Here is a 57,387-nt window from a genome sequence, read left to right on the forward strand (position 1 = left end):
CGCGGGGATCAACGGGTTCGTTTCTGCTCACCCCTCAATCACAGTCGGGAAGTGTCACCACCAAGACGCCCCACACTGTCACCGATGTCCTGATGCAGAACTGTCACCCATCTCTTGAGACATAACAAGGCGGTAGAGCAGGTTGTAGTTCTCCACTGCGAGCGGGATGCCCTGGCGGATGTCCTTGCCGAACCACGGGTAGACGGGACCGGTGTTGCCGCGGCCCATGGTGAGATCGACGCGTCCGCCGGCCAGGTGCTGCAGGTAGGAGTAGTCCTCCGCGATGCGCACGGGGTCCGTCGTCGTGATGAGGGTCGTGGCGGTCGAGAGCTGGATCCGCTCCGTCTGCGCCGCGATGTTCGCGAGCAGCACCGGCGGGTTCGCGGGTGCGACGAACGGCGGGTTGTGGTGCTGTCCGGTGGCGAAGACGTCCAGTCCCGCCTCCTCCGCATGCTTGGCGATCGTGACGACCGCCTTGATCCGCTCGCCCTCGGTGGGGGTGGTGCCGTTGGTCGGGTCGGTCGTGACGTCACCGATCGTGAAGATGCCGAATTCCATCGCTGCCTCCTGGCTCATGTTCCAGTCGAGTTGTTCAGACCTCAACTACTTACTGAAAACTTTAACCTATTAGAGGCGACGTTTGTTCCCCGGGATGCATGCGATGGGTCACCGGAAGCCCCGGAGGGGCAGAGTCCGCCCCTCATGGGAGGACGGAGTCCGACCGGAATGGGAGTGAAGGTGAGCCCGGAACGGGAGGGCAGGTGCGCCGGAGGCTGGAGCCTCGCACGCTGGAGTCTCAGCCGCTCGAGCCCTCGACCGTCACGTTGGTCGCCTTGATGACCGCGGTGGCGACGGAACCGACCTCGAGGCCCAGCTCCTCGACCGCTTCCGTCGAGATGAGGGAGACCACGCGGAAGGGGCCGCACTGCAGCTCTACCTGACTCATGACGCGATCGGAGACCACGTTCGTCACGAGGCCGGTGAGGTGGTTCCGCGCCGACCGCCGCCCGGCGCCCCCGTCAAGGGCATCGAGCCGCTGCTTCTCCGCGTTCTCCTTCGCCAGGGCAGCCAGCGACGCGCCGTCCACCATGACGCGACCGGCATCATCCGTCGTCGCCTCGATCTGCCCCCGATCGACCCACCGGCGGATCGTGTCATCGGAGACGCCCATCAGCGACGCGGCGGCGCTCACCCTCATCTGCGACATGCTGCGGCCTACACCTCCGCGGAGACCGGCTCGTTGCCCGCGATCGCGGTCCACCCGAGGTAGCTGCCGTCCAGTTCCGCGATGTCGTAGCCCTCCCTGCGCAGGGCGCTCGCCGCCACGCTGCTGCGGACTCCGCTCTGGCAGTATGTGACGATCGTGCCGTCCTGCGGCAGCGCGTCCGTGTGCCACAGGACGCGACCGCCCGACAGCTGCTGCGCGCCCGGCAGGTGACCGGACGCGTACTCCGTCTTGTTCCGCACGTCGAGCAGCATGACCCGGTCGAGGTCGTCCAGATCCTGCGGCGCCACGAGGCGCGGCGGCACCAGGTCCAATCCCTCGAGCGAGCCGATCCATCCCCGCACCGTGTCGATCCCTACGCGTACGAGGTGGTCGCGCATGCGCTCCGCGTCCTCCGCCGAATCGGCGAGCAGCACGAGCGACCGCACCTCGACCTGCGGGTTGTAGGCCCACGCGCCGAAGCTCGCGGTCTTCGCCGCACCGGGGATGTTCAGCGACCCGGGGACGGTGCCTTCGTGCACGAGGCTGTTGTGCCGGGTGTCGACCAGAATCATCCGGTCGGCCTCCAGCTCCGGGCGCAGGTCGTCCGCCGTGTACTCGACGAGGTCCGGCACCGAACCCAGCACTGCGGGCCCATCCCGGTTCTGCACCTTCATCCGACCGAAGTAGGCGTGTGCGTCGGGCTGTCCCGCCAGCAGCTCATCGAGGAACCCCTGCTCGTCGTCCTCCCGGAGGTACGGTGCCCACCAGGCGAACGCGCGCTCATATCCGACGGTCGTCGTCGGGATCGCACCCAGTGCCTTGCCGCACGCGCTTCCCGCACCGTGCGCGGGAAGCACCTGCACGTAGTCCGGCAGGGTGAGGAAGCGGTCGCGCAGGCTGGCGAAGAGCGCCTTCCCGCCTTCGAACCGGGTGTCCACTCCCCCGGCTGCCTCGTCCAGGAGGTCGGGCCGGCCCAGGTCGCCGACGAAGACGAAGTCCCCCGTGAGCATGAAGCCCGGCGCATCGGCCTGCCCACCGTCAGTCACCAGCAGGGACATGTGCTCCGGTGTGTGACCGGGAGTGTGCATGGCCTTCACCGTGACGTTTCCGAACCGGATCTCATGGCCGTCCTTCATCCGCACCGCGCCGTCGAAGTCGGCTCCGTACGTCCAGTCCTGGCCGCCTTCGTCGGACACGTAGACGGTCGCCCCGGTGGCTGCCGCGAGCTCGCGGGTGCCGGAGAGGTAGTCGGCGTGGATGTGGGTCTCCGCCACGCCCACGATCCGCATCCCGTTCGCCTCGGCGATGCGGAGGTAGTCGCCGACGTCCCGGCGAGGATCGATGACGAGCGCCTCTCCCTCCGCCTGGCAGCCGATGATGTAGCTCGCGTGTGCGAGGTCTTCGTCGTAGATGCGTTCCAAGAGCATGGGAGTCTCCCTGGTGTCAGCGTGAGTCAGGTCAGTCAGTCGCGGTGCATCAGCCGTGCGCGGCGATCAGCCGCGGCACTGGCAGCGGTCGGCCGGCGGCACTCCCTCGAGCGCCTCTTCGATGTGGTCGCCGCATCCCATCCATGTGGGCTTCTCACACGTCCGGCACGTGACTCGTCGGCACATAGTGGCTCCTTACGCAGCGTCGTTCCTCCGGTATACGTCCATGATGCTCTTCAGGAGCACGAACCGCATCTCGGGATCGCCTGATGCCTCACCGGACGTGGGAGTGATGCCTTCCCACCGGCACCACGAGCGGCTTGCCCGACACCGGGTCCTCGATGACACGGGAGGTGAGCCCGAAGACCGCTTCGACCGTCGTCTCCGTCAGGACGTCCTCCGGCGCACCCTGCGCGTAGACGCCGCCGTCGTGCACGGCGACCAGTCGATCCGCGTACCGGGCCGCCAGATTCAGATCGTGCAGCACCATCGCGATCGTCGTGCCGGACCTGCGGTTGAGGTCCGTGAGGAGGTCGAGCACCTCGACCTGGTTCGCGACGTCGAGGAACGTGGTGGGCTCGTCGAGCAGCAGCAGATGCGCCCGCTGGGCGAGCACCATCGCGATCCACACGCGCTGGCGCTGACCGCCGGAGAGCTCATCGACCGGGCGCTCCACCAGGTCGACGGTGTCCGTCACCATGAGTGCCTCTGCGACCGCGCGGTCGTCCTCCGCGGACCAGCGGGCGAACATCCCCTGGTGCGGATGCCGTCCACGGCCCACCAGGTCGGAGACGATGATGCCCTCCGGTGCGATCGGCGACTGCGGCAGCAGCCCCAGCACGCGCGCGACCTCCTTGGTCGGCATCGAGTGGATGTCCTTGCCGTCGAGCACGACGCGTCCGGCCTGCGGCGTGAGCAGACGCGCCATCGATTTCAGCAGCGTCGACTTGCCGCAGCCGTTCGATCCGACGATGACGGTGATCTCCCCGGGCACCAGATCGACGGCGAGGTCCCTGATGACGGTCCTGTCCCCGTACCCGAGCGTGACGTCCTGCGCGACGAGCGAATGGTCGTAGGTCACTGGATGCCTCCGGAGCGGGTCGAGCGGATGAGGAGGTAGATGAGGTACGGGGCCCCGAGCACACCCGTGATGACGCCCACCGGGTAGCGGGTCCCGAACGCGAACTGGCCGGCGAAGTCCGCGACGAGCACGAGCAGTGCGCCGACGAGCGCTGCGGGGATGAGCGGCGACCCGGCGGACCGCGCGGGTCCCAGCAGCCGCACCGAGATGGGGCCGGACAGGAACGCGACGAACGCGATCGGCCCCGCGGCCGCGGTTGCGAATGCGAGCAGCACCACCGCGAAGAGGATCAGCAGCAGCCGTGTGCGCTCGACGCTCACACCGAGCGCCGCCGATGCCTCCTCCCCCAGCCGCAGCGTGTCGAGCCCCTTCGACAGCATCGCGAGCGCAGCGGATCCGATGACCACCGCCACAACGAGCGGGACCGCTTGATCCATCGTCGAATTGTTGAGGTTGCCGTTGAGCCACCGCATCGCCGTCTGCAGGTCCCACTGCGCAGCCCGCGAGATCACGTATGAGACGACGGACTGGAGCATCGCGGCGATGCCGATTCCGATGAGGATCAGGCGAGTGCCCGACAGTCCGCCCTTGAAGGACAGGAGGTAGATGATCCCCGCGGTCACGAGCGCGGCGATCGTCGCGACGATCGACACGGCGGTCTCCGACAGGGACAGCATGACGATGCCGAACACCGCCGCCGCCGAGGCCCCGGAACTGATCCCGATGATGTCCGGGCTGGCCAGGGGGTTGCGCAGCATCGTCTGGAAGGTGATGCCGGCCATGCCGAACGCGACGCCGGCCAGCAGGCCCACCAGTGCTCGCGGCAGACGCAGCACGCCCACCGTGAACGAGGCGCCGGACACCTGCTCCCCAAGCAGCACCCGGACGACCTCGCCGGGACCGTAGAACTGGCGACCGAACATCAGCGAGACGGCGAGCATCGCGAGGACGAGGACCGTGAGCGCTGCGCACACGAGGAGGTAGCGGCGCCGCCGCGACCGGCGGCCCGCGGTGACGCGCTCGATGACCGACCCGACCCGGGCCTCGGCGCCGGAGTGGGCCTCGGCGGTCTGTTTCACAGTGCGCGCACCTTCATGCGGCGGACGATGAGGATGAAGAAGGGTGCGCCGACGAGCGCGGTGACGATGCCGACCTCGAGCTCCTCCGGACGGGCGATGATCCGGCCGATGACGTCCGAGGCGGTGAGCAGCACTGCACCGGTGCACGCCGACAGCGGGAGCAGCCACCGGTGGTCGGGGCCGAAGAGCATGCGGCACACGTGGGGCACGACGAGGCCGATGAACGCGATGGGACCGGCGACCGCCGTCGCGCCGCCGCACAGCAGGACGGCGCCCACGCCGGCGATGATGCGGGTGCGCTCGACGTGGACGCCCAGCCCGCGCGCCATCTCATCGCCGAGCGCCAGCGAGTTGAGCCCGCGCGCGCTCACGAGCGCCAGCACGAAGCCGACGAGGAGGAACGGGGCCACGCGGGCGATCGTGTCGAACGCGGCGCCGCCCACGCCGCCGATCTGCCAGAAGCGGAACGAATCCATGACCTCGACGCGCGGAAGGATGACGGCGGACACGAGCGAGCTCAGTGCGATCGACGTCGCGGCGCCGGCGAGGGCGAGCTTGAGCGGGGTCGTGCCCCCACGGCCCAGGGAGCCGACCAGGTAGACGAAGACCGCGGTCACGGCGGCTCCGGCCAGTGCGACCCAGATGAACGCGTACTGGTCCGTCATGTTGAAGAAGGTCATGCCGATGACGACGAAGAGCGCGGCGCCGTTGTTGATGCCGAAGATGCCGGGGTCGGCCAGCGGATTGCGGCTGACGCCCTGCATCAGTGCCCCGGAGACTCCGAGAGCCGCGCCGACGACCAGCGCGAGCAGGGTGCGGGGGACGCGCTGCGAGACGGCGGCCTCGGCGAGGGTCTCCTGCGAACCGGAGACACCTGCGACGATGTCCGCCCAGGTCACCCCGCGTGCGCCGAAGGCGACGGACGCGGCGGCGACGAGGACGAGAGCGACCGCGAGCGCGACGAGCGCGACCGCCCGCACCGACCACGACCGCTTCCGCCCGGTCAGGGCAGGCGGGGCAGGGGCGATGACTGGCGGCGCGATCGGCTGGGCGGTGAGGGAGCTCATGGTGCATCCGCGGCTGGGAGGCCGGATCAGTCCTGTGCGGCCTTCGCAGCGGCCGCGTCGAGGGTCTCGAGGTAGCTGTCCATGTACTCAGTATCGATGTTGAGCGGCGACGGGTTGGACGCGGCGGCTTCCGGGGCGTTCTCCGGCAGCCAGGCGATGGAGTCGCGTTCGACCGCGGGGATCTTCGACAGCAGCGGGTCGTCCTGGAGGGTGGCCTTCTGGTCGTTGTCCTCCGCGACGATGAGGATGTCCGCGTCCGCGAAGGTGTCCGCGGCGGTCTCCGAGCTCTCCGAGCCCATGAACGCCTCGTTGCCCTCGGATGCCGTCGTCACGGATTCGGGGATCTCCATGCCGATCTCCGGGAGGAACTGCACGCGGGGGTCACTGACCGTGAAGAAGCCGAACGTGCTGGCATCCTGCGGGTCCGCATACCCCCACATCGCCGAGGTCCCGGCCAGGTTGTCGTACTCGGCGACCTTCTCCTCGAGGATGGCTTCGTTCTCCTCGATGAGCGCCTGACCCTCCGCTTCGAGGCCGAGGCCCTTCGCGTCCTGCGTGATCGTGTCCTGCCAGGTGGAGCCCCACGGGGTCTTCGGATAGGCGACCACGGGCGCGATCTGGGACAGCGTGTCGTACTCCTCCTGGGTGAGGCCCGAATAGCCGGCGAGGATGACGTCGGGCTCCGAGTTCGCGATCGCCTCGAAGTCGATGCCGTCGGTGAAGTCGTAGGTGGCGGGCAGCTCCTCGCCCATCTCCTCGACCTTGTCCTCGACCCACGGCAGGACGCCGTTGCCGTCGTCATCGCCGTAGGTGGCCTGCTCCATGATGACGGGCACGACGCCCAGTGCGAGTGCGGCCTCGTGGTTGCCCCATGCGACGGCGGCGACGCGCTCCGGCTTCTGCTCGATGACGGTCTCACCGAACGCGTGCTCGACGGTGATGGGGAAGGTTCCGTCGCCGGATCCGCCTGATTCTGCTGCGGAGTCGGTATCGCCGCCTCCGCCGCAGGCGGAGAGGACAAGGGCGGCGGTGGCCGTGACGGCGGCGAGCGCAGAGCGCGTTGTGCGCATGGGCGGCGACTCCTCGTGAACGGAATGCGACAGTGGGGACGTCCCGGGATGCCCGGTCCGTCAGGGATCGGCGCGTGCTCGCGCACGCTCGACTCGGGAAGCATACCGCAATGAGATAGGAAGTCCTTACCTAATTCAGGTGAGGCTGACTTGAAGGGGTTGCGAGCCGATTCAGCAGGCCTGAGTCGAGAGTCAGCAGGCGCGAGTCGAGAGTCAGCGCATGACGGAGCTGAGCAGCAGGCTCGATTCGCTGTTGACGATGCCGTCGATCCCACGGATCCGCCGCAGCATGTCGTCGAAGGCGACCAGGTCGGGGCACGAGGATTCGACGACGAGGTCCCATCCCCCGTTGGTCGTATGAAGCGCCTGGATCTCCGGAAATCCGCGCAGCTCCCGGATGACGTGGTCCGTGGTCCTGCCTTCGACCTCGATGACGGAGACCGCGCGGACCTGGTCGATCTCCGCCTGATCGCGGACACGGACGGTGAAGCCGACGATGACGCCAGACGCTGTGAGCCGGTCGATCCGCTTGGCGACCGTCGCGCGCGACACACCCAGCATCTGGGCCAGCGTCGCGATCGGCTCCCTGCCGTTGTTGCGCAGTGCAGACAGCAGCCGCTTATCGAGGTCAGTGAGGCGCTCCATGAGCAGAATGCTATCTCCGTGCAAGCAGAGTGCATAGAGAGTAGTCAGAAGTCGCGCAGTTCTCCTCTATCGTGCGCACATCGTTCTCCGTAGCGTGATTGCCGCACCTCAGATGAGGCAGCACGACTGACACAGCACGACCGATGAGAGAAGGAGTGACCGATGACCCAGTTCCTCGATGTCGCACACACTGCCCAGTGGATCCACCGGGACGGCGCGGAGCGGATCCTCGCTCGCATGACGGACTACCTCGAAGAAGATTTCCTCCGGTGGGAGCAGTTCGACAAGATCCCGCGCGTGGCAAGCCATACCCCCTTCGGCGTCATCGAGCTCATGCCGACGTCCGACCAGGAGCTGTACTCGTTCAAGTACGTGAATGGGCACCCGTCGAACCCGGCCCGCGGGTTCCAGACGGTCACGGCGTTCGGCGTGCTGGCCGATGTCGACAACGGCTACCCCGTCTTCCTGTCCGAGATGACGCTCATCACCGCGCTGCGGACCGCGGCGACCTCGGCGCTGACTGCACGGGTGCTCGCACGTTCGGATTCGACGACGATGGCGCTCGTGGGTGCAGGATCGCAGGCGGAGTTCCAGGCCCTGGCCTTCCGGGCGGCGCTGGGCATCGAGGATCTGCGGGTGCGCGACACGGATCCGGCTGCGGTCGCGAAGCTGCGCAGAAACCTCGAGCCACTGGGCTTCCGGATCACGGAGGCAGCATCTTCCGCCGAGGCCGTCGACGGTGCCGACATCATCACGACGTGCATCGCGGACAAGGCGCACAACGCCGTCGTCACCCGCGACATGATCGCCCCCGGCGTCCACGTCAACGCGGTGGGCGGAGACTGCCCCGGCAAGACGGAGCTGGATCCCGGAGTGCTGGAGGTCGGGAAGGTGTTCGTCGAGTTCCCGCCGCAGACGCGCATCGAGGGTGAGATCCAGCAGATGGCTTCAGACTTCCCCGTCACGGAGTTCTGGAAGGTGCTCGCCGGGACGGAGGCCGGCCGGACGTCGGGAGACGACGTGACGATCTTCGACTCCGTCGGGTTCGCGATCGCGGACTTCGCCGCGCTCCGGTGCGCCCGGGACGCGACGGCGGGTTCCGATCTGCAGTCCACGATCGATCTCGTAGCGGATCCCGAGGATCCGAAGGATCTCTTCTCGCTCATCACGACTCTTTCTCCTGTGAGGTGAACATGACGCATCAGGCCCCATCCCGGGTGGTCCTCATCCGGCCTCACTTCTTCTCCCCCAATCCCGCGACGGCGACGGACAACGCGTTCCAGGCTCCGGCCTCGGGCGATCCTGCTGTGCTCGCGAGAGCAGCTCGTGACGAGGTCACGGCACTGGCGCGGGCGCTGGCGGAGGTGGGCGTCGAGGCGACTGTCTTCGATGACTTCACGACCACGACTCCGGACAGCGTGTTCCCCAACAACTGGTTCTCGACGCATTCCGACGGCAGCGTGGTCCTCTACCCGATGTACGCGCCCAATCGTCGTGCGGAGCGGCGCTCCGACGTCCTCGCACGGCTGACGGACGAGTTTCGGGTGCGGCGCGTCATCGACTACTCCGTGGCGGAGCGGGAGGAGAAGTTCCTCGAGGGAACAGGTGCGATGGTGCTCGACCACGATGCCCGGGTCGCGTATGCGTGCCGGTCGCGCAGGCTCTCGCCCGAGGTCTTCCGGGACTTCTGCCGCGAGCGCGGGTACCAGCCCGTCCTCTTCGACGCCGCCGATCACCGCGGTGTGCCGGTCTACCACACGAACGTCCTGATGAGCGTGGGGACGGAGCTCGCGATCGTCGGCAGCGGGATGATCCGTGATGATCGGCAGAGGGCCGAGGTCCTGGGACGACTGCGCGAGGCCGGCAAGACGCTCGTGGAAATCACCGAGCAGCAGGTGGGCAGGTTCGCCGGCAACTGCATCGAGCTGACGGGTGGTGGGCTGACCGGTGTTCAGGCGCAGCGCGCTGGCAGCGGAGCGCAGCACCTCGCGATGTCCTCGACGGCGCACGCGGCGTTTTCGGAGGAGCAGCTGGCGCGAATCGCGGAGCACGCGAGCGTGCTGGCAGTCCCGGTGCCGACGATCGAACGGGCTGGCGGGTCCGTGCGGTGCATGATCGCGGGGAACCACCTCGACCGGCGAGGCGCCGCAGGGGCTCACCTCTCCAGGCGAGCGCCCGCAGCGATGTCGGACAGCGAGTCGCTGGCCCCGCTCTCCGGCACGATCCTCATGAGGAGCTGAACGGCGTCGCTCAGCAGTGCGCTGAAAAGTCGGCTCTCCTGGCCCGGGATGCGGGCCAGGGGATACGACACGCACAGCGCCAGACGACGACCGTGGTCCACGTCGAAGGCGATCGCTGAAGAGCCGCCTCCCGCCTTCCGACCACCCCGTGTGATGAAGAGCTCTGACGGTGAGCCAGCAGCCAGGAGAGCATGCGCTCCGGAACCGCCGTCGCGCAGGGGGAGCGCCGTTCCCGGACTCTTCGAGACACGTAGGTCGTGCTTCGAGTCGATCGACACGACACAGGCGCGCCGATCTCCGTGAAGCATCCACAGCTGCGCAGACTCCTCCGTCTGGTCACGCAGACCCGTGAGGACCGCCGCCACCTCCGCGAGCGCATCGCGCCGTGGGAAGGGCCCGAGGATGTAGTGACCCGTGGCGGTGCGCACGATGAAGCCATGCGTGGAGAGGGCAGCGAGCAGCCGGTACCCCGTGGACCGCGACAGGTCGACTGCCGCGCAGACCTCGCCGGCGGTCATCGACGAGGACATGAGGAGGCGCAGGATCGCAGCTGCCTTGTCGAGCACGCCCACATCCGTCATCGCGGTCCCCCGCAGGTCGGCTGCGGTGCCGGGCTTCACGCCACGGAGTCCGACGGGGAATCCGCCACGGGTCGCGCAGCGGTGCGCGCCCTGCGCTTGAGGAGCATCCGAAGCAGGATCGGTCCGACGAGCCCCACCACGATGACGAGGAGGAATGTGAGAGACAGCGGGCGCGTGACGAACGGCATGAAGCTGCCACCGGAGATCTGGAGCACGCGCCGGAAGTTGTCCTCCAGGAGCGGCACCAGCACCATTGCGAGGATCGCGGGTGCCAGCGGGAAGTCGAACTCCTCCATGACGTAGCCGATGATGCCGAAGATCACGAGCATGATCATGCCGGACAGGCTGAACTCGATCGCGTAGGTACCGATGCACACGAGGACCAGGACGGATCCGAAGAGGATCTCCTTGGGCAGCTTGAGGAGCTTCACGAAGAGATTGACCAGCGGGAGGTTGAGCACGAGGAGCGCGACGTTGCCGATGTACATGCTCGCGATGATCGCCCAGATGAGAGTCGATTCGCCTTCGAAGAGGAGCGGCCCCGGCTGGAGTCCGTACATCGTGAAGACGAACAGCAGCAGGGCGGTGGTCGCGGAACCGGGGATGCCCAGGCTGAAGAGCGGGATCATCGCGCCGCCCACACCGGCGTTGTTCGCGGCTTCAGGCCCGGCGACGCCTTCGATGGCCCCCTTGCCGAACCGTGTGGGGTTCTTCGCGATCTTCTTCTCCATGACGTAGGACATGAATGAGGCGAGCGAGGGACCCACACCCGGCAGCACTCCGATGATGAATCCCAGAACAGAGCCGCGGGCCCAGGGGGCAGCGGAGCGCTTCCAGTCGTCCTTCGTCATCCATGGGCCGGCCTCGATCGTCTGGATACTCTGCTTGCGCCCGGTCTTCAGGCGGGACAGCTGGCGGATGGATTCGGGGATCGCGAAGAGAGCCATCGCGAACACGGTGAACTCGACGCCGTCCTGGAGCGTCGTGCTGCCGAAGGTCTGACGTGGCTGTCCGGTCTGGAAGTCCAGCCCGATCATGCCCACTGCGAGTCCGATGCAGATCGACACGAGCGCCTTCGCGCGTGACCCCGTCGACATCGATGATGCGAGGAGGAGTGCCATGAGCATGAGCACGAAGTACTCCGCGGCTCCGAACGCGCGGGACGCTTGGACCAGCAGCGGAGAGAGGAAGGTGAGACCGATGATCGCCAGGGTGCCTGCGACGAACGAACCGATGGCAGCAGTGGCGAGCGCTGCGCGTGCGCGCCCACGTTTGGCCATCTCATAGCCGTCGATCGCGGTGACAGCACTCGCGATCTCACCCGGAGTCTTGATGAGGGTGGCCGTGATGGACCCGCCGTACATCGAGCCGTAGTAGATGCCGCACAGCATGATGAGGCCGTGCATCGGCTCCATGCCGAAGGAGACCGGGATGAGGATCGCGATCGCACTGATCGGACCGATACCCGGCAGGACGCCGCAGATGGTGCCCAGCAGGACGCCCAGCAGCGCGAAGAACAGACTGGCGGGCTGGATCGCGGTTGCGAATCCTCCAGCGAGATCGACGAGTGTGTCCACAGCAGCCCCCTCAGCCGATCAGCCCGGCCGGGAGGAAGACGCCCAGGCCTTCCTTGAACGCGAAATAGATGATGACCGAGAACAGCACGGAGTAGAGGATGTTGCGCACCCACGCACTCCGGTTGTAGATCGACGTGAGAGCGAGGAGGAAAGCCGTCGTCGCGACGATGAACCCCAGCGGGATGAGGAGCACTGCATACGCGGCGAACAGACCCAGGTACACGAAGAGCCTGCTCACCCGGACCGGGGGTTCCACGACTTCGTCGGTCTCCGCATCCGCGGCCCCGGACGGTTGGGAGGACACCTCCGCTCTGTTTCCCGCGGCCGCGAGCATCGAGGCTCCGACGTCGTTTTCCGGCTTCGCGCGAAAAGCGGTCGCGGCGATGAAGACACCCAGCACCATCAGTGCGACGGCCACGATCGTCGGCAGGGTGTCGGGCCCCACCGGATCGTTCGTCGGCTGGATGCGGAACGTATCCGCCAGGTAGACGGCACCGATGATCGCGACTCCTGCGCCGGCGATGAGGTCCCGTCTGTCGTGCACCTTCATGGTGTTCTCCCTCGGAGCGCCGTCATCGGGAGTGACCGGCGCGCGGTTCCTCCCGATGACGGCGGTATCGGATCAGCTGCCGATGGCGGTCTTCTCGACGCCGTCGGCCACTGTCTGGTCCGCCTCGTCGATGTACGTCGCCATCTCCTCGCCCGTCTGGAAGAGCGGTGTCCACTGGTTGCTCTCGACGGTGTCCTGCCAGGACGCTGTCTCCACGAGCTCCCCCAGCACGCCTTCCCAGTACGACACAGCTTCTTCAGGCATGTCGGCGGGGCCATAGACACCGCGCCAGTTCGCCAGCGCGACGTCGTAGCCCTCATCGACTGCGATCGGAACGGAGTCGAAGGGAGCCTCGAGCGTCTCCGGAGCGAACGAGACGATCGGAACCAGGTCACCGGACTCCAGGACGCCGCGGAACTCGCTGAGGCCCGCGATCGCGACGGCCGCATCGCCGTTGAGGAGAGCGTTGGTCTGTTCGCCACCGCCCTCGTAGTCGACGAACCGGATGTCAGCAGGGTCGATGCCGGCGGCATCGGCAAGCAGCGCGAAAGGCAACCTGTCGTCGCCGGCGGCTGCCAGCGGAACGGACCCGGGGTCGTCCTCGAGCGCAGTCATGAGATCGTCGAAATCACCGATCTCGCCATCTGCAGAAGCCACGACGATGAAGTTCTCCGTGTAGAGGGTTGCGATCATCGTCGCGTCGCTGGGCCCGTGCTCACAGAGTCCTCGCTGGTTCATCGTCTGACTCGCGAGTGAGGTGATCGCGATGTCCGTGTCCTCTCCCGACATGCCCACCATCTGGGTGAGCCACGAGCAGCCGGTGCCGCCGGGCTGGTTCTGGACGGGCAGAGGCACGTCCGTGAGCCCCTCCTCTTCGAGAGACGAGACCATGGCGCGTGCCGTCGTGTCCCAGCCGGAACCGGGTTCGGCTGGGGCCGTGACGTTGATGGGCTGCGCCGGGTAGTCACCGCCCCCTGCGCTGCCACCATCGGAGCCGCAGGCGCTCAGCGCGAGCAGTGCGGTCGCGCCCATGGCGAGCGGGGCCACGACCTTGCGTGGGAATGAGGACTTCATCGTTCTCCTGCTTTCCTTCATGGGTTGTTCCGCTTCCTGAGGGGATCCAGGACCTCGGCATCGTGCTCCCCGGGGAAGGGGACCTCCGATCTCTTCTCCAGCCGCTGTCCGTCGATCAGCAGGGGCAACAGCGGGACGAGTGCGCTGTCGGACCCCGAGGTCTGCGTCTCGACCAGCCCACCGGTCTGCGTGAGGTGGGGGTCGTCGACCAGGTCGCTCGGAGTGTTGACGCGCGCGTACGACAGATCCGCTTCGTCGCAGATCCGCTCGATCTCCTCCAGCGGCAGCTCGTCCAGACGTCGCTGGAGACTCTCGTGGATCGTCTGCCGCGCAGCGACGCGGCCCGTGTTGGTGGCGAGCGTGATGTCGGAGGCCAGGTCGTCCAGCCCGAATGCCCGGCACATGGAGGCGAACTGCGTGTCCGACACCGCGGCGACGAAGATCTGTCCTCCGCCCGCGGTGCGGAAGATGTCGTAGACCGCCCAGGCGGGGATGCGGTTGGACATCGGCTGGACCTCTTCACCGGTCGTCTGTGCCTGGACCATGTGATTGCCGACGAGGAAGACGTTGTTCTCGAAGAGGGAGCTGGTGAGGTGGGCGCCTTCCCCCGTGATCTCGCGGGTTCGCAGTGCCCCCTGGATGCCGATCACGCCGAACATCCCACCCATGATGTCGTTCACCGACGCTCCGGCCCGCAGTGGGCGACCGGGCGGACCCGTCATGTAGGCGAGCCCGCCCAGCATCTGGACGACCTCGTCGAGGGCCGAGCGGTCGCCATAGGGCCCTGGTAGGAACCCCTTGAGTGAGCAGTAGACGAGTCCGGGATTGCGCGCTTTGAGCGTTTCGTAGCCCAACCCGTAGGACTGCATCTTGCCACCGCGGAAGTTCTCCACCAGCACGTCGGAGGTGTCCAGCAGTGCCAGCAGGATATCCAGGTCCTCCGCATCGTGGATGTCGAGCTGGATGCTCTTCTTGTTGCGGTTGAACGTCGCGAACAGCCCCGAGCCGGACCCGGGCAGACGGCGTGTCTTGTCGCCGTCACCGCGCGGCTCGACCTTGATGACCTCGGCGCCCAGGTCCGCGAGGATCATGCCGCAGCTGGGCCCCATGACCATGTGGGAGAGTTCGACGACGCGGATTCCCTCGAGTGGAAGTGTCATGCTCGTCCTCCCTGCGAGGCGATAGCGACGGCCTCCGGTGTGAAAGCCGCCGGCGGGGCGGGGATCTCCGACAGGCTGGAGGTCAGCGAGTGCGCGACCGCGGCAATGAGTGGTTCTCTCACACGGGAGAGCAGCTCGCCGTCCACTCCCGTCTCCACACCTTCGCGATGGAGCAGATGGACGAGGTCGTCGGTGCCGATGTTGCCGGCCGCTCCCGGGGCGAACGGGCAACCGCCCAGACCGCCCACTGTCGCATCGAATCGGTCGATCCCGAGGTCCAGCGCTGCGAGGACGTTGGCCATGCCGAAGTTAAAGGTGTCGTGGAGATGGAGGTTGATCGGATGGCCGGGATACGACCGCTGTACGGCGCGGGTGTTGCGCGCGACGAGGCTGGGGTTCGCGTTGCCGATCGTGTCCGCGAGTCCGATGCCCTCGGCTCCCGCGTCCACGAACGGGCGCAGAACCTCGACGAGGCGGTCGGCGTCGGTGATCCCGTCGAAAGGACAGATGAAGCTCACCGCTGTGGAAATGTCGAAGGAGACGCCGCCGCTCGTGAGGACGGCGACGGAGTCGAGGATCCGCTCCGTCGCCTGTGCCACGGTCGAATCGGCGTTGGACTGTGAGTGCCCTTCGGAGACGGACACGACGAGCTTCACGCGTCGGGCTCCAGCGGCGACGGCGCGCTCGGCGCCGCGGCGGTTGAACACGAGACCGTAGAGATCGACGCCGCGTGCCTCAGCGAGCGGACCCAGCTGGTCGAATAGCGCATCGGTGTCCGCCATCTGCGGGACCTTCTTCGGATGCACGAATGCACCGATCTCGAGCTGTTTGAGGCCCGCATCCATGAGGAGGGAGGCAATCTCCACCTTCGCCGCAGTGGACGGGATCTCCTTCTCGATCTGCAGACCGTCCCTCAGAGTGGTGTCAAGGATCGCCACCGAGGTGGGGCGTGCAGGATCCTTCTGATCAGCTGTACCGAGCGCTCCGTGTGCCATCGAGTGATCAAACCCTTCGTGTTCCCGGAATCCGGGAACTGCTCGCCGTTGAGAAGAAGTGCATCAAAGCCTGAGAAGAACATAGGAACTCACCATCCCGGGCGCAAGAGGACGCGACAAGCTCTCACCATTCGAGAAACTACGGCAATCGCAGTCACGCTAGTCCCAGATATTGGGAATCGCGCAGAGGTTCACGCGCCACGCCGATTCGCGCCCGGCCAGTGCCGTTACGGAGAGCCCGATACCGTTGCGGACAGCACCGACGAACGGAGACCGCATGACACCCACAGTCGTCCTCACGGGAGGCAGCGACGGGATCGGCGCCGCCGCCGCGCGGATCCTCACGACCCGGGATGTGAACCTGGTGATCGTCGGCAGATCTGCGGAGAAGACGCGGGCCGTCGCAGAGGAGACCGGCGCCGACTTCCACATCGGCGATTTCGCGCGCTTGGCAGACGTGGACCGGATCGCCACTCAGATCGCCGCAGACCACGGAAGCATCGATGTGCTGGCGAACAACGCGGGCGGGATCTTCCCTGGTCCCCAGATCACGGAGGACGGGTTCGAGAAGACCTTCCAGGTCGACCACCTCGCGCCGTTCCTCCTCACCCACCGACTCCTGGATCCGCTGCTGAAGGGTGGAGGTGCGGTCGTGAACACCGCGAGCATCGGCGCGAAGATCTTCGGTCGACTCGATCTGGAAGACATCCAGACGCTCACGACGTTCTCTGCGAATCGGGCCTACGGCAACGCGAAACTGGCGAACATCCTCTTCGCCAAGGGGCTGCACGAGCGGTTCGGGGCACAGGGGCTGTCCGCAGTCGCGTTCCACCCCGGAGTCATCGCGACGAGCTTCGCATCCGACGGCGGCACCATGATGAACCGGTTGTACCAGGGAGCGGCGAAGCGCCTGCTCACATCGCCTCAGCAGGGCGGCGGCACACTGACGCATTTCATCTCCGGCACCCCCGGCGCGGAGTGGGCATCGGGCGAGTACTACTCCGATCGCCTGCGGGTAGCGCGCACGAACAGTGCCGCCTACGACCCGGAGGTCGTAAGGCGGCACTGGGAACTCAGCGAAGCGCTGCTGCAGCGCAGAGGCTGGCTCTGACGCGGTTCAGTTGAAGACCATTCCGCCGTCCACCAGGATCGACTGACCCGTGATGTAGTCCGAATCGGATCCGGACAGGAACGAGATGACGTTCGCGACGTCTTCCGGCTCGGACAGACGGTCCAGCGTGATGTCCTTGCTGAACTGCTTCCAGCCCCACTCTTCGGGCTCGCCTGCAGAGTCAGCCGTGTCCTTCGCGAGCTTCTCCATGAGCGGAGTCCGCACGATGCCGGGAGCATAGGTGTTCACCGTGATCCCGTACTGGGCGAGATCCTGGGCCGCGGTCTGCGTGAGGCCACGAACAGCGAACTTCGTGGCCGTGTAGAGCGGGATGCCGGGATTGCCCTTGTGTCCCGCCTGCGACGCTGCGCTGATGATCTTGCCGCCGTGGCCCTGCTCCTTGAGCTTCGCCGTCGCCGCCTGGATGCCCCAGAGGACCCCCTTGACGTTGAGGTCGAAGATCGTGTCGAAATCCTTCTCCGTCACATCTTCGACGGAGATCTGTGGGGCGATGCCGGCGTTGTTGATGATGACGTCGAAGCCGCCCAGTTCATGCACTGTCTCATCGACTGCGGCGAAGACGCTGTCGCGATCCGTCGCGTTGACATACACGGAGACCGCGCCGTTCTCCTTGCCTCCCAGAGCATCAGCGACTTCGTTCGCCGTCTCCGAGTTGAAATCACCGATGGCCACCTTGAAGCCGTCGCGGTGCAGGCGTTCGGCGGCGGCACGGCCGATGCCCTGCCCCGCGCCGACCACTAGTACGACCTTGCCGTTCTCCGTGCGTGCCACGAGACGATCACTCCTTCATCCGAGTTACTGTGCGCTGTCACTCGGTATAACAAGTTTATACCTTTAACTATTCCCGAGGTGCTGCCCCTTCAGCGGAAAGCGGCCGAGGCCTCGTCGAGTGCTGCGACCTCGTCGGCGGCCAGCGTCAGCTCCGTCGCCGCGAAGAGCTGGTCGAGCTGCGCTGTGCTCGTTGCTGCGGCGAGCGGAGCGGTGATCTTCCCATCTGCCATCGCCCACGCGAGTGCCACTGAGGCTGCGTCCGTGCTGTGCGCAGCGGCGACGACGTCCAGGGCGGAGACGACCGCCAGCCCTTCCGGGTTGAGGTAGCGCTCGACGGCACCGGCACGCGCACGGCCTTCGAGGTCCGCCTCCGTCCGGTACTTGCCCGTCAGGAATCCACCGGCCAGCACCTGGTACGGGAAGACGGACATGCCGTGCTTGCGAGCCGAGGCCGCCATCTCACCCTCGTACTCCCGTGCCACCAGCGAGTACCGCGGCTGCAGTGCGACCGGCAGCGCGAAGCCGTTCTCCTCCGACACACGGAACCACTCGTCGATCGCATCCGGCGATAGGTTCGACAGCGCGATCGCGCGCACCTTGCCGGCAGTCACGAGGTCGTTGAAGGCCGCCGCGCTCTCGACGATCGGGGTCTCGTCGTCCTGGTAGTGCGCGTAGTACAGGTCGATGTAGTCAGTCTGCAGACGCTGAAGAGATTCGTCCGCGGCGAGTGCGACGTTCTTCGGCGACAGGCCCTCGCGCCCCGGCTTCGCAGCGACCTTCGTCGCGACCACGATGTCGTCGCGCTTGCCGCGTGTAGTTCCCAGTGAGGTTGTGAACACGATCTGATGGAGTGAGACCGCCGATCCCGGTATGGGGTCGATGATGATTGTAGTGATGAAGCCAGGTGCCATAACTTTCGGCCCTGGCTTCTTCGCTTTCATAAGCGACCGCGTACGCCCATTCCTGCGCGAGGGTGCGATTGAAACGCTCCACCTTTCCGTTGGTTTGCGGCCGGTAGGGGCGAGTGAATCGGTGCTTCACGGTCGGTCCCAGCGCTTCCGCAAACGCGTGCGACCGATAGCAGGGCCCGTTGTCTGTCATCACTCCGGTGATAGTCACTCCGGCGTCGGTGAAGAACGCGCGGGCTCGCTCCCAGAACGAGGCTGCGCTCTCCTTCTTCTCGTCAGCGAGGATCTCTGAATACGCGAGGCGTGAATGGTCATCGACGGCGTGATGGAGGTACACGTAGCCGCGCGAAGGTTTCCCGCCTGCACGCGCTGCTCGATTCGTGACTTGCAACGTGCGCCGTTGCTGGTCTGACCCTCGCCCATGAACTCGCCATCCTCCGCCATCAGGGATACGGCCGAGCTTCTTAATGTCCACATGCACCAACTCACCCGGAGCCTGTTTCTCGTAGCGAATGGGCCGAGGTTTTCGGACTGGCAGGCCGGTCGCTTGATCGAGATGTGCGAGGAGAGGCATTCGGTAGCGTGTGATCACGCGCTCGATCGTGGACCGCGGGATACCCAGGTGATAACTGATCCGGTGTGGGCCCCAGCGGCGGGTGAAGCGGAGACTAATGATGCGATGCTCGCGCCGCTTCGACAGCCTCGCGGGTGAATGATGCGGGCGCGACGAACGATCGGTCAAGGGCTCACCGGCGCGATACCTTGCTGCCCATTTCGATGCCGTTGCGGGTGAGACTTGAAATCGTTCCGCAGCGCGCCGAACTGGCCATCCTTGGTCAACGATCAATGCGGCGAGGCGAGTTCTACCGATTGGGGTGAGGGGTGCGTTAGCGTGAGACATGAAGACCTCCGTGTGAGGGTGAGAGTTGTGATAAACCCCATCCTTCCGGAGGTCTTCATCTATCTCGAGCGTTCACAACGTCCCGAGGAACTACAGCTAGTCGACTCCTACTATCCGACACTCTCAGATCCAGAGCGCTGGATCTGTCAGCACACCGTCTGGGGTGGGGTGCCCCTCCGCGTCCAGCGGGCGCGACTTGGGGAACTTCACCGTGGCGGGCACGCCCACAGCGGTTCCACCCGCGGCGACGTCCTTGACCACGACGGCGTTGGCTCCGACAGCCGCGTTCTCACCGATCTCCACCGGGCCGATCAGCTTCGCCCCCGTGCCGACCACGACGTTGTCGCGCAGCGTGGGGTGGCGCTTCTCCTGTGCCATCGATCGGCCACCCAGCGTCACCTGGTGGTAGAGCATGACGTCGTCACCGATCTCGGACGTCTCCCCGATCACGACACCGTTCGCATGATCGATGAAGAAGCGCCTGCCGATGACCGCCCCGGGGTGGATCTCCACACCGGTGAGCGTCCGCACCGCCTGCGACAGCAGACGGGCGGGCGCCTTCCCCGCGTCGTACTGATTCAGCTTGTACAGACCCCGGTGCGCCCAGATCGCGTGCAGTCCGGGATACGACAGGGCGATCACCAGATCGTTGCGAGCCGCAGGATCACGACGACGAGCAGTGTCGAGGTCTTCTCGCAGAGTGGCGCGCACGTTCGGACGCGACAGCCCGAAGGCTGCCGCGCCGATCGCGGCGGCGGCTCCGATCAGTCCGAGGCGTCCACGCATCAGGAATCCATGTACTCCGAGAACAGCGGTGTCGTGAGGTAGCGCTCCCCGAAGTCGGGGAGGATGACGACCACGCGCTTGCCCTGGTTCTCCGGGCGGGCGCCCTCGGCCTCGGCCGCGGCGATGGCGGCTCCGGAGGAGATGCCCACGAGCAGGCCCTCGTCCTTCGCGACCTGGCGGGCCACGTCGAAGGAGACCTCGTTCTCGATGGTGACGACCTCGTCGTAGATGTCGCGGTCCAGCACCTCGGGGATGAAGTTCGCACCCAGCCCCTGGATCATGTGCGGACCGGCCTCGCCCGTGGACAGGATGGGAGAAGCGGCGGGCTCGACGGCCACGATCCTCGCCTCGACGCCCTCCTTCTTGAACGCGCGGCCCACACCGGTGATGGTGCCGCCGGTGCCGATGCCGGAGACGAACACGTCGACTTTGCCGTCCGTGTCGCGGATGATCTCCGGTCCGGTCGTCGACTCGTGGATCGCGGCATTGGCCTCGTTGGCGAACTGGCGGACCAGAACGGCGCCCTTGTCGGCGAGCGATTCCGCCTTCTCCACTGCGCCGCGCATGCCGTCGGCCTTGGGAGTGAGCTCGAGCGTCGCACCGAACGCGCGCAGCAGTGCGCGGCGCTCCTTCGACATGGATTCCGGCATCGTGAGGACGACCTTGTAGCCGCGCGCAGCACCCACCATCGCGAGCGCGATGCCGGTGTTGCCGGACGTCGCCTCCACGACCGTGCCGCCGGGCTTCAGCTGGCCGGACTTCTCTGCAGCCTCGATCATCGCGACGCCGATCCGGTCCTTGACCGAGTTCGCGGGGTTGGCGCCTTCGAGCTTCGCGACGATCTCTGCGCCGCTGCGCTCGCTCGCCTTGTTGAGTCGCACCAGCGGCGTGCCGCCGACGACCTTCGTGACATCGGAGTGAATGGTCATGTGTGCCCTTTCCGTTCTTCGGTTCCAGTTGCGAGGAACGGCCGGCAGACGGATGGTGCACACCCGGGCGTCGAGCTCCTCGCTCACACACCAGCCAATGGCTTCAGCTGCTGATTCGTTGTGGTATCAACGATCTTAACCGGGCCGAAGGGCGGTTTTGTTCCCACCCTCCGGAAGACGGAGGGTCCGGAGGCAACGACCCGCAGGTGACGGAGGGGCCTGGCCTCTTCCCTCACCACTCCGCGAGGGACGGGCTTACGGTTCGACGGACACGTACGTTCGCCCGTCCTTCGGACCGTAAGCCCGTCCTTCACGGCAACCAGGGCGACGGCACCGCCGCCGAGGTCCCCGCCGGGTCAGGCGAGCGCCGTCCCCTGGAACAGAGTGGTCGTCGCACCGCCGACCCGAACCGTCCCGTCTGAGTCGGTGGACAGATCGATGTCTCCCGCCCGACCGACCTTCGCGTCCTGGGAGATCCGATCCTGCTGCGGAACCACGTCTTCTCGGTTCAGCCACTGAGCGACCGAGGCGTTCATGCTTCCGCAGACGCTTCCCGCTGGGCCCACTCTGCGATGCTTCAGAGAATCGGAGAAGCCTCAGGTGTCCCGGACGGGACCCTGCGCCCGACGCGATGAACTGAGCAGCAGTCCCGGCTCGATGACGAGGTTGATGGCCACGTGCGCAAGGACTGCCGGCAGCACGACTCGGTCCGACGCCACGTAGACGATCGACTGAGTACGCCCAATCCGAACGTGGATGCGCGGATCGGCACTGTCGCGGGCCAGCTCTTCCCGAATAGCGCCCAGACGGCGTGCGCGGAGGCGAACAGCAGTGAGGAGACCACGATCTGCAGCAGGACAGTGACGCCTCTGGCCGCCAGCCAATCCATGACGACCTGTCGGAAGAACATCTCCTCGATCAGACCGGACAGCAGCGCCAACGGCACACCGATGGTTCGGAACCACGACCGTTCGAACACGAGAGGGCGGATCTCCGGCACCGCCCAGAGCGTGTATGCGGTGTAGCCCACCGCAACGGCTCCCGCCACCGCCCACCCGCGAACCGGCACCTCGTTGCGCCACCCCAGAACAACGGCGAACTGCCCCGGCGAGGGCCCGAACCACGCCGCCAGCGCCACGATGAAGACCATGACCGCCCCACAGGCCAGCAGTAGAGTGCGGCGCCGTGCCTGTGAGAGTCTGTTCTGTCCGTCTGACACGTGCACCTTCCCCACCGTACAGAGACTGGTACTCAGCCGCGGTGTCGTCACATGTGCGTGTTCACCGCGGGCGGGCCTCGTCGCAGAGATGCGAAAGGTTGTAGCCGCCGTGGAAGCAGATCGAGGCCGGCACCCCTCCCCACGCCTGAACCGCACGCGCCGGGACCGCGAGGACCATCATGTGCGCCACCACCCGCCTGCCTCCCAGCCCTGCGTGCACAAGCCCGAAACCGGCCACACTGAGAACCGGCGCAGCGAGCCCGTTCCTCACATCTGCTTCCCACACCACCTCGTCAGCCGCGACGACGAGCACAGTCTGCTCGGCCTCGGCGGTGAGGAGCGACGCACACCGATAGCGGGGCCTGCGGCCGGCCAGGATCCGGACGCTCGCAGTGTGGAACGCTGCTCCAGCGGACGCACTGATGACGGCGGAGGCGACAGTCGACCGGAGGGTGGGGGCGGACGTCGCGTTCGGGAACACCCACGCGACACGTGTTCCGCCGCGGCGGGTCTCCGCACGTCCTCCGGCTCCCGCACGTTCACCGCCGAACCTGCACGGAGGTCAGATTCTCACAGGATCAGCTCGACGATGACGGCCACTCCCAGCACGCTCATGATGATCCCGGACGCCGCGGTGACGACGGTGGCCGCGCGCGGACGGGAGATCAGAACCGCACCGGCGCCCAGCGACACTGCGAGGTAGATGATCCCGCACGTGACGACGTGCACAATGCCCAGAACGATCAGCTGCACGCCGTCGGACAGCGGTGCGGAGTCCGACACGAACTGCGGGACCAGCGCGAGGAACATGAGGTACACCTTGGGATTCAGCAGGCTGACACTCAGCCCCTGCAGTGTGACGGTGCGCTTCGACGGGAGCACTCGCACTCGCTGCGTGACGGCCACTGCGCCACCGTTATCGGTGGGTTCGCCCAGTGCTCCTGCGCCGCCGCCGGATGCAGGGGCCGAACCGACGGCTGCGCCACGGCTGTCCGAGGACGGCTCCCCCCGCTCCATCCGCTCCCGCAGGAGCGACTGCAGCGCCGAGGTCCCCAGCCAGAGGAGGTAGAGGCCGCCCACCACACTGATGACGGTGAGCATCCAGGCGTGCGAGGCCACGACGGCTGCCAGCCCCAGCGCCACAGCCAGCGCGATCGCGAAATGCCCCACGACCATGCCGAGGACGGCGTGTGCACCGCGACCGCGCAGGCCCGCCGCGATGAGGTAGGCCCAGTCGGCACCCGGGGTGCAGATCAGCAGCGTGGTGAGCCCCCAGAAGGCGAAGAGCAGCGTGTAGTCCATGCGGGCAGACTATTGACCACGGGCTCGAATGTGCTTCGCATTCTCTTGCCTTCTGCAGGGTCAGGCGGGAGACTTATCGCCATGGACGCCATTGACCGGGAGATTCTTTCACTGCTGCAAGACGACGGGCGAGCGACGATGACGCAGGTAGCGGGAAAGGTCGGGCTGAGCCTCTCCGCGTGCCACAGGCGTTTCCGCGATCTGGAGACCAGTGGCGTCATCCAGGGGTTTCGCGCGGAATTGGATTTCGAGAAGCTCGGCAAGCCGTTCGAGGCTCTGGTGTTCGTCACGATGGAGGCTGGGAACCACTCCGCGATGACGGCTTTCGAAGAGGCCGCCGTGCAGGTCCCCCAGATCGTGCAGGCGCAGCGCCTCTTCGGTGCTCCGGACTATCAGCTCTATGTAGCGACGGAGTCGAAGCAGACATACCAGGAGCTCTACGACTCGACGCTCTCGCAGCTGCCGGGTGTGCGGCGCATGACGTCGACTCTCATCATGAAGACCGTGGTCGCCCACCGCGCGCCGCTGTAGTCCTGCGGACGTTCGTCCGTAACGGGCCTCACCTCACCGCGTAGGCGGTTCGCAGTCCGGCCCCGATAAGATTCTGCGCATGACCATTCACCCCATCGTCGTCTATGGAGAGCCCGTCCTGCACCGCGCTGCGGACAGGGTGACGGAGTTCGACGACGAGCTGCGCACGCTCGTCGCTGACATGTTCGAAACGCTTGCCGCGTCCAACGGCGTGGGGCTGGCCGCCCCGCAGATCGGCGTCGGCAAGCAGATCTTCGTGTACGACGCGGAGGACGATGTCGCACAGGTGCGGCGCCGCGGCGTGTTCATCAACCCGGTGCTCGTGGGCTCCAAGGTGCCCGACGGCCGTCCGGATCCCGATGACGAATCGGAGGGCTGCCTGTCCGTCCCCGTCCTGGACTTCCCGCTCAAGCGCAGCGAGAAGGTGACGATCAACGGCAAGGACGAGAACGGGGAGACGATCTCACTGGTCGTCGAGGGCTGGTTCGCCCGGATCATGCAGCACGAGTACGACCACCTGCAGGGCACCCTCTACGTCGATCGCCTGCAGGACAAGTGGAAGCGCCGCTGGAAGCGCGAGCAGAAGGCGGAGGGCTACAACGTGCCGGGCGTCTCATGGCTTCCCGGCACGGATCCGGACCCGTTCGGCCATGGCGAGGACGACGAGGAAGACTGACAGGCGCCCCGCGCCAGCCTCCGAATACCCCCGCCACCTGCACTGTCTCCTGCTACGCTCAGCGAACCGAGCCACTAGCCACGAGGCAGGGAGCGCTGTACGGGTTTCTTGTCTCACACCTGACTGCGGAAGGTGCGGAACATGTTGAACCGCCTCCATGACGGCCTGCGACTGAGAACGACTCCGGTCATCTTCTTCGGCGCCGCGGGCATCATCATCCTCTTCGTCATAGCGACGATCCTCTTCACCGATCCGCTCTCAGCGGCAACGGGGACCGCGTCCCAATGGCTCATGGAGAACCTCGGATGGTTCTACATCCTGGGCGTGACACTCTTCCTCGTGTTCCTCATCTACATTGCGGCGAGCCGGTTCGGCCGCGTGAAGCTGGGGCCGGATGATGAGCAGCCGGAGCACTCCAAACTGACATGGTTCGGCATGCTCTTCGCTGCGGGCATCGGCACGATCCTCATGTTCTGGGGCGTGGCGGAACCTGTCAGCCACTTCGGTGCCCCACCGCGCGGTGAGGCACTGGGGATCCAGGCGGAGACAGAGGCGGCGGCGATTGAGGCCATCAACTTCTCCCTCTACCACTTCACATTCCACACGTGGGCGATCTTCACCCTCCCGGCCCTGGGCTTCGCGTACTTCATCCACAAGCGGAACCTGCCGCCGCGCGTCTCGTCGATCTTCCAGCCGATCCTTGGCCGTCGCATCCACGGTCCGATCGGCAAGTTCATCGACATCGTCGCCATCATCGGCACCGTCTTCGGCGTGGCCGTCTCGATCGGCCTCGGCGTCCTGCAGATCAACGGCGGTCTCGAACAGCTGGTCGGCATCCCGCAGAACGCCGGCTGGCAGCTGATCATCATCGCAGTCGTCACCGGCATCGCGATGATCTCCGTGGGACTCGGTCTGGAGAAGGGCATCAAGGTCCTCTCCAACGTCAACATCATCTCCGCGATCGCGCTGATGCTCTTCGTCCTCGTCGCCGGCGGAGCGACGGTGTTCATGCTCAAGGGGACGATCGAGTCGTTCGGCTCCTACGTGATGAACCTGCCTGAGCTGGCACTGTGGAACGACACCTTCGCCGATACCGGATGGCAGAACACCTGGACCGTCTTCTACTGGGCATGGACCATCACGTGGTCCCCGTTCGTGGGCATCTTCATCGCCCGCATCTCACGCGGCCGCACGATCCGCCAGTTCGTCGTGGGCGTGCTCGCCGTACCTTCGCTGTTCTCCGTCGTGTGGTTCGGCATCTTCGGCTACGCCTCCATGGACATCGAGCTCAACGGTGACGGTGGTCTGGTCGAACGGGTCGTGGACGACGGCGACATCCCCGGCGCCCTCTTCGAACTGCTGTCCCACTACCCCGCGGCGTGGATCGTCTCCGTCTTCGCGATCGTGATCGTCATCATCTTCTTCATCACCTCGCTCGACTCCGCCGCGCTCGTGATCGACACCATGGCCAACGGCCACGAGGACTTCAACCCTCTGGGACAGCGCCTGTTCTGGGCTCTGGCGGTGGGCCTCATCACCGCGACGCTGCTCGTGTTCTCGGGCGAGGGAGGCCTGGGCGCCCTCCAGTCCATCAGCATCCTCATCGGTCTGCCGTTCTTCATCATCGCGTTCTTCCAGATGTACGCGCTGCATCGCGCACTCAAGGAGGACGCCGGCGAGATGCCCGCCATGCGCACTCGTGAATGGCGCAAGGTGCTCACGCCGGAGGAGACGGTCCGCCGTATGCGGATCGAGGACGACAAGTACGACTACGAGGACCCTGTCAGCACGACGACTCGACCGCAGCCCGCGACCGAGGTCCCGGTCATGCAGGATCCCTACATCCGTCCCCCGACGGGTCGGGATGTCCGCCGCCACCGGCGCGATTCCACCCTGGCAGGCCGCACGGGCAGCCGGAAGCTGCCGAAGCCGAACGTCGACGGCTGAGTCGCGCTCAGCCGGCTGACGGCTGACGGCTGACGGCTGACGGCTGACGGCTGACTGAGTCTGTGCCGGCCCAGAAGGACACCGGCTGGGCAGACAGTGGTCCGGACAGACAGTGGCCGGGGCACCTCCTGCGAGGGGCCCCGGCCACGTTCGGCACAGCACATCACATCACTGCCTGCCGGGATCGGGCTCCTCGGCCGGCGTCTCACCGGAATCCTCCTCTGATGTCCGGGGGACCGTTCCTCCCATGTCGACATACTCCTGCGAGGTCTGGAACTCCTCCGTGTCGAAGACTTCGCCTCCCAACGGGTCGGGTCCGCTGTCCGCGAGGACAGGCCGCCCTGTAGCAGGGTCGAACTCGAGCCTGTTCGACGGCACGGGACGATACGAGACGATGTCGGGATCGACCGCGCTCTCCTGCTCCCCACGATTCCGCGGAAGTCCGCCCAGTGATGCAGAGACCCCCCGCAGACCGCGCACCTCACGGCGGACCCGTGTCGACAGCGGTTCGGCGGACTCCCCAGCCTCGGCAGGCGTCAGCACCTGGATGTGCTCCGGCATCGTCGCCACATCGTGACGGAACGCCCGGTACAGCGCGACGCACGCCAGGACGAGGATGACGGAGAAGGGTGCCGCTGTGGACACGGCGACCGTCTGCAGCGCGGTGAGTGCCGCATCACCCCCGACCACCAGCAGCACTGCTGCGACCGCACCTTCGAGGATCGCCCAGAACACGCGGGTCGACTTCGGCGTCTCGACCTTGCCACCGCAGGCGAGCATGTCGATGACCAGCGACCCGGAATCCGACGAGGTCACGAAGAAGAACACCACGACGATGATCGCGACGACGCTGAGGACCGCGCCCATGGGGAAGACGTCGAAGAACTGGAACAGCGACGCTGTGCTGTCGACTCCCTCACTCACGTCGAGCTGACCGGCATTCGCGTAGAACATCGAGCCGGATCCGAAGATCGTGAACCAGACGAGGCTCGCGGCCGTGGGGGCGATGAGCACTCCCAGCACGAACTCACGGATGGTGCGGCCACGCGAGATGCGCGCGATGAACATGCCGACGAAGGGTGCCCAGCTCGTCCACCAGCCCCAGTAGCCGATCGTCCACGCGGCCTCCCAGCCGTCCGTGGACCACGCACCGGTGTGCAGCGCGTTGACCGGCAGCTGGCTCAGGTAGGAACCTGCGTTGAGCGGAATCGCCTGCAGCAGGAAGATCGTGGGCCCGATGAGGAAGACCACCAGCGCCAGCAGCGCTGCCAGGGACATGTTGAAGTTCGACAGCCACTTCAGTCCCTTGTGCACACCGGACAGCACCGACCAGAGCGCCACGGCCGTGACGACGGCGATCACGCCGATGATCAGACCAGACGAGCTCTCCGCGATCCCCAGGAACTCCAGCCCGGCCATGATCTGAGTGACGCCGAAGCCGAACGACGTCGCGATGCCGAACAGTGTCCCGATGATCGCCACGGCGTCGATGGTGTGGCCCATCCATCCCTCGACGCACTTGCGACCGATCAGCGGTTCGAGCAGCCACCGCACGGCCAGAGGACGGCCGCGGCGGAACGACATGTAGGCGATGCCCAGACCCACCACCGCGTAGATCCCCCAGGGGTGGAGCCCCCACTGCAGCATCATGAGGCCGACGGAGTCCTGCGCGGCGCCGATGGACATCGGAGCGTTCTCGTGAGCTTCCGGAGGCAGCACGTAGTTGCTCAGCGGCTCTGCGACGCCGAAGAACACCAGACCGATGCCCATGCCGGCGCTGAAGAGCATCATGAACCAGGAGATCACGCTGAACTCCGGGCGCTCGTCGTCGCGACCCAGGCGGATCCGACCGATCTTGGTGAATGCGCAGAACAGCACGAACACCAGGAAGATGTTCACTGCGATGACATACCACCAGCCCACGCCATCGGTGATCGCCTTGTTGAGAACGGCGGTGAGGTCCTCCGTCTGTTCGCGGAAGAGCAGGACGAGCGCGATCAGGGAGACGATCACGATCGCAGCGGGAATGAATACCGGTTTGAGGATCGCCGAGCCGGCGGAGAGCTCGGTCTCCGCCGCCTCATCCGCGGTCCCGGTGAGCTTCGCGTCGGCTGTCATGGTCCTCTGCTTTCATCAGAACTGGTCGGGCACGGTCCCACACCGCGGCGTCATCGGCGTCTGCGCAGATCACTCGGTGCCTGCGCAGCTGAACTGCGACATCCAGACAGTGTTGCACATCACAGAGCAGCAGTGTCGCAGCTCACGGACCTGTCCTGCGGGGTCCCGCCGTTCCGCGCTCCGCCTCACCGACCGCACGCAGGCGCGGCTGCACACGACGAACACCGCCGCCGAGGCCGCAGCTGGGTCCCAGCTGCGGCCTCGGCGGCGGTGTTCTAGTGACGAGGTGCGGCCCCCGCGTCAGTCACCCAGCGTGGCGGTCGAGGACCTCTGCACCTGCTTGGCGGTGATGAGCAGGCCGATCGCGGACAGCGCGCCGCCGATCGCGATGTAGAGGGAGATGCCTGCGCTGCCGTCGAAGGTGCCCAGCAGCGCTGTCGCGATCGTCGGGGAGAGTCCGCCGCCCAGCACGGCGCCCAGGTTGTAGGACAGGGCGACGCCGGAGTAGCGGTGCTCGGGCTTGAAGAGGCTCACGTAGAAGGCGGCCATGGGTCCGAACACGAAGCTCAGCCCGATGTAGGCGACGATCACCGCGAGGTAGATGAGGCCGACGCTGCGGCTGTCGAAGAGCCAGAAGTACGGGAACGCCCAGATGATCTGGAAGATCGCGCCGGCCATCATGATGCGCAGCAGCCCGTACTTGTCCGCCAGCCAGCCGGCGACGAACACGGCGATGAGCATGCCGACGGAGCCGGCCATGCCGCTGAGCAGGATGACACTGCGGTCCATCCCCAGCTGCTCCGTGCCGTAAGACATGCTGAACGAGTTGATGATGAAGATGAAGAGGTTGAAGCCCAGATTCACCAGCACGCCGCCGATGATCAGCGGCATCGCCGTGGCGAGCACTCCCGCCAGCGGCAGGCGCGACACCTTGGGACCGTCAGCCATCTTCTTGAAGACGGGGCTCTCCGAGATCCCCAGACGCACGTAGATGCCGACGGCGATGAGGATCGCAGAGGCGAGGAACGGGATGCGCCAGCCCCATTCGCCGAAGGCGGGACCGGTGGCAACCGCGACGATGTTGAAGACGCCGATGCCCAGGATGCTGCCGATGGGCGAACCGGCGGTGACGAAGGCGCCGAAGAAGGCCTTGCGGCCGCGCGGTGCGTGCTCGGTGACCATGAGGAAGGCGCCGGACTGCTCACCGCCCATGAAGAAGCCCTGCAGCACGCGGAGTCCCACCAGCAGGATCGGCGCGAGGACGCCGACCGTGGCGTAGGTGGGAAGCAGGCCCATCGCGACCGTGCAGGCGCCCGTGGCCACCAGCGAGATGACGAGCATCGTCTTGCGCGAGAACCGGTCGCCGAAGTGGCCGAACACGATGCCGCCCAGCGGCCGGGACAGGAAGCCCGCGCCGAACGTCATGAACGACAGCAGCGTGCCGATCAGGGGGTCGGACTCCGGGAAGAACAGCTGCGGGAAGACGAGACCCGCGGCGAGGCCGAAGATCAGGAAGTCGTAGAGCTCGATGCCGGTGCCGATGGCGCTCGCTCCGGCGACGCGGCGCATCTCCTTCGGGGAGGTGGTCGTGCCCGGCTGAGCGGGTGCGGGAGTGGATGCGGGTTCGGGGGAACCTGCAGTCATCGCAGTCATGGAGTCTCCTCTGGTCATCGCCGGGTGCGGTCGGCGCCCAGGAATTCTCTCAGGGAGTGTTAAGAGTCCACGAGCATGTTCTCTTGGTGAGACGGGGTGCGGCCCCGGAGGCGCGGAGTTCCTGCGCTTCCGGGGCCGCTGCATAGACGTCACGTGCGACGACGTCACGTGCGACGGGGCGGGGGGTCAGCTCTCTCTGCGCGCCAGCCTCGTCACCACGAGGCCCGCCACGATGAGAATGCCGCCCAACGCGAGGGCGAGACCCACCTGGGCCCCCGTGCGGGGAAGGGTGCCGTCGTCTCCGCGGTCCGCGTTCTCATCGTCATCGGACCCGCCGCGCGGGTCGTCCGACTCGTCGGGTCGCGGGGCGTCCGGGGATTCGGAGTCCGTCGGTTCCGGGCTGCCCGGTTCGGTGGGCTCTCCCGTCGGCTCTCCCGTTGGATCGCTGGTCGGGTTGTCCGTCGGCGTTCCCGTGGGCTCTCCGGTCGGCGTTCCCGTGGGCTCTCCGGTCGGCGTTCCCGTGGGCTCCCCGGTCGGCGCCTCTGTCGGCTCCCCTGTGGGCTCCCCTGTCGGGGCGTCCGTGGGCTCGCCGGTCGGCTGCTGCGTCGGCTCGCCCGTGGGATCGGCCGTCGGCTCGCCGGTGGTCTCGTCGCTCGGCTCGCCCGTCGGGTCGGGCCCGGGCTCGTCGTCGCCGGCCACGACGACGGTGGTCTCCGCCGTCCGCCCGTTCACCGTGACGCTCACGGTCGCCGTTCCCGGCTGCACCGCTGTGATCTCTCCGGTGCGCGGGTTCACGCGGACGACCTCGGCACCGGCCTCGAGCGCCTCGACGCCACCCGGCGCAGCACCGTCGCCGGCCTCAGCACCAGCCGCACCAGCCGCACCACCAGCCTGTGCATCACGCGCGACAGCTGCTGCGGACGATCCGCCCACAGCCTGATCGCCGCCGTCCACGACGACCCCGTCGCCGCCCCACTGCGAGGTGACCGGCCAGCCGACGGGCACGGTGCGGTCGTCCTGTGTGAACTCAGCAGAGACCTCGGCGGTCTGTCCCGGGGTCATCGCCTCCGGAGCGTCGACGCTGATCTCGTCGACCCACGGCCGAGTCTCCGCCGCGAACCACGCGACCCGATCCGTCGTCGTGGGATTGCCGCCCACATCGCCGAGGCCCGGGTCTACTCCCAGCATCGTCCACCCCGTGAACCCACCGTTCGCAGGCGTGCCCGACGGGTTCTTCCCGGAGTTGCCGTTGATCATATAGCTCACGCCATCGACCGCGGAGCCGTGGAAGACGCCCACGTGTCCGTTGACCACGGCGGCGGACTTACCCGTCTCCTCGCGGAAGTCGCCCAGCAGCTCCTCGAGCTCTGCCGCCTCGCGACGGTCCGAGAGCTGGCTGGACTTCGACGGCAGCGGATCCTGCGGCGGGTGGTGGAAGAACACGGCGGCACCGGTGAGGTGGTCGCTGTCCCCCACCTCACCGAGTGCTTCTTCGAGCATCTGCAGCTGATCCGTGTCTCCGTCGCGCAGCGAGCCGGATGCGGTGTTCAGCGTGATCGCCTTCGTCCGTCCCAGCGAGCGCTCCGTCGCGGTCTGCCCGAAGGCGTCCTCGAAGTTCGAGATCTCTCCGCCCATCACCTCGTGGTTGCCGGGCACGTAGACGTAGGGGATGTCCTCGGTCCACTCCTCATCGAGGATCTGCTGAGCGAGCGCGAAGTCCTCCTCCGATGCCTCATCGACGAAGTCGCCGTTGATGACGAGCATGTCCGGTTCCGCCCCCTGGATCTCCTTAAGCGTCCTCCGCGCACCGTCAACCGCGTCGCTGTCCGGGTTCGCCGCCACGAACTGGGCGTCGCTCATGACCGCGATGTTCTGCGGCCGATCCGCGACACTGCCCGTGGCCAGCAGGGCCGGGTCGTGCACCGGCGTCTCCTCGGTAGGTGCGGCCTCGGGCGTGGAGACGGCCTGCAGACCTGCCACCGCGATGTCACCCGAGTACTGCTCGCCCGGACGAGTCTCCATGATGCGGATCCGCTCGAAGGTCAGCGGCTGCGCGAGCCCCGCCGGCACATCGAAGCGGACCTTCTGCCAGCCCTCGAAGTCGAGGTGGTCGCCGTCCAGGTTCGTGATGACCCCGTCCGCGCCGCGCACCTGCAGCCGCGGCCAGGCACCGGTCCCGTCGCCGCGGACCATCATCTCGAAGGCCAGCGTGTTGCCGTCGACCGTCACCGGATCGTTGCTGATGAGGTAGTAGCCGCGCGTCGCGGACGACTGGGCGAAGTCGTACTCCATGGCCAGCGACGGCTGCCCGTCGTCGGTGGGCTCACCGGCGGAGAAGGACCCGGTCGCCCGCGCCGTCTCATCGGAGAAGGCGTCGAGGTCACCGAAGTCCACGACGTCCGTCATCTCCGTGCCGACGGTGACCGGGACCGAGGTCGTCGCGTCCCCCGCGTGGAACGTCACCGAGCCGCCTGCGGTCTCATCCGTCGCGGTCACGACGTAGGTGCCGAGCTCGTCGACGCTCACGTCGATGCCGTCGCTCGCCTCGACCTCCAGGTCGCGGGATTCGATGCGGGCGGCGCGGCCGTCGGAGTCGAAGCCGTCGATCGTGATCTCTGCGGTGTCGCCCACCTCCGTGAGGTTGAGGGCGCGGGAGCTGGCGCGCAGGCCGATCGCCTCGCCCAGCACGCGCAGGTCCTTGCGCGCTGTGTGGCCCTCTGCGGAGTAGGACACGCGCGAGGTGCCGGTCTCGTCACCGCGGATGGTCGCGGTGGCGCCGTCGGCCTCGGCGAGGGTGGTCCCGGCCGCCGTCTCGAAGGTGCCGGACACCTCGATCGGGTCCAGGTTCTCCCCCAGCCCGGTCCCGTCGTAGGTGCGGTGCATGCCCTGGAGTACGGTGTCCTGGTCGTCCAGTGAGGTGTCGAGCTGCACGTCGCTCAGCTGTTCGGCCGGGGCGTCGGAGTAGAAGACGAGCGAGTTGGGCACGTTGCGCTCCTCCCCGTCGGAGGGTGAGTTCTGCACGGTGGGCGTCTGCGCGCCGGCGGGGCGGGCGACCATCGTCGTGGAGCCGCCGCCGTCCAGGTTCACCGCGTTGTGCGCGCCCAGGTCCTGGAAGAACTCGCCCATCTCCGGGAGGGTCATGCCGCGGGAGGCGCCGCTGCGGCCGTCGATCGTGGTGACGAACAGCTCCGTGCCGTCCTTGCTCATGCCGACCGCGGTGCGGGGGTGGATGCCGGTGGCGAGCTCGCTGCCCATGTCTGGGACCTCGCCGTCGGTGAGGATCTGGTTGCTGCCGGCGATCGCTGAGTCGACGTCGACCGACGGGCCGATCTCCACGTCGACGTCGTCGCCCACCTCGAGGTCTGCCAGCGCGTGCGCGCCGTCCTCGCGGCCCAGCAGCACCTGGCCGCCTTCGGGGATCTCCGGGTCGCCGGCTTCGTCCACCAGGCCCGATGCGTCGACGACTTCCCCATCGACGACGGTCACGCGGGCGATATCGTCAGCGAGCGCGTCCGGTCCGCCTACGGGCCGGTCGAGCGTGTAGTCGCCCCATGCAGCGGTGTAGACACCGATCGTGTCTGCGGAGAGCTGCGGGTTGTTCAGCCCGCCCAGCTCGTGCTCGTCGCCGTCCGCGGTGAGCGTGCCGGAGGCGGAGAGCATCTGCACGGCCGCCTGCTGCCCGGTGATCGTGAGGCTGGGCATGGGGGTCTGCGTGCCGACGCGCAGCTCCGACTGGGAGACGGTGGAGTAGATCGGCGCATCAGTGTGGTTGATGTCGAAGAACGTCCCGTTGACGGCTGCGACGGCTTGGCCGCCGTGCTCGCCGGAGGCCATGACCTCACTGGTCGTGGCGCTGCCGGCGACGACGCCGGTGTCCGCGACGTCGACGGAGAGGCTGTCCTCCGTGAGGTCAGCGGTCAGCACGTTGCCGTTGTTCCAGCCGCCGTCCTCCATGCGGGAGAAGTTCGTGAGTTCGAGGCCGGGTGCCACGCGGCTGGTCTCCGAGGAGCGGAGGACGGAGCCGTCCGCGCCCAGCTGGTCGTCGGTGGGGGCGGCCTGGGCCGGCGCCGAGGTCCCGGGCAGTCCCGGAACGAGCACAGCTCCCGGCGCCACGAGTGCGGCGGCGAGCGCCACCGTCGTGAGGAGTGAGCGAGTGGGTGAGGGTGACATGGTCTCTTTCCGGAGCGTCGCGTCAGCACTCGGTGGAGTGCCTCGGAGACTGTGTCATCCCTGATCAGCGCTTGTGCGAACGCCCAGTAACCCTGAGTGAACCCTGACCGACGGGGATGTGTCTGTAGCATCGAGAACGGAAGTTTCCTCAAGGGGATTGCAGTTTTCGAAGGGATTCGGGCGATGAGCGGGACGTTCTTCACGGTGGGGCACTCGAACCGTTCACTCGAGGAGTTCCTGGAGCTGCTCGAGGAGAACGCGGTGGGCCTAGTCGTCGATGTGCGCCGCCTGCCGGGCTCGTCGAAGCACCCGCAGTTCGACGAGGACGCGCTGGGTGAGGCGCTGCGCGAGGTGGGCGTGGAGATGGTCCGCTCCCCCGGCCTCACCGGCAGGCGGCCGGTGAGCAAGACGATCCCGTTCGAGGTCAACGCGTGGTGGCAGAACCGCAGCTTCCACAACTACGCGGACCACGCGCTGTCGGAGGAGTTCCGCGACGCGCTGGAGGAGCTGCGGTCGTGGGGCTCGGAGAAGCGCGTGGCCGTGATGTGTGCGGAGGCGGTGTGGTGGCGGTGCCACCGGCGGATCATCGCGGACCAGCTGCTGGCTCGCGGGGAGGACGTTCAGCACATCATGGGGCCGGGTCAGACGATGGACGCGGAGCTGAGCAAGGGTGCGGTGGTGGACGAGGCCGACGGCGACACGGGCGCGGCCCGGGTCACCTATCCGGCAGCGGAGTGACGGTCTGGGGCCGACAGTTTCCGGCTGCACCTCGGCTACCATCGTCCGATGGCCTACGAACTCGAATCCTCCACCACCGTGCCTGCCACACCCATGGCGGCCTACTCCCTGGTCAGCGATGTCACACGGACAGGAGAGTGGAGCGAGCAGACCCATCTCGTGGAGTGGAGCGGTGAAGAGCGCGGCGAGGGGGCGACGTTCACGGGCCACAATCGGACTCCCGACCGGCAGTGGACGACGGTGTCGACCGTCGTGACCGACGCTCCCGGCGAAGAATTTTCCTGGTCGGTCGGTGATGCCCAGGTCATCTGGGGCTACCGGATGCGTCCAGCTGCCGACGGGACGACGCTCACCCTGTTCACGCAGTTCGGACCCCGAGCAGAAGAGGTCTTCGCGCAGAGGTTCGGAGACGACGCAGCGGAGCAGATCGAGATTCGGCGGCAGGCCGCCGTCGACGGTATGCCGTTGACGCTGTCGCGGATCCGCGCGCTGCTGACTGACTGATCGCTGGCCCCGTCATCGACGATTTCGATACCGCACAAGGAAGATCCACGCGACGCTAGCGGGAATCGCGAAGACCAGGTACCCCCACGCCCCGGATTCGTCCTGATTGAACGCCACGAAGAACACGATCCAGAACCCCACCGCGATGAGGAATGAGCCCACCGTCGCCACCGTGACGAGCACGCCGATGGGGTCAGTCGCCACCTTCACGAGGATTGCAATGCAGATCACTACGGCGACTATCAGGAGAAGAGCTGGCATCGAGCATTCCGTCCGGTCAGGTATGAGTCACCTCACACCCTAACCATGCACGAGCGCACCAGCATGGTGTCCCGTTCTCTCGACGTCGCTCCGGACAGGCTCGTCGGCACACAACTGCCATCGTCGCCGTGGCATTCTTCACCGTGGTGATGCTCACCAAATTCGTCAGAACTGAGGCGGGATCACTCCAGCACGGCTGACCGCGCCCGGCAGACCGAGCGCCCTGCACCCCTCAGACGGCGCCCCGCCCGCGCAGCGCATCGATCTGATCGGCACTGAGCCCCAGCTCCGCGAGGATGCCCGCTGTGTGCTGCCCGACAGCCGGGACTGGGTCCATCCTCGGCTCTGACCAGGTGAATGCCGGCGGACGCAGTGACGGCACCGCACCTGCAGGCGTCTGGACCTCGCGCCATCTGTTCCGAGCGGCCAGCTGCGGATGCTGCCACAGCGATTCCATGTCGTTGAGCCGCGCATGCGCCAGAGGGACCGCATCGAGGAGGACTTCCGCCTCATGCGCGCTCAGCTCCGCGAAACGGCCCGCGATCCGCTCCCCCAGCACGTCACGGTGCTCATTGCGCGCGGAGTTCGTCACGAAGCGGGGATCCTCCGCGATCGTCGGATCGCCCAGGAACACTGCGCAGAAGTTCTTCCACTCCCGCTCGTTCTGCACCGCCATCATCACCGTCGCGCCGTCACCCGCGGTGAACGGCCCGTACGGGTAGATCGTCGCGTGCGCTGCACCTGCGCGCGGAGGAGGCTCAGCCCCGTCATAGCTGTAGTACAGGGGAAAGCCCATCCACTCGACCGTCGCTTCGAGCATCGACACGTCCAGATGGCTCCCCTCGCCGGTGCGACCGCGCTGCAGCAGGGCGGCGAGCACGGACGAGTACGCGTACATGCCGGCGGCGATGTCGGAGATGGAGATCCCCACCTTCGCCGGATCCTCGGGGCTGCCGGTCACCGACAGCACCCCGGCCTCGCTCTGCACCATGAGGTCGTACGCCTTCATGCGCTCGTACGGCCCACCGGTGCCGTAGCCGGAGATGTCGCAGACGATCAGCCCCGGGTGCTGGGGATTCAGCTCCGCGAAGGCGAGCCCCAGACGCTCTGCCGCGCCCGGCGCAAGGTTCTGCACGAGGACATCGGCGGACTCCAGCAGCGACGCGAGGACCTCGCGGCCGTCCGGGTCCTTGAGGTCGAGCGTCAGCGACTCCTTGTTCCGATTCGTCCACACGAAGTGACTGCTCTGGCCCTCCACCCGAGTGTCGTAGCCCCGCGCGAAGTCTCCCACGCCGGGTCGTTCGACCTTGATCACGCGTGCGCCGAGGTCGGCCAGGTGGCGGGTGGCGAGCGGTGCCGCGATCGCCTGCTCGAGCGAGACGACGGTGATTCCTTCGAGCGGAAGCATGCTGTGCCGGTCCAATCAGTCGGAGACGGAAGAGGTCATCGGTAGACATTCTCGCCTACCGTGGAGTGCAGGACCCACGAAGCACATCGAGTGCTCACGCCGATGGAGGCAGTCATGGCAGACATCACGGACACCGCCCGCACGTTCGCAGCCGCTCACGAGTCGGGAGACCTCCTCGTCCTCCCCACTGTCTGGGACGCATGGTCGGCACGACTGGCCGAATCCGCCGGATTCCCCGGGCTCACGATCGGCAGCCACCCGGTGGGTGACGCGCTGGGGCCGGGCGACGGCGAGGCGATGGACTTCGCCGACTACATGGCGGCGACCCGACGCATCGTCGACGCGGTCGAGCTCCCCGTCAGCGTCGACGTCGAATCCGGCTACGGGCTCACGCCCCGGGAGCTGGTGGAGCGCGTGCTGGACGCCGGCGCGGTCGGCATCAACGTGGAGGACACCGTCAGGCGTGAGAACGGACGGATGCGGGAGCGGGACGAGCACGCCGACTACATCGCCGGTGCGCGGCAGGCCGCCGATGCGGCCGGAGTCGACCTCGTCATCAACGGCCGCACCGATGCGCTGGTCCACGGCACTGCGCTGTTCGAGGACCCCCTCGCCGAGGCCGTCGCTCGCGTCGCGCTGCTGGAGAAGGCGGGTGCTCGCAGCGTCTACCCCGTGGGGCTGCCCGACGGTGACGCGGCGAAGGCCGTCGTCGCAGCAGTGAGCGTCCCGGTCAATGTCACGGCGCACCCCGTCAACGGGGCGAAGGCCGGGAGCCTCGAGGAGCTGCGCGCGATCGGTGTGCGCCGCATCAGCTTCGGACCGCTGTGGCAGGCGGCGCTGGCGGAGACGAGTGCCGAGCAGCTCGCAGCGTGGAAGGGCTGACACGCGAGCGCGCTGTCCCTGACTGCTGAATGAGGTGTGCCCCGGTCCATCTGGACCGGGGCACACGACGTTCTGCTGGAAACGGAGCAGATGTCACGCGGAGCGGACGACGGGGTTCGAACCCGCGACCTTCTGCTTGGGAAGCAGATGCTCTACCAGCTGAGCTACGTCCGCGAACGAAGATCACTATACCCCGTCCCCGCGGGGACGCGTGCGTCGGTCCCGACGGTTCAGTTCTTCGGGTTGTTCCTGCCGGCCTCGCGGGCTTCACGTGCCGAGGCGACGTCGTCTACGACGCGGGCGATGTGCCGCAGACTCGTGATGAGCGAGCCGTACAGTGGCCACGATTGTGTCGGAAGGTCCGAGTCGTCGGACAGGTCCGCAGACAGCCGCACCAACCGGTCGTCGATGGGCGCGACCTCGCGATCGGGGTCTGCGACCGCATGTCCGATGTCGTGCATGATGGCCACCCACCGCTCGCGGAACCGCCTGTCCCAGTCGCCCGGGGCGTAGGACGCCTCGCGCAACGTGCGCACGAGGTGCCGCTGATGCGAGATCCCCTCATCCACACGGCGGAGGATCTCGGCGTAGTCCGCCTGCTGGTCCCTCTGGTGCTTCTTCCCCCTCAGCCGTGGGTTCGCGCGACGGCTCTCATCCGCGTCGCGGACCGACTGCCACGCCGAGCGAAGGTCCTCGCGCATCGCGTCGATCTCGCGGCTCCATTCGTCGTCCGCGTCCGTGGACCACGACGATTCGAGCTCGTCGGCCATCATGATGAACACGTTCCCCATGCGCCGGTTGATGTGGTCGACGTATCGGGCCGCCTGCTTATCGCGCAGCGGCGGGAGCAGCAGCAGATTGACGGCCATCCCGACGGCCGCGCCCACAGCGACCTCGATGATCCGATCCCACAGCATCGGCTGCTGCTCGGAGAACCCGTCGCCCAGGACGAACACCGCAGTCGTCGCGATCGCCACACCCTCATTGCGAATCGCGGGGATCCGCGCGGCGACCAGTCCCACGAGGATCGCCAGGGCGAAAGTCCACACAGCGACGCCCAGATACTGCCCGATCAGGAAGGAGACTCCCACACCCGCCCACGAAGCGACGGTCGACTGCGCCCCGCGCCACAGGGACTGATAGACGGTGGGATAGACGGTCAGCAGCGCGACCCACGGCGCGAGGAAGGGCATCGCGGAATCCAGGACGTGCACGGCCAGCCACCAAGCCACCGTCGCGGCGACGACCGTCTTGACGATCTGCAGCACATCGGTGGTGAACTCAGGGCTGGTCACGGCCTCCCTCAGGCGGCGCTGCCATCGTGCCCCTGTTGGACCTGTCGCTTCTGTCGGGCCTGTCGCCTCTTTCGGGCCTGTCGCCTCGTCACGAGGTCGTCCGGTCATTCCAACCTCCTCGTTCAGCGTCTTCGACCGAACCATCGTCTCAATGATCCTCTGCAGCAGCGCCATCCGCGCCGACCGCGGATCGTCCGTCCGACTCAGCGGCCTCCGGTAGCGTAGTCCCCGCCCACCCCACGCAGCACCGTCCCTCGCACCACTGCAGGAGCCGCACGATGAGCGAAGATCGCCCCCTCGGCGACGAGGCCTCCCCCTCCGACCCCACGGAAGCGGCAGACGAGAAGCCGATGGAGGAGGAAGAGGAGAATCCCTGGGCGGCGATCAAGCCGTGGGAGGGGAAGTCCGCTCGACTGGACAAGGTCCTGCTCGTCCTCATCATCGGCGTTCCCTTCATCTATCTGGGTCTCATGCCGTTCCGGCCGTGGATGCTCGTCAACGCTCCCGTGCTGCAGGAGTTCATCAACGGTGCCAAGACGGCGGTCGTGGCGGGTGCGGCGTATGCGCGTGTGGGCGAGATCCCGCTGTGGCTGGTCGTCTTCGCGGGCTTCATCGGCATGGCGAAGCTCGACTGGGCGTTCTGGCTCGCCGGCCGCAGATGGGGCGATGGAATTCTGCGGCTCTTCGCGCAGAACGAGCGCCAGCGCAAGCGCGTCGAGCAGCTCAAGCGGATCCCCAGCTGGGCGCTGTTCCTCATGACCGTCGTCGCTCGCTGCCCGGGAGTCCCCGGCACCCTCGTCTACCTGGTCGCCGGATGGACGCGCATGCGCCTGGCGCCCTTCCTGATCGCAGATCTGCTGGGCTGCCTCATCTTCACCCTCATCTGGACGACTCTGGGCTACCAGCTGGGCGAGGCCGCCGTGGACATACTCGGAGTCATCGACAAGTACGCGTTGTGGCTGACCCTCGCGATCATCGTGGGCATCTTCGTGTGGACCTTCGCCAAAGAGTGGCGCAAGCAGCAGAAGGCGGCATAGAGGGGCTGAACCGCCGCACCCACCAGCGACTACGGGGTACTGGCGGTACGATGTCCGCGGTAGCGACCACATCGTCCCCAGCAGTCAGAGTCCGAACCTCGAGGAACTGTTTTGACCACCCCACTCAACCGTTCCACCACCAAACTGCCTGCCATCGCGCTGGCGGCCGTCGCATCGGTGGTGTTCTGGTCGCTCAAGCCGATCTTCATCTCGATGATCGGCGACCGCGGGGACTACGCGGAGGTGTACGTCGCGTCCGGCACGATCGCTGTGGCCGTCAGCATCATCGCATCCTGCATCTGCTGGAAGTACACCCGCGCCCTGCTGCGTTCGGGTCCCCATCTGTACAAGGCGATCGGATGGGCGAGCATCTCAGGCCTGTTCCTGGCCATGTGGTACTACGGGTTCTACCGGGCCCTCTACGGCGCGGCCAAAGCAGACGCCACGATCATCGCATTCGTCTGGCCGCTGATCGCCACAGTCGCCATCAGGTTCATCACCCCGGATACAGCAGCGAAGCTGAAGCCGAACCAATGGCTGCTGGTCATCGCCTCGTTCGTGGGGGCCGTGGCCATCGGCATCGCCAATTACGGGGTCGGTCAAGCAGGCGGGGGCTCCCCCGAAATCGTCTGGGCCTTCGTCGCCGCGCTGGGCAGCGGCCTGTATCTTCCGTTCGCGTTCAAAGCGACCACCCAGATCGAGCAGGCGATCCCGTCCAAGCCCTTCGCCACCTTCTATTCCATCTCGATCGCCAACGCGGTGGCCCTGGCCGCGGTCCTGCTGTCGCTGAAGGCCGCCGATCATCCCCTGCGCTTCTATGCCTTCGACACGCAGGTGCTGTTCATCTGCGCGCTCATCGGAATCGGCACCTACCTCATCGCCGAGGTGACCTGGACGTGGGCTTTCCAGGAGTACAGATCGCTGACGCTATCGTCACTGCCGTACTTCTCCCCGGCGGTTTCAGTCATCCTGCTGCACATCTTCTTCGACGAACCGGTGCGACCGATCGCCATCGTCGGCCTCGTGCTCATCCTGTTCTCCAACCTCACCCTCCATGCGAACCAGAAGTCGACCAATGCGCTCAGCCTCACGCTGATCGCGACGGTCTATGTCGCGTTGGCGTCCCAGATCCTTCCCCTCGATGGGCTCGGCGCGATCCCTGAGATGGCTGCGGCTCTGACCGGCCTCTTCGCCATCCTCGCGGGCTTCATCCTGTCCCGGGCGTCCGAACGGCGGACCCAAGAGGTCGACGCACGGGCTGTCCTGGTGCGGAAGCTCATCACGGCCGATCCCACTGCCGACCATGCCCTCGCCGATCAGCTGCTGTGCGATCTGCTCGAGTTCGAGTTCAGTGAGACACGCGAAGAGAAGGAGCGCTATCTGGCGAAGATCCGCGCTGCGCTGTCGGATGAACGGATCACTGATGAGGATCGACGCAACGAGGCGAAGGATGCGCTGAGTACGTGGCATGCGATGCACAGCGACCGGCTGTCGACCGGTGAGACAGCCGCACTGTGGCTGACCGGCATCGGCAGTGTGATCTTCGTGCTCCTGCTGCGCGACGCATCCCCGTTCGGCGCAGCAGGGTCGATCATCTTCGCGGCCGGCGCTTTCCTGGCCATCTTCACCATCCGTGACTACGACCAGAACAACCTGCATGGGTTCCGCAACCAGGTCCGCCGACTGCAGCAGGGGTTCGCAGAGATCGGCAGGCCGTACTACGTCCCTGCAGAAGTCGTGCGGTCGGGATATATCTCGCCCACGACCTTCGCAGCCGATGACCGCGTCCGGTACGGGCGGACCAGCGGCGAAGACACACCAGTGACCATCCCCAAGCGCAGAGTGTTCAACTCCGTCTACCTGGGAACTGCGGCCCTCGTCATCCTGTCAGTCCTTCTGCTTCCGGTCTCCTCGCTGACCTCCGACGGATCGACTGCCACTGCAGCACCGCGCCCCGGCGAAGAGGCGGCTGCAGTAGACGATGAGAAGCAGGGGTCGATCGTCATCGCCGATCCGGGGTGGAAGGCTGCGACGGTGACCGCTGAGATCATCAGACTGGCCCTGGAGGAGAAGGGGATCTCTGCCAGCGTGGAACCGGTCGATCAGACTGATCTGAGTGCTGACCTCATTGCCGAGGACCCCACGTTCCACGTGCACCCGGACCTGTGGGTGGAGAATCAGCCGCTCGCACTCCAAGAGGCGGTCGAAAGCGACCAGCTTCGGCTGAATGCGGAGCCCTTTACGGCTTCGCAGGGGATCTATGTTCTCGACAATGATGAGACGAAGAAGGCGGTGACCTCCCTCGACGCACTCTCTGATCCGGCCGCCGCCAAGCTGTTCGACACTGATGGAGATGGCGACGGCGAGTTCTGGCTGGGAGCGCGCGGGTGGGTCTCGACAGAGAACCTGAAGGACTGGGTGGACTCGGAGGGCTTCTCGAACGTCGAGCACGAGGAGTACTCGGAGACGATCTTCAAGGCGAAGCTCGAGCAGCTCGCTCCTTCCGATCAGCCTGCGATCTTCTACGATTACGTCCCCGACGGACTGCACGAGAAGTACGACCTGCGCAGACTCGGTGACGTGCCCGGAGAAGAGTCGAGTGACGAGGTCACCGTGCACGTCGCGCGAACCGCGGAGGTCCGGGAGATCTCGACGACCGCCGACAGGATCCTTCAGAACTTCAGCTTCTCCGCTGAGGACATGAACTCCTTCATCGCTCAGAGCGACGAAGGGACTGACCCGGAGGTCATCGCACAGAAGTGGGTGGAGTCCAACCAGGACGTGATCAACCAGTGGGCTGACTCTGCCGCTGACTAGGTGTTGTCCGGCGCGACAGTGTGATCCCGGGTCACGGGCGGAAGGACAGGTCGTTCTCCCGAACAGGCGGACCCGCTGTCAGCGGCGGCGCATTCTGGCCCACAGCCTGCGGGCCTTCTCCTGATTCTGCGGTTTGGCGGCCTCACGACGGACAGCGCGGATCGCTGTGCCGGCTACTCGGCCTCTGATGAGTCGTCCCAGAATTCCCATGATCACCCTCATTCGCATCGATGTGGGTTGCCACTATCGCAGACGGAGTCGGCAATCAGCTGAGTCGCGGCGCTCCGACGCATCCGGGCTTCAGACCGGACCCGGCCAATCGCACTGGCTGAACCAGCCACTGCCACCGCACGATGTGCAGGTCCGACCAGCGGGGGTCCACGCAGGAGGAGATCCGCAGGGCTCGGCACGCGTACTACGCGGCGGTCGCCTACATCGACGATCACGTGGGGCGGATCCGTGAGCGGCTGGAGGAGTTGGGACTGGCGGAGAACACGGTCGTGGTGGTGACGAGCGATCACGGGGACATGCTGGGTGAGAAGGGGCTCTGGTACAAGATGTCGCCGTACGAGCAGTCGGCGAGGGTGCCGCTGATCGTGTGGGGGCCGGAGGGGCTGGTGCCGCGCGGGCGGTTCGCGAATCCGGTGAGCCTGCTGGATCTGGGGGCGACGATGATGGAGTTGGCAGAGGCTGGTCCGGCTGGCAGCAGTGAGGCGGGCGACGGCCTGGCCCGCGGTTCGGCTCGCCGTGGCCAGGCGGGCGACGAGGCCACGACCGCGCGCGAGGTAGCTGTCGCCGAAGGAAGGACCGGACTGTCGCTGTTCGAGTCGATGCGGCGGGAGTCCGCGGGCACGACCGGGCCGGACGATCGTGACGTCGTCATCGAGTACCTGGCCGAGGGGACTCTCCGACCGCAGGTGACACTGGTGCGCGGTCGCTACAAGTTCGTCCTGTGCCCGGGTGATCCGGATCAGCTCTTCGACCTGGAAGCAGATCCGGACGAGCTGACGAACCGGTCCGCCGACCCGGAGTATGCCGAGGTCGCCGACCGGATACGGACCGAGCTGCAGGGCCGCTACGACCTGGGCGCCCTCGAGTCGGACGTACTGGCGAGCCAAGACCGACGCCGGCTGGTGGTCGAGGCGCTGCAGACCGGGGTGTCGCGCCCGTGGGACTTCGCGCCGGAGCCGCAGCAGCGATACGTGCGTGGGGACTTCTGGGGAGCGCTCGAATACGGGCGGATCAAGGATGGGTCGCGGTGACTGTCAGCTCTGACCGGTCGACGTCCGATTCCGTGCGAATCGTGCTGCTCGCTCCACGTACCAATCGAGGACTGCGGAGTCTTCAGCAGTCGTCCGATTCACACCGTGCGGATCAGCACCCTGGAAGATCCGCTTGACCGGGACCTCCATGAGCTTTCCCGTCCGAGTGCGCGGGACACCGGGAGCTTCGATGATGTCATCCGGCACATAGCGGGGGGACACACGCGACCGGATCCGCGCGACGATCCTCTCCTTCTGCTCCTCGGAGACGGGAGCCCCCGGCTCCGGCACGACGAACAGCGGCATGTAGTAGTCGCCTCCCTCAAGTTCGGCCCCGATCACCATGGACGCTGCGACCCCCGGCACGTCGTCGACGACCTGACAGATGTCGGCAGACCCCATGCGGATTCCACCGCGGTTGATGGTCGAATCCGACCTGCCGTGGATGACCCACCCGCCGTCGGTGATCCGGGTCGCCCAGTCCCCCTGCCTCCACAGCCCGTCGAAGGACGAGAAGTACTCGCCCCGATACCTGCTTCCGTCGGGGTCATTCCAGAACTTCACCGGCATAGTGGGAAGCGGTGCGGCGATGACGAGCTCACCGACGTCGTCGCTGAGCGCCGCGCCTTCGGCATCGACAGTCCGTGCATCCACACCCAAGTACGGGCTCTGCAGCTCGCCGCGGTAGACGGCGTCCAGAGGATTCGCCCCCAGGATCCCGGAGGCGATGTCCGTGCCCCCTGAGTCAGAGGTCAGGCGCACGTCCGACTTCACCTGCTCGTACACCCACTCCCACGTCGAATCCGGCAGTGGCGACCCACTCGAGAAGATGGATCGCAGGAAGCGGAGCGGGTAGTGCTCCTTCGGAGAGATCCCGGACTTCTCGACGAGTGTGAGGACTGCAGCTCCCGACCCGAAGAACTCGACGTCCTCCGCGTCACAGATCTCCAGCTGCCGGGCAGCGGTTCCGAAGACGGGAGAGCCGTCGTAGGTGATGATCGTCGCGCCGCGCATCATGGAATCGACCAGCAGATTCCACATCACCCAGGTCGTGGAAACGGCGAAGTACACGCGTGTGCCAGGACGGATGTCATAGTGGAAGGCATTGGCCTTGTTCGCCTCCAGCACGATGCCGCCGTGCGAGTGCACGATGCCCTTCGGCTTGCCGGTCGTCCCCGACGAATACAGCACCCACAGGGGATGCGAGAACTCCACGGCTTCGAACGTCGGTGTTCGCGGCTCGCTCACGATCTGTGAGTACCTGGCAGTCGACACGTTCACGCCAGCGATCTCTGCATCGGGAGCGACGTGAGAGTCGACGAGGATGTGGTGCTCGACGGTCGGCAGAACGTCGAGGAGCTCATGCAGGCGCTCCAGCTGATTCTTGTATGTGCCGTTGAACTCGTACCCATCGACCGTGAGCAGGACTGTGGGCTCGATCTGCGCGAAGCGATCCGCTACACCCTGCGCACCGAAGTCGGTGTTGACCACGGACCAGACTGCTCCGACAGAGGCCGTGGCCAGGAGAGCGACGACGGTCTCGGGGATGCTCGGCAGCACAGCGCACACGGTATCTCCGGGACGGACGCCCACTGCACGCAGGTGGTGGGCGAGCGCACCGACCCTGCCTTCGAGGTCCTTCCAGGTGACTGACGTGCGCGGTGACGTCTCATGGAGACCGACGATGGCCTCGGCGTCGGCGAACTGGTCAGCCCAGCGCAGGATGTTCTCCGCGAAGTTCACCCGCGCCCCGGGGAACCACGTCGTGGCCGCGATGTCGTCGCCCTCGCGGACCGGTCCGTCTCCTCGCTCACCGACGATCTGGAAGTACTCCCAGACCGATTCCCAGAACGCGTCGATGTTCTCCACGCTCCAGGTGTGAAGCTGACCGTACGTCTCAGAGGTGATGCCACGAGTGGCTTCGAGCCATCGCTGGTACTGGCGGAGTTCCGACTGGTCGATGCGGTCGGCGGACGGCTCCCAGAGCTTCACACGATCCGACATGGATGGCTCCTTTCTGAAGGCTGCTGGGTCACCAGCCGAGGACGGGGACGAGGAGGAAGATGGTTCCGCAGATGAGGAACAGCACCACCATGGCGGTCATGCAGTAGCCCCAGATGTCTTTGAGGCCCAGGCCGGAGAGTCCCAGAGCCGGAAGGACGAAGAACGGCTGCAGGAGGTTCGTCGTCATGTCACCCACGGAGATCGCGTTGACCACCGTCGCCGGACTGATGTCCATGCCGCCGGTCGCCTCGAGCATCACCGGCCCCTGCACCTGCCACTGGCCGCCGGCGGACGGGACGAAGATGTTCACGATCATGGCGGCGACGTAGGCGAAGAACGGGAACGTCACCTCCGTGGCGATCGAGCCGAACCACTCGCCGATCATGACGATGAGGCCGGCTCCTCCCATCATGCCGATGATGCCCGCGTAGAAGGGGAACTGCAGCACGATGCCCGACGCCGCGGGGATCCCGTCCGTGATGCACTTCGCGTACTTCGCGGGACTGCCGTGCAGTGCCATCCCGACGATCAGGAAGACGAAGTTGATGATGTTGAGCTCGAGGTTGAAGCCCTGTGCGGCGAAATACAGGATGATTCCGACGAGACCGACGATCACGATCAGGTAGTTGATGATCCTGCTGTTGTTGATCCGCTCGGAGACTGTGGTCTTCTCCGCAGTGACAGTGTTGCCGGTCTCCTCGGCACCGAGTGCGCGAGAGGCGGGGGCCGGCTGACCGGTAGTCACATCGGAGGCCCGTGCATCGCCCGTGTCCGACCCTGCGAAGGCCACGACCTCCTCCACCTTCGGAGCCATGAGCATGAAGGTGATGAGTACACCGATGAACCCGAAGAGCGCAGCACTGATCATCGTGGGGCTGAAGAGGGTCTCCGTCACCGGGATCAGGCCGATCTGCTCTTCCAGCGAGTGGCCGGGGGTGTTCACCAGGAGTGGCGCGGTGAGTGCCAGGGAGACCGGCTGAGTGGCGATGACCGCGGCGTACGCGGCGGCGACGAGGAGCCTGAAGTCCGCTGCACGGACCCGCCGTGCGATCTCGATCGCCACGAGGGTGCCGCCTACGAATCCCAGACCCCAGCTGACGAAGCCCATGACGGCCGCCACGACCATGGTCATGACGAGTGCTGCCAGCTGGGTCTTCGGGATGCTCGCGAAGTGCGACAGGAGACGATTGACCAAAGGGGCCTTGGCCAAGGCGTAGCCGGTCACGAGGACGACGACCATCTGCATGCTGAACTCGAGGAACGCCCAGAACCCGCCGTACCAGTGGTTCGCCATGTCGGGCAGTGACTGTCCGCCCAGCATCATGCCGAGCGCGACGGTGATGAGGGTGAGGATGAGAGCGAAGAGGAATGCGTTCGGCAAGAACTTCTCAACGAAGATGTTGAGTGAGCGCGAGACTGCGCGCATGGGATTGCTCCTTTGCAAAGTGGAGACCACGGCGCGCCGCTTCGGATGCAGGCTGCGACCGCTCAGTCAGTACTCGGCCATTCTTCTGCATCCGCGCGCACAGGCCCTTGGGCTCGAGACAGAATCTGCCCGCGTGTCGTTTGTAGCCGAGTACAAAGACTACCGGTCGAGTCCTGCCGTCCCGTCCGCCGCAGCGGTGCCTTCGGACCTGGCACGTGCCTCGAACATCCACTCCAGAGACACCACCGTCTCCGTGTCACCGAGTCGCGCACCGGTGATCTCTTCGAAGCGTGCGATCCGGTACCGAAGGGTGTTCTGGTGGCAGTGCAGGGCAGCGGCGGCGGCACGGAACGAGCGGTTGTGCAGCAGGACCTGCCGGACACTGGTGAGGATCATCGCGGCATTCGCGGCAGACGCCTCCAGCGGCTCCACGAACCGCTTCTCGAAGTGCCGGGTGACCGGGCCTTCGGGCTCGACGGATACTCGCCACCCCGATTCGGCGATGTCGTGGTTTCCTGATGCCAGCGCGACCGACGTCGCGGCCACCCGCTGGGCAGACGCGAACGAAGCGGAGATGTCCTCCAACGCCGATTCGTGGCCGTAGGAGATGGACAGCGCCGGAAGGACAGTGAACTCCTGTGCACAGACGCCGACGATCGTGCTGCCGCGGATCACGCCCAGGCCCTGGTGACCGATCAGCTGCGACTCCAGCATCACCATCAGCGCGTAGAGGTCGTGGTCCGCCTCCGTTGTGAGCCGCGCGATGAAAGCTCGGTAGGCGATGCCTTCGCGCAGGTGGAAGCGCAGCCGTGCTTCCGTCAAGGCCGGTTCATCGATGGTCCCCGATCGCAGTCGCTCGATGAAATCCATCTTCAGTTCGTGATTGCGTGTGTCGAACTGGAGGCGATGCTGCCGATACACCTCGGCCAGCTGCGCGGTGTACACGTCCGTCACCGCCCAGATCCTCCGATATGCGTCGACCCCGCCCTGTGGAGAGCCGTGGTGCTCGGCGAGGAGGTCGGTGAGCTGGTCGGCGATGAGGCCGATGCTGAACCTGTAGGAACGGATCAGGTCGTCGATCGGCACCCCTGCCTCGAACCGTCGACGTGCGATCTGGGCGTAGGAGCGAAGCGGACCCTCTGCAGGATTCACCTCGCCCTGGACCGCAGTCACGCACATGTCGATGTTCTGGCGGAATGACCGTGCCAGCAGGTCGTCGGAGACGGATGCATACGTGGGGTACACGGCGCGCACGTGCTCGATGACGCGGGCGAGCAGATCGGGCTCGGCTTCGAACAGATCCCGCACCACGTCCGGCCACGGCTCTGCACTCGTCGCGTCGGTCTCACGTTTCCGCACCATCATGGGATTCTGCCATGAACCGCAGGGCGGTACCGGGAGGTACGTGGCGAGCGCTTCGAACGCCTCGGCGGCTGCACGCTGACCCGAGCGGACCGACTCGTCCATGCACTGGTCACTGACTGCTCAACTCACTGACTGCTTCAACGGCCGCTTCTGCTCAACGACCGCTTCTGCCGACCTTCCGCATCGAAGTTCTCCGGCTCCAGCCACGCTTCGAACGTGTCCCGCATCCGCGGCCACTCACCGTCGATGATGGAGAACCACGCAGTGTCCCGACTGCGCCCCTTGTAGACCACTGCCTGGCGGAACGTGCCCTCATAGGTGAAGCCCAAGCGTGCTGCCGCCCTGCGTGACGGTTCATTGAGACTGTCGCACTTCCACTCATAGCGACGGCAGCCGAGCTCGTCGAAGACGTACTGCATCACGAGGTACTGCGCCTCTGTGGCAATCGGCGTCCGCTGCACCCTGCGCGAGTACATGATGTTGCCGATCTCGACGACGCCGTTCGCCGGGTCCTGCCGCATGAGCGACGCGGTCCCCAGCGCGTCGCCGGACTTACTGTCGATGACGACGTAGAAGCGCGGATCAGTGCTGGCCGCAGCGCCCTCCGCCCATTCCCGGTATGCCTCACGCGTGTCGAACGGACCCACCGACATATACGTCCAGTCCCCCGGATCCGTCTTCGCGAACTCGGCGAACAGCTGGTCCGCATGACGTGCGGGATCGAGTGGCTCGATGCGGCAGTACCGTCCCTCCAGGGTCACAGGCCCGGGACGGCTCGCAGGCGCCCACTCAGGCAGTGGGGGCCCGATGGGGCGTCCGTACTCGTCTGCGCGAGGCTCTGCTGCCGGCATGGTGCACTCCTTCCCTCGGGTATGCGATCCCGCATAGTCCGCCCCCAAATATTCCACGAATCCACCGCGGCGAGGAGACCCGACTGCGCGCAGGTCTCTTCCCACACGCACCCGTCATGTCGTCATATGACGTTTCGTGTTCATAGATTGCACGCTGTCGCGTGGGTCACGTTCGCATTCCCTAGCGTGCAGACAAGAGCCGACGTGGCACGATTCGAGACGATTGGACCCATCATGGCTGCAGCGCTGACACAGACCGCACCGACCCACGGCACACTGACGGACCAGTTCGTCGCCGCCTTCCGCAATCACCCGGCGGGCGTCGCCCTGGTCACTGCCGATCCCGGCGACGGGCCTGTCGCGATGACGGCTACATCGGTGTGCTCAGTCGACGCGAACCCTCCCACCGTCGCGTTCTCCGCCTCCGGCCGCGCCTCGAGCACCCCTGCTCTGCTGCGCTCCTCCGCCGTGGTCGTCCACCTGCTGAGCGCCCATCAGGTCCACCTCGCGAAGCTCGGCGCCACCAGCGGGATCGACCGCTTCGCCGACACCAGCCTCTGGGACCGCCTGCCCACCGGCGAGGTCGTCTTCCGCGACGCCGCAGCCTGGATCCGCGGTCGGGTCATCGGAACGCTGCCGGCCAAGGGCGCCACTCTCTTCATGGTCGAAGGCGACGAGATCGGTGGACAGCACGCGGATCCGCAGAGGGACACCGAGCCCCCGCTCGTCTACCACAGCCGCGCCTGGCACACCCTCGGTTCCACGACGCAGCTTTCCGAGTAGGACGCCGAAGGGGGCCTCTGCACCGACTGAGGCCCCCTTCCGCACAACTGCGCCTACTTCCCCGTCCACTCCATCGGAGTCTTCGACAGGAACGCCTCCACGGCCGCAGCGAAGTCCTCGCTGCCATAGACCGCAGACACGACGTCCGCGTCGTCGACCTCTCCCCCGGCCTGCAGCCGCCGCAGGTTCTCCTTGATCGACCACTGCGTCAGCGGCGCCCCACCAGCGACACGCTCCACGAGCGTCTCCGCAGCCTCATCCAGGTCCTCAGCGACGTCCGTGAGGAATCCGCTCAGCAGCGCCTCCTGCGCATCGACGCGTCGCGCGGTCAGCAGCATCGACGCCGTCCGAGGCTCCCCGAACGCCCGCACCAGCCTCCGCAGAGTGTTCGCCGACAGTGTGTTGCCCAGCGTCTTCGCGATCGGCACGGAGAACGACGCATTCGGCGACGCCACACGGACATCTGCGCAGCTGGCGATCCCCAGTCCCCCGCCCACGCAGTGACCGTCGATCACCGCGATGACCGGCTTGTCCACGGCCGCCAACGTGCCCAGCACTTCGTCGATCTTCTTCTCGTACTCGATGCCGTCCTCGCCGGTGAAGCCCCGGAACTGGGCGATGTCTGTCCCGGCGACGAACGCCCGCCCACCGGCCCCGCGCAGGACCAGCACTCGCAGCGCGGCATCAGCATCCACGCGCTCACACGCCTCGGCCAGTCCCTGGTACATCTCGAATGTCATCGCGTTGCGCGCTTCGGGACGGTTGAACGTCACGTGGAGCGCGGCGCCGCGGACCTCCGTGAGCAGGTGGTCGGTCATCCTCAGTCCTCTTTCGAATCGGCAGTCTTCCCAGCGATCTCCGCCAGCACCCGATCGGTGTCCGCGCCCAGTGCGGGACCGGCATTGCCCTGCGTCATCGCGGACCTGGAGAATCGCATCGGGTTCCCCAGCTGCGCCACCTCCCCCAGCTCCGGATGCTGCGACGTCCAGACGTAGTCCCGCGCCTTCAGGTGCTCGTCGGTGAAGACCTGCGCGTAGTCGTTGATCGGAGCGACCGGAACACCCACACGGTTCATCTCCTCGACGACCTCGTCGACGGTCCGCTCCCGGAACCGGTCCTCGATGACCGCGATGAGCGCCTCCCGGTTCTCCATCCGCAGTGCGGGCTCCTGAAACTTCGGGCGGTCCTGCAGATCAGCCAGATCAAACGCCTGGCAGAACCGCGTCCACGTCGCCGGCGTGTTCGCGCCGATCGTCACGTGGCCATCCTTCGCCATGACCGCCTGGTACGGCGCCTGCGCCTGGTGCGCGGAGCCGTTCGGACGATTCACCGCGCCCGTGCCGAAATAGCTGCCGGCTTCCCACACCGCCAGCGACACCGCCGATTCGAACAGAGACACGTCCAGGTACTGCCCCTGTCCCGATTCCTTCCGCTCGTACAACGCGGACACGATGCCCATCGCCATGTAGAGCGCTGTCGTCAGGTCGGCGATCGGGACGCCCACCTTCGCCGGTGGCTGGTCGGGGAACCCGGTGATGCTCATTAGTCCCGACCGCGCCTGCGCCATGATGTCGAGGCCGGCCAGTGGTGACAGCGGGCCGTCCTGGCCCCACCCCGACGCCGAGGCGTACACCAGTCCCGGGAACTCCTCCTTGAGGTCGTCGTAGCCGAAGCCCATCTTCTTCAGCGAACCGGGGCGCAGGTTCTCCACGAGGACATCGGCTTCGCTCAGCAGAGTGCGGAGCGAAGCGCGTCCGTCGTCGGACTTCAGGTCGAGGACAATCGATTCCTTGTTCCGGTTCAAGCGGATGAACGGGCTCGAGTGCCCGTCGATGAACGGTCCCGAGGCGCGCAGCGAGTCACCGCTGCCCGGCGTCTCGATCTTGATGACGCGCGCGCCCATGTCCGCGAGCTGCATCGTGGCGTAGGGGCCGGCGATGAAGACGCCGATCTCCAGAACGGTGATCCCGGATAGCGGCCCCGCCGAGGTGCCGGCCGAGTTGTCCCCCGTCGTCGCGTTCGAACCTGTTGAGTCGTCGGACATTCTCCACCTCACTGTGTGCTGCGCCACTGTCGATTGTCTACAATAGTCCAGCATCAGGTGCCACGCACACCCGGTACATCTCCCCCTGAGACAGTGCGGACGGCGGCGTGCAACGAGGAGGACCCATGACAGCAGGAGCACTCACCGGCGACTCCCTCATCGAGAGCCCCAGCCTGGCGGAGCTGGCAGCAGGCCGCATCAGCGAGCTCGTGTTCCGAGGCGAGCTCCGACCCGACGAGCGACTCGTCGAGGAGCATCTGTGCGAACGGCTGGGAGTCTCCCGCGCTCCCGTGCGCGAGGGGCTGCGGATCCTCGAGGGCTCCGGCCTCGTCGTGCGTCGCCCGCGCGCAGGCGTGCGCGTCGCCGGGCTCACTCAGAACGACGTGTTCGAGATCCTCACGTTCCGAGAGGGCCTGGAGCGGATGGCCGTCGAGCATCTCTACCGCTACACGGATGATGTGACCACAGTCGACACCTCACGTCTCGACGCAGCGCTGGCGCAGCTGGCCCACGAATTCGAAGACGGCGAAAATCAGTACGGACGCATCCAGGCCAGCTACGAGTTCCACACGGAGCTGGTCCGTCTCTGCGGGAATGCGCGGATCATCGCGAGCTACACCCAGATCACGATGCAGGTGAAGCTTTGCATGTCCCTCAACCTGCGGAAGCTCGCGGCAGAGGAGACTCCCGCTGAAAACGTCACTCGTCACCGAGATCTGCGTGCCGCGGTGCTCTCAGGCGATCTCACCGAGGCACTTCGAGCGATCGACGAGCACGGCCACGACTCCTTCGCCCACGAGTTCCTCGAGGGGCTCCCCGGCGCGACCGAGAACTCCGCACGATGGCTGGCCAGACGGAGTCGCACCCCTGTATAAGCTCACTACTCGCCGGGGACATCCCCTGTCCAACAGAATGACCTCCGCGCAGGCGAGAGAAAGCCCATATAGCGCTACCTTCGCCAACAGCCTGCCACCGAGTTCAACGCAAGCAGTATCACAGTGGCACTATTCGAGTATCGCACCTTGTGCGCGATATGATGACCCCGTCATCCGCATGGGCGCATCGCAGACAACGCAAAATACCGGTCCTCCACGATGAAGCCGCCTCCGCCACGGACCTACTCGAGAGGGTTCATGTCTACGACGTCGCGCAAGTCGTTGTATCAACTTCTGAACACGCTGGGTCAGCCGCGTATAGATAGGGGACTTGCAAACTCGGTCCTGAAAGCTCCCTCGCAGAAGTTCCGCCGCGTCTCCACAGCACCCGAGAACGGATTCGGAGCAACCGCTCCGGTATTCTCCCGAGCCGCCACCTTCGACACGAGACCCAAGATCAAGGCCAAGGCAAGGCCTGCTAGCGCAGGGTCAATCAGCGACGAGCAGGTGAAAGCGCTCATCGACGGAGTGTCATGGATCAACTGGTCCGTCGCGACACAAAGTGGCGATGAGCCACGAACGGCGACGGCACAGTTGCGGCCCACGGTCAGCGACGGCCTGGTCCCGGACAGGTCAGAATCCGGCCCGCTCTTCACTGGGTGGATCCTCGCGATCCTTGTCGTTGTCGCCGCCGTCTTTGTGGGGCTATTCCACCTTGGCGTCTTCGGCATAGTCCTAGCTGTGCTGCTGATCGGCGTTTTCGTCGGTGGCATTGTTCAACTGGCGGCTACACCACTGGGGCTCGTACTCCTCGTTCTATCCGCGATCGGGATTCCAACGCTCTTTGCGCTCGAGGCTCGCCGTCAGCGCTATATCAGAACCGTTCACGCAGTCGAGGACTGGCTCGGCACAGCAAAGGTCCGAACCGAGCGCGTGCCGAGTGAGTGGGACGAGGCGAAATCGGATCCCAGCGTTCACGACCTCATCGTCGCTTGGATGCTGTCTGGCTCCGAAATCCAAGCACTGGGAGCGCACATCTCAGATGGGGTCGCCCTTCACAAGAACCTCTCCCCCGACGATCCGCGCGAACGCACGCTGCAGGAAGAGATCGAGGTCCAGCGCGGAAGAATGCACGCGCTGCAGAAGCTGCGTGATGCGCAAGCGGAAGCGGCCACTGATGCCGCCCGAACGCGCCTGGCAGATATGACGATGAAGCAGAACGCCGAGCGAGAACGTGCCAAGGAAGAGCTTAGAAGGAGCAGGGAGCGCGCGGACTACCAGCGCCGCTGGAGTGAAATCGATGCCAGCGAACGCAGGCGGGTCAAGACGCACGAAGAGATCGACGGCTGGTTTGACCGAGGGGCGTCGAAGTAGCCCGCACCACGGAACATCAACGCTCGGCCAGGAAAGCGAGAAGCCGCGACACTCGACCAGTGCCGCGGCTTCTCTGCTTCACATCTCTCACACCCCAGCAACCTCCGCGATCCGCTCCGTCTCCGCGATCTCCGGCGCATCGCGCGCTGCCGGCAGCAGCGCGCTCTCCGCGACGGCGACCGAGACCTCGTAGTGCCCGGCCACCGACACTGCCCCTACGAGCGTTTACACCAGGCTCAGACGAAGGGCAGAAGGAACGACAGGATCAGGAGCACCACGGCACCGCCCAGTCGACTGGAGATCTGCATGAACGGCATGAGTTCGAACCTGTTGGCGGCTGACAGCACCGCGACGTCGCCGGTGCCTCCCATATCGGTCATGCCCAGACCCACGCAGATCGACGATTCGATGTAGTACATCTTGACCAGATAGCCGAGAACGCCTGCAGCGATCGCGGCGATGATCACGGTGCAGAGGACCAGAACGAGGTACATCGGGTCGGAGATCAGGGCCAGCACCGCGCTCAGGTCGATGTACGCGAAGCTGATCCCCACGAGAAGAGCCGGTGTCCACGCTGCGGCGACGAAGGAGAACCAGCCGGATGCTGCGTCCTCGTACGTCTGCGGCAGCAGACCGAAGATCTTGATGAATGCCGCGGCGAGAATCGTCCACGCATACGGATGGATCGCCGGAACGAAGTGCCCGATGACCTGGCCCAGAATGTAGAGCGTCGCCGCGAAGATGACTCCGACGATGAGGACGTTGAACCGCCCACCGATAGAGCGCTCCGGCATCTTGTAGTTCGCCTCGTCCCCCGCGACCCGCAGCAGGTTTCCTTCACCATTGAAACCTTGGAACAGCTGGCGGCCGTTCTTTCCCAGGCCGTTGTAGACCCCCGCGATGATGATGGTGCAGATGTTTCCGATGATCACAGCCGGGATGATCTGCGACAGGGCCTCACCCGAGTCGATCCCCATCTGGGCGGCGTACATCTCCGACATCGGGACGGCTCCGGCACCGACACCTCCGCCGATGATCGGTGCGGCGATGAAGAAGATGCCGTCGAAGAACCCTCGTCCCACCAGTGCTGAGAGTCCGCCGATGCTCGCGAGGACGATGACGACCATGCCCAGGAGCGGCACACCGTACCGGGCTCCGGCTGAGATGAGCAGCTTCCTGGGCATACCGAGGATGCTTCCCGCGATCAGAGCGGAGATGTAGAAGTTGATGAAGCCGTATCCGCTGGTGAAGTTCGTGGCGACCTCGACCAGCGAGTCCGGAAGCAGATTCATACCGGCGAAGATCGCCGGCAGGACCACACAGAAGACCGTGGGTGCGCCGTAGTCCCTGATCACCGGGATGATGCTGCCCAGCCACCAGAGGAACCCTCCCAGCAGCATGGTGATGGCGAATCCTGACACCATCTCATCCGGCAGAGCACCCAGGTATCCCGCCACGATGAGGACGACGATCAGCAGGAGGAAGTACGGCCATTTGATACCTGCGATCGTGCCGATGCGGCCACGACCCTCGTGCAGGTCGCCCTCGATCTCCTCGACCGGGGTGATGTACGTGTTGCTCTTCGGGGTGACCATCGTTGGTGACCTTTCTCGTCGCCGTCTCTTCTTCGAGCGGAATGGACTGGCAGCGGGCACCGCGACCACC

Annotated in this window: 49 protein-coding genes, 1 tRNA gene and 2 pseudogenes; 15 read left to right on the top strand and 37 right to left on the bottom strand. The window is 66.2% G+C overall.

What is annotated here, in order from left to right:
• Positions 1-126: 126 nt before the first annotated feature.
• The 8 genes and pseudogenes from BSP109_RS11455 to BSP109_RS11490 form a co-directional block, all read right to left on the bottom strand.
• A pseudogene (locus BSP109_RS11455) lies at positions 127-558 on the bottom strand (LLM class flavin-dependent oxidoreductase); the annotation flags it as partial.
• Between the two features lie 238 nt (positions 559-796).
• Positions 797-1,207: a molybdopterin-binding protein gene (locus BSP109_RS11460; RefSeq protein ID WP_101600735.1), complete on the bottom strand. Its 411-nt coding sequence runs from the start codon at positions 1,205-1,207 to the stop codon at positions 797-799.
• A gap of 8 nt (positions 1,208-1,215) precedes the next feature.
• Entirely contained in the window at positions 1,216-2,634 is a 1,419-nt protein-coding gene (locus tag BSP109_RS11465; protein ID WP_101600737.1) for a rhodanese-like domain-containing protein, read from the bottom strand.
• Between the two features lie 274 nt (positions 2,635-2,908).
• On the bottom strand, positions 2,909-3,715 hold the full coding sequence (locus BSP109_RS11470) for an ABC transporter ATP-binding protein (RefSeq protein WP_101600738.1): 807 nt from the start codon (positions 3,713-3,715) through the stop codon (positions 2,909-2,911).
• The gene (locus tag BSP109_RS11475) at positions 3,712-4,794 is read right to left on the bottom strand and encodes an iron chelate uptake ABC transporter family permease subunit (RefSeq protein WP_101600740.1); all 1,083 of its coding nucleotides are present in this window, start codon (positions 4,792-4,794) and stop codon (positions 3,712-3,714) included. Before BSP109_RS11475 ends, BSP109_RS11470 begins: the two co-directional genes overlap by 4 nt.
• Positions 4,791-5,861 carry an iron ABC transporter permease gene (locus tag BSP109_RS11480; RefSeq protein ID WP_101600742.1) on the bottom strand — a complete coding sequence of 357 codons (1,071 nt, stop codon included), beginning with the start codon at positions 5,859-5,861 and terminating at the stop codon, positions 4,791-4,793. The genes BSP109_RS11475 and BSP109_RS11480 overlap by 4 nt, the downstream gene beginning before the upstream one ends.
• 26 nt (positions 5,862-5,887) lie before the next feature.
• On the bottom strand, positions 5,888-6,931 hold the full coding sequence (locus BSP109_RS11485) for an iron-siderophore ABC transporter substrate-binding protein (RefSeq protein WP_101600744.1): 1,044 nt from the start codon (positions 6,929-6,931) through the stop codon (positions 5,888-5,890).
• Positions 6,932-7,144: 213 nt separating this feature from the next.
• Entirely contained in the window at positions 7,145-7,576 is a 432-nt protein-coding gene (locus tag BSP109_RS11490) for an Lrp/AsnC family transcriptional regulator (RefSeq protein ID WP_101600745.1), read from the bottom strand.
• Positions 7,577-7,738: 162 nt separating this feature from the next.
• Between BSP109_RS11490 and BSP109_RS11495 the strand changes: the two genes are divergently transcribed.
• The gene (locus BSP109_RS11495) at positions 7,739-8,767 is read left to right on the top strand and encodes an ornithine cyclodeaminase (protein ID WP_101600747.1); all 1,029 of its coding nucleotides are present in this window, start codon (positions 7,739-7,741) and stop codon (positions 8,765-8,767) included.
• A 2-nt stretch (positions 8,768-8,769) separates the two neighbouring features.
• Positions 8,770-9,816 carry a citrulline utilization hydrolase CtlX gene (gene ctlX / locus BSP109_RS11500; RefSeq protein ID WP_101600749.1) on the top strand — a complete coding sequence of 349 codons (1,047 nt, stop codon included), beginning with the start codon at positions 8,770-8,772 and terminating at the stop codon, positions 9,814-9,816.
• Here ctlX and BSP109_RS11505 read toward each other — a convergent pair.
• The 6 genes from BSP109_RS11505 to BSP109_RS11530 all read right to left on the bottom strand — a co-directional run bounded on the left by BSP109_RS11505 (position 9,732) and on the right by BSP109_RS11530 (position 15,696).
• Positions 9,732-10,436, bottom strand: coding sequence for a helix-turn-helix domain-containing protein (locus BSP109_RS11505; RefSeq protein WP_101600750.1), 705 nt, complete (start codon positions 10,434-10,436; stop codon positions 9,732-9,734). The two genes, ctlX and BSP109_RS11505, sit on opposite strands and share 85 nt — an antisense overlap.
• Positions 10,433-11,974 carry a tripartite tricarboxylate transporter permease gene (locus BSP109_RS11510; protein WP_101600752.1) on the bottom strand — a complete coding sequence of 514 codons (1,542 nt, stop codon included), beginning with the start codon at positions 11,972-11,974 and terminating at the stop codon, positions 10,433-10,435. Before BSP109_RS11510 ends, BSP109_RS11505 begins: the two co-directional genes overlap by 4 nt.
• A gap of 10 nt (positions 11,975-11,984) precedes the next feature.
• A complete protein-coding gene (locus BSP109_RS11515) occupies positions 11,985-12,524 on the bottom strand; it encodes a tripartite tricarboxylate transporter TctB family protein (protein WP_101600754.1) in 540 nt (179 codons plus the stop codon).
• A 72-nt stretch (positions 12,525-12,596) separates the two neighbouring features.
• Positions 12,597-13,598 (bottom strand): tripartite tricarboxylate transporter substrate binding protein, encoded by a 1,002-nt coding sequence (locus BSP109_RS11520; RefSeq protein WP_101600757.1) that lies wholly within the window; start codon positions 13,596-13,598, stop codon positions 12,597-12,599.
• A 17-nt stretch (positions 13,599-13,615) separates the two neighbouring features.
• Positions 13,616-14,758: a CaiB/BaiF CoA-transferase family protein gene (locus BSP109_RS11525; protein ID WP_101600758.1), complete on the bottom strand. Its 1,143-nt coding sequence runs from the start codon at positions 14,756-14,758 to the stop codon at positions 13,616-13,618.
• Entirely contained in the window at positions 14,755-15,696 is a 942-nt protein-coding gene (locus tag BSP109_RS11530; RefSeq protein WP_257944668.1) for a hydroxymethylglutaryl-CoA lyase, read from the bottom strand. The genes BSP109_RS11525 and BSP109_RS11530 overlap by 4 nt, the downstream gene beginning before the upstream one ends.
• 334 nt (positions 15,697-16,030) lie before the next feature.
• Between BSP109_RS11530 and BSP109_RS11535 the strand changes: the two genes are divergently transcribed.
• A complete protein-coding gene (locus tag BSP109_RS11535) occupies positions 16,031-16,864 on the top strand; it encodes an SDR family NAD(P)-dependent oxidoreductase (protein ID WP_101600761.1) in 834 nt (277 codons plus the stop codon).
• Positions 16,865-16,870: 6 nt separating this feature from the next.
• On the opposite strand, the gene BSP109_RS11540 is transcribed toward BSP109_RS11535, so the two are convergent.
• The 9 genes and pseudogenes from BSP109_RS11540 to BSP109_RS11580 all read right to left on the bottom strand — a co-directional run bounded on the left by BSP109_RS11540 (position 16,871) and on the right by BSP109_RS11580 (position 23,701).
• Entirely contained in the window at positions 16,871-17,656 is a 786-nt protein-coding gene (locus BSP109_RS11540) for a (S)-acetoin forming diacetyl reductase (RefSeq protein WP_101600763.1), read from the bottom strand.
• An 89-nt stretch (positions 17,657-17,745) separates the two neighbouring features.
• Entirely contained in the window at positions 17,746-18,567 is an 822-nt protein-coding gene (locus BSP109_RS11545) for an aldo/keto reductase (RefSeq protein ID WP_257944669.1), read from the bottom strand.
• A pseudogene (locus BSP109_RS11550) lies at positions 18,476-19,465 on the bottom strand (IS481 family transposase); the annotation flags it as partial. The pseudogene BSP109_RS11550 and the gene BSP109_RS11545, both read right to left, overlap by 92 nt.
• Positions 19,466-19,588: 123 nt before the next feature.
• The gene (gene cysE, locus BSP109_RS11555) at positions 19,589-20,251 is read right to left on the bottom strand and encodes a serine O-acetyltransferase (RefSeq protein ID WP_101600765.1); all 663 of its coding nucleotides are present in this window, start codon (positions 20,249-20,251) and stop codon (positions 19,589-19,591) included.
• Positions 20,251-21,180, bottom strand: a complete 930-nt coding sequence (cysK, locus tag BSP109_RS11560) for a cysteine synthase A (RefSeq protein WP_101600767.1) — start codon at positions 21,178-21,180, stop codon at positions 20,251-20,253. Before cysK ends, cysE begins: the two co-directional genes overlap by 1 nt.
• A 356-nt stretch (positions 21,181-21,536) precedes the next feature.
• The gene (locus BSP109_RS11565; protein WP_101600769.1) at positions 21,537-21,716 is read right to left on the bottom strand and encodes a hypothetical protein; all 180 of its coding nucleotides are present in this window, start codon (positions 21,714-21,716) and stop codon (positions 21,537-21,539) included.
• Between the two features lie 41 nt (positions 21,717-21,757).
• Positions 21,758-22,399, bottom strand: coding sequence for a CPBP family intramembrane glutamic endopeptidase (locus BSP109_RS11570; RefSeq protein ID WP_146001142.1), 642 nt, complete (start codon positions 22,397-22,399; stop codon positions 21,758-21,760).
• 61 nt (positions 22,400-22,460) lie between these two features.
• Positions 22,461-22,880 (bottom strand): hypothetical protein, encoded by a 420-nt coding sequence (locus BSP109_RS11575; protein WP_101600773.1) that lies wholly within the window; start codon positions 22,878-22,880, stop codon positions 22,461-22,463.
• 89 nt (positions 22,881-22,969) lie between these two features.
• Positions 22,970-23,701, bottom strand: a complete 732-nt coding sequence (locus tag BSP109_RS11580) for a LysE family translocator (RefSeq protein ID WP_101600774.1) — start codon at positions 23,699-23,701, stop codon at positions 22,970-22,972.
• 81 nt (positions 23,702-23,782) lie between these two features.
• Here BSP109_RS11580 and BSP109_RS11585 point away from each other — a divergent pair, with 81 nt between their 5' ends.
• From BSP109_RS11585 to BSP109_RS11595, 3 genes are all read left to right on the top strand, one after another.
• Positions 23,783-24,232: an Lrp/AsnC family transcriptional regulator gene (locus tag BSP109_RS11585; RefSeq protein WP_087008024.1), complete on the top strand. Its 450-nt coding sequence runs from the start codon at positions 23,783-23,785 to the stop codon at positions 24,230-24,232.
• Between the two features lie 79 nt (positions 24,233-24,311).
• Positions 24,312-24,908: a peptide deformylase gene (def, locus tag BSP109_RS11590; RefSeq protein WP_101600776.1), complete on the top strand. Its 597-nt coding sequence runs from the start codon at positions 24,312-24,314 to the stop codon at positions 24,906-24,908.
• Between the two features lie 141 nt (positions 24,909-25,049).
• Positions 25,050-26,855: a BCCT family transporter gene (locus BSP109_RS11595; protein ID WP_101600777.1), complete on the top strand. Its 1,806-nt coding sequence runs from the start codon at positions 25,050-25,052 to the stop codon at positions 26,853-26,855.
• Positions 26,856-27,023: 168 nt separating this feature from the next.
• Here the strand turns inward: BSP109_RS11595 and BSP109_RS11600 are convergent, their stop codons facing one another.
• The 3 genes from BSP109_RS11600 to BSP109_RS11610 form a co-directional block, all read right to left on the bottom strand.
• Positions 27,024-28,973: a BCCT family transporter gene (locus tag BSP109_RS11600; RefSeq protein WP_101600779.1), complete on the bottom strand. Its 1,950-nt coding sequence runs from the start codon at positions 28,971-28,973 to the stop codon at positions 27,024-27,026.
• Between the two features lie 300 nt (positions 28,974-29,273).
• Positions 29,274-30,626, bottom strand: a complete 1,353-nt coding sequence (locus BSP109_RS11605; protein WP_219618536.1) for an MFS transporter — start codon at positions 30,624-30,626, stop codon at positions 29,274-29,276.
• A gap of 186 nt (positions 30,627-30,812) precedes the next feature.
• Positions 30,813-34,796, bottom strand: coding sequence for a phosphodiester glycosidase family protein (locus tag BSP109_RS11610; RefSeq protein ID WP_101600781.1), 3,984 nt, complete (start codon positions 34,794-34,796; stop codon positions 30,813-30,815).
• Positions 34,797-34,979: 183 nt separating this feature from the next.
• Here BSP109_RS11610 and BSP109_RS11615 point away from each other — a divergent pair, with 183 nt between their 5' ends.
• Together BSP109_RS11615 and BSP109_RS11620 are read left to right on the top strand one after the other, a co-directional pair.
• Positions 34,980-35,534: a DUF488 family protein gene (locus BSP109_RS11615; protein WP_101600783.1), complete on the top strand. Its 555-nt coding sequence runs from the start codon at positions 34,980-34,982 to the stop codon at positions 35,532-35,534.
• Positions 35,535-35,582: 48 nt separating this feature from the next.
• Positions 35,583-36,038, top strand: a complete 456-nt coding sequence (locus BSP109_RS11620) for an SRPBCC family protein (protein ID WP_101600786.1) — start codon at positions 35,583-35,585, stop codon at positions 36,036-36,038.
• Positions 36,039-36,050: 12 nt separating this feature from the next.
• Here BSP109_RS11620 and BSP109_RS11625 read toward each other — a convergent pair whose 3' ends face one another.
• Together BSP109_RS11625 and BSP109_RS11630 are read right to left on the bottom strand one after the other, a co-directional pair.
• Complete coding sequence (locus tag BSP109_RS11625; protein WP_101600788.1) at positions 36,051-36,299, bottom strand: hypothetical protein; 249 nt, start codon at positions 36,297-36,299, stop codon at positions 36,051-36,053.
• Between the two features lie 232 nt (positions 36,300-36,531).
• Entirely contained in the window at positions 36,532-37,707 is a 1,176-nt protein-coding gene (locus BSP109_RS11630; protein WP_101600790.1) for a CaiB/BaiF CoA-transferase family protein, read from the bottom strand.
• Between the two features lie 114 nt (positions 37,708-37,821).
• Here BSP109_RS11630 and BSP109_RS11635 point away from each other — a divergent pair, with 114 nt between their 5' ends.
• Positions 37,822-38,589 (top strand): isocitrate lyase/phosphoenolpyruvate mutase family protein, encoded by a 768-nt coding sequence (locus tag BSP109_RS11635; RefSeq protein WP_101600841.1) that lies wholly within the window; start codon positions 37,822-37,824, stop codon positions 38,587-38,589.
• 101 nt (positions 38,590-38,690) lie between these two features.
• Here the strand turns inward: BSP109_RS11635 and BSP109_RS11640 are convergent.
• Positions 38,691-38,763, bottom strand: a tRNA-Gly gene (locus tag BSP109_RS11640).
• 56 nt (positions 38,764-38,819) lie between these two features.
• Positions 38,820-39,884 carry an aromatic acid exporter family protein gene (locus tag BSP109_RS11645; RefSeq protein ID WP_257944670.1) on the bottom strand — a complete coding sequence of 355 codons (1,065 nt, stop codon included), beginning with the start codon at positions 39,882-39,884 and terminating at the stop codon, positions 38,820-38,822.
• 278 nt (positions 39,885-40,162) lie between these two features.
• On the opposite strand from BSP109_RS11645, the gene BSP109_RS11650 reads away from it, so the two are divergent.
• The 3 genes from BSP109_RS11650 to BSP109_RS11660 all read left to right on the top strand — a co-directional run bounded on the left by BSP109_RS11650 (position 40,163) and on the right by BSP109_RS11660 (position 45,000).
• Complete coding sequence (locus tag BSP109_RS11650) at positions 40,163-40,921, top strand: DedA family protein (protein WP_101600792.1); 759 nt, start codon at positions 40,163-40,165, stop codon at positions 40,919-40,921.
• 111 nt (positions 40,922-41,032) lie between these two features.
• A complete protein-coding gene (locus BSP109_RS11655) occupies positions 41,033-43,738 on the top strand; it encodes a glycine betaine ABC transporter substrate-binding protein (RefSeq protein WP_257944671.1) in 2,706 nt (901 codons plus the stop codon).
• A 353-nt stretch (positions 43,739-44,091) separates the two neighbouring features.
• Positions 44,092-45,000 carry a sulfatase-like hydrolase/transferase gene (locus BSP109_RS11660; RefSeq protein ID WP_101600794.1) on the top strand — a complete coding sequence of 303 codons (909 nt, stop codon included), beginning with the start codon at positions 44,092-44,094 and terminating at the stop codon, positions 44,998-45,000.
• A gap of 3 nt (positions 45,001-45,003) precedes the next feature.
• Here the strand turns inward: BSP109_RS11660 and BSP109_RS11665 are convergent, their stop codons facing one another.
• The 4 genes from BSP109_RS11665 to BSP109_RS11680 all read right to left on the bottom strand — a co-directional run bounded on the left by BSP109_RS11665 (position 45,004) and on the right by BSP109_RS11680 (position 50,646).
• A complete protein-coding gene (locus tag BSP109_RS11665; protein ID WP_101600795.1) occupies positions 45,004-47,004 on the bottom strand; it encodes an acetoacetate--CoA ligase in 2,001 nt (666 codons plus the stop codon).
• Positions 47,005-47,032: 28 nt separating this feature from the next.
• Complete coding sequence (locus tag BSP109_RS11670) at positions 47,033-48,430, bottom strand: short-chain fatty acid transporter (RefSeq protein WP_101600797.1); 1,398 nt, start codon at positions 48,428-48,430, stop codon at positions 47,033-47,035.
• A 159-nt stretch (positions 48,431-48,589) separates the two neighbouring features.
• Complete coding sequence (locus tag BSP109_RS11675) at positions 48,590-49,897, bottom strand: helix-turn-helix domain-containing protein (protein WP_101600798.1); 1,308 nt, start codon at positions 49,895-49,897, stop codon at positions 48,590-48,592.
• 35 nt (positions 49,898-49,932) lie between these two features.
• On the bottom strand, positions 49,933-50,646 hold the full coding sequence (locus BSP109_RS11680; RefSeq protein ID WP_101600800.1) for a GNAT family N-acetyltransferase: 714 nt from the start codon (positions 50,644-50,646) through the stop codon (positions 49,933-49,935).
• 234 nt (positions 50,647-50,880) lie between these two features.
• Between BSP109_RS11680 and BSP109_RS11685 the strand changes: the two genes are divergently transcribed.
• Positions 50,881-51,429: a flavin reductase family protein gene (locus BSP109_RS11685; protein ID WP_101600802.1), complete on the top strand. Its 549-nt coding sequence runs from the start codon at positions 50,881-50,883 to the stop codon at positions 51,427-51,429.
• Positions 51,430-51,482: 53 nt separating this feature from the next.
• Here BSP109_RS11685 and BSP109_RS11690 read toward each other — a convergent pair whose 3' ends face one another.
• Both BSP109_RS11690 and BSP109_RS11695 read right to left on the bottom strand, forming a co-directional pair.
• The gene (locus BSP109_RS11690) at positions 51,483-52,247 is read right to left on the bottom strand and encodes an enoyl-CoA hydratase (protein ID WP_101600803.1); all 765 of its coding nucleotides are present in this window, start codon (positions 52,245-52,247) and stop codon (positions 51,483-51,485) included.
• A gap of 2 nt (positions 52,248-52,249) precedes the next feature.
• A complete protein-coding gene (locus BSP109_RS11695; RefSeq protein ID WP_101600805.1) occupies positions 52,250-53,473 on the bottom strand; it encodes a CaiB/BaiF CoA-transferase family protein in 1,224 nt (407 codons plus the stop codon).
• A 125-nt stretch (positions 53,474-53,598) separates the two neighbouring features.
• On the opposite strand from BSP109_RS11695, the gene BSP109_RS11700 reads away from it, so the two are divergent.
• Together BSP109_RS11700 and BSP109_RS11705 are read left to right on the top strand one after the other, a co-directional pair.
• Entirely contained in the window at positions 53,599-54,348 is a 750-nt protein-coding gene (locus BSP109_RS11700) for a GntR family transcriptional regulator (protein WP_101600807.1), read from the top strand.
• 258 nt (positions 54,349-54,606) lie between these two features.
• Complete coding sequence (locus tag BSP109_RS11705; protein WP_146001143.1) at positions 54,607-55,722, top strand: hypothetical protein; 1,116 nt, start codon at positions 54,607-54,609, stop codon at positions 55,720-55,722.
• Between the two features lie 236 nt (positions 55,723-55,958).
• On the opposite strand, the gene BSP109_RS11710 is transcribed toward BSP109_RS11705, so the two are convergent.
• The gene (locus tag BSP109_RS11710; protein ID WP_101600810.1) at positions 55,959-57,317 is read right to left on the bottom strand and encodes a 2-hydroxycarboxylate transporter family protein; all 1,359 of its coding nucleotides are present in this window, start codon (positions 57,315-57,317) and stop codon (positions 55,959-55,961) included.
• Positions 57,318-57,387: the final 70 nt, after the last annotated feature.

It is taken from the genome of Brevibacterium sp. Mu109 (genome assembly GCF_900169375.1).
In the GTDB taxonomy this organism is placed as follows: domain Bacteria; phylum Actinomycetota; class Actinomycetes; order Actinomycetales; family Brevibacteriaceae; genus Brevibacterium; species Brevibacterium yomogidense_A.

What these genes read in the sequence shown, in the direction of transcription:
- def (WP_101600776.1), top strand. Translation starts at nt 24,312, where the DNA reads ATGACCATTCACCCCATCGTCGTCTATGGAGAGCCCGTCCTGCACCGC.
- BSP109_RS11635 (WP_101600841.1), top strand. Translation starts at nt 37,822, where the DNA reads ATGGCAGACATCACGGACACCGCCCGCACGTTCGCAGCCGCTCACGAG.
- BSP109_RS11705 (WP_146001143.1), top strand. Translation starts at nt 54,607, where the DNA reads ATGTCTACGACGTCGCGCAAGTCGTTGTATCAACTTCTGAACACGCTG.
- BSP109_RS11665 (WP_101600795.1), bottom strand. Translation starts at nt 47,004, where the DNA reads ATGTCGGATCGTGTGAAGCTCTGGGAGCCGTCCGCCGACCGCATCGAC.
- BSP109_RS11525 (WP_101600758.1), bottom strand. Translation starts at nt 14,758, where the DNA reads ATGACACTTCCACTCGAGGGAATCCGCGTCGTCGAACTCTCCCACATG.
- BSP109_RS11460 (WP_101600735.1), bottom strand. Translation starts at nt 1,207, where the DNA reads ATGTCGCAGATGAGGGTGAGCGCCGCCGCGTCGCTGATGGGCGTCTCC.
- BSP109_RS11710 (WP_101600810.1), bottom strand. Translation starts at nt 57,317, where the DNA reads ATGGTCACCCCGAAGAGCAACACGTACATCACCCCGGTCGAGGAGATC.
- BSP109_RS11620 (WP_101600786.1), top strand. Translation starts at nt 35,583, where the DNA reads ATGGCCTACGAACTCGAATCCTCCACCACCGTGCCTGCCACACCCATG.
- BSP109_RS11670 (WP_101600797.1), bottom strand. Translation starts at nt 48,430, where the DNA reads ATGCGCGCAGTCTCGCGCTCACTCAACATCTTCGTTGAGAAGTTCTTG.
- cysE (WP_101600765.1), bottom strand. Translation starts at nt 20,251, where the DNA reads ATGCGTGGACGCCTCGGACTGATCGGAGCCGCCGCCGCGATCGGCGCG.
- BSP109_RS11625 (WP_101600788.1), bottom strand. Translation starts at nt 36,299, where the DNA reads ATGCCAGCTCTTCTCCTGATAGTCGCCGTAGTGATCTGCATTGCAATC.
- BSP109_RS11600 (WP_101600779.1), bottom strand. Translation starts at nt 28,973, where the DNA reads ATGACAGCCGACGCGAAGCTCACCGGGACCGCGGATGAGGCGGCGGAG.
- BSP109_RS11695 (WP_101600805.1), bottom strand. Translation starts at nt 53,473, where the DNA reads ATGTCCGACGACTCAACAGGTTCGAACGCGACGACGGGGGACAACTCG.
- BSP109_RS11690 (WP_101600803.1), bottom strand. Translation starts at nt 52,247, where the DNA reads ATGACCGACCACCTGCTCACGGAGGTCCGCGGCGCCGCGCTCCACGTG.
- ctlX (WP_101600749.1), top strand. Translation starts at nt 8,770, where the DNA reads ATGACGCATCAGGCCCCATCCCGGGTGGTCCTCATCCGGCCTCACTTC.
- BSP109_RS11585 (WP_087008024.1), top strand. Translation starts at nt 23,783, where the DNA reads ATGGACGCCATTGACCGGGAGATTCTTTCACTGCTGCAAGACGACGGG.
- BSP109_RS11605 (WP_219618536.1), bottom strand. Translation starts at nt 30,626, where the DNA reads ATGACTGCGATGACTGCAGGTTCCCCCGAACCCGCATCCACTCCCGCA.
- BSP109_RS11615 (WP_101600783.1), top strand. Translation starts at nt 34,980, where the DNA reads ATGAGCGGGACGTTCTTCACGGTGGGGCACTCGAACCGTTCACTCGAG.
- BSP109_RS11545 (WP_257944669.1), bottom strand. Translation starts at nt 18,567, where the DNA reads ATGGCACCTGGCTTCATCACTACAATCATCATCGACCCCATACCGGGA.
- BSP109_RS11660 (WP_101600794.1), top strand. Translation starts at nt 44,092, where the DNA reads ATGTGCAGGTCCGACCAGCGGGGGTCCACGCAGGAGGAGATCCGCAGG.
- BSP109_RS11650 (WP_101600792.1), top strand. Translation starts at nt 40,163, where the DNA reads ATGAGCGAAGATCGCCCCCTCGGCGACGAGGCCTCCCCCTCCGACCCC.
- cysK (WP_101600767.1), bottom strand. Translation starts at nt 21,180, where the DNA reads ATGACCATTCACTCCGATGTCACGAAGGTCGTCGGCGGCACGCCGCTG.
- BSP109_RS11675 (WP_101600798.1), bottom strand. Translation starts at nt 49,897, where the DNA reads ATGGACGAGTCGGTCCGCTCGGGTCAGCGTGCAGCCGCCGAGGCGTTC.
- BSP109_RS11515 (WP_101600754.1), bottom strand. Translation starts at nt 12,524, where the DNA reads ATGAAGGTGCACGACAGACGGGACCTCATCGCCGGCGCAGGAGTCGCG.
- BSP109_RS11485 (WP_101600744.1), bottom strand. Translation starts at nt 6,931, where the DNA reads ATGCGCACAACGCGCTCTGCGCTCGCCGCCGTCACGGCCACCGCCGCC.
- BSP109_RS11495 (WP_101600747.1), top strand. Translation starts at nt 7,739, where the DNA reads ATGACCCAGTTCCTCGATGTCGCACACACTGCCCAGTGGATCCACCGG.
- BSP109_RS11630 (WP_101600790.1), bottom strand. Translation starts at nt 37,707, where the DNA reads ATGCTTCCGCTCGAAGGAATCACCGTCGTCTCGCTCGAGCAGGCGATC.
- BSP109_RS11580 (WP_101600774.1), bottom strand. Translation starts at nt 23,701, where the DNA reads ATGGACTACACGCTGCTCTTCGCCTTCTGGGGGCTCACCACGCTGCTG.
- BSP109_RS11595 (WP_101600777.1), top strand. Translation starts at nt 25,050, where the DNA reads ATGTTGAACCGCCTCCATGACGGCCTGCGACTGAGAACGACTCCGGTC.
- BSP109_RS11490 (WP_101600745.1), bottom strand. Translation starts at nt 7,576, where the DNA reads ATGGAGCGCCTCACTGACCTCGATAAGCGGCTGCTGTCTGCACTGCGC.
- BSP109_RS11700 (WP_101600807.1), top strand. Translation starts at nt 53,599, where the DNA reads ATGACAGCAGGAGCACTCACCGGCGACTCCCTCATCGAGAGCCCCAGC.
- BSP109_RS11535 (WP_101600761.1), top strand. Translation starts at nt 16,031, where the DNA reads ATGACACCCACAGTCGTCCTCACGGGAGGCAGCGACGGGATCGGCGCC.
- BSP109_RS11480 (WP_101600742.1), bottom strand. Translation starts at nt 5,861, where the DNA reads ATGAGCTCCCTCACCGCCCAGCCGATCGCGCCGCCAGTCATCGCCCCT.
- BSP109_RS11465 (WP_101600737.1), bottom strand. Translation starts at nt 2,634, where the DNA reads ATGCTCTTGGAACGCATCTACGACGAAGACCTCGCACACGCGAGCTAC.
- BSP109_RS11680 (WP_101600800.1), bottom strand. Translation starts at nt 50,646, where the DNA reads ATGCCGGCAGCAGAGCCTCGCGCAGACGAGTACGGACGCCCCATCGGG.
- BSP109_RS11610 (WP_101600781.1), bottom strand. Translation starts at nt 34,796, where the DNA reads ATGTCACCCTCACCCACTCGCTCACTCCTCACGACGGTGGCGCTCGCC.
- BSP109_RS11685 (WP_101600802.1), top strand. Translation starts at nt 50,881, where the DNA reads ATGGCTGCAGCGCTGACACAGACCGCACCGACCCACGGCACACTGACG.
- BSP109_RS11520 (WP_101600757.1), bottom strand. Translation starts at nt 13,598, where the DNA reads ATGAAGTCCTCATTCCCACGCAAGGTCGTGGCCCCGCTCGCCATGGGC.
- BSP109_RS11565 (WP_101600769.1), bottom strand. Translation starts at nt 21,716, where the DNA reads ATGAACGCCTCGGTCGCTCAGTGGCTGAACCGAGAAGACGTGGTTCCG.